The sequence below is a fragment of the Nocardioides panacisoli genome (assembly GCF_039537325.1).
Lineage (GTDB): Bacteria > Actinomycetota > Actinomycetes > Propionibacteriales > Nocardioidaceae > Nocardioides > Nocardioides panacisoli.
On the sequence record NZ_BAABAH010000021.1, the window covers coordinates 1 to 55,716 of the forward strand.

A 55,716-nucleotide genomic window follows, 5' to 3' on the forward strand; every position below is an offset into this window, starting at 1 on the left:
CGCCATCACCGGCGAGCTCCTCCGAGACCTCACCATCGACACCAACACCGACTACCAACCCCGCAAATGACCAAGATCCGAACCCACTCCGTGGGTTCGGATCTTGCAGATGTCCTGAGACATCACATTGTAGCGGGGGCAGGATTTGAACCTGCGACCTCTGGGTTATGAGCCCAGCGAGCTACCGAGCTGCTCCACCCCGCGTCGGTGAATCCAACGTTACGGCATGGGGCGAAACGCCACCAAATCGGGTCCACCGGGCCGGGCCGGCGCCGCCCGGACCGGTGGCCGTGAGGTCGGTCAGTACCCGCGCAGCCGCAGCACCACGCCGCCGTGGTCGGAGGGCCACAGCCCGGTGCCGGGGTCCCGGTCGCCCGGCTTCGTCCCGGTGACCTTGCCCTTGTCGACCGCGAGACCCGAGCCGCGGGCGGTCCGCGCGAAGACCATGTCGATGCGGTGGTCGAAGCCCGCGGCCGTCGGGTCGTCCACGGTCTCGGACAGTCCCGAGGTCCAGCCGTCGGCAGCAGGTGCCCACGTCAGCCACTCGTCGGTGAAGCCGCCCTGCCCGGTGATCAGGTCGTACGCCGCGCTGTGCGGCAGCGTGTCGCCGATCGAGGTGTCGACCGAGTGGTTGAGCGGGTCGGAGTTGCAGTCGCAGACCAGGACCGTCGTGCGGTCCGTGGCCGGCGCTCCCTCGAGCAGCTCGGTGGCCTGCGCGGCGGCGATGTCGGCACTGAACGCCTCGAGGTGGGTGTTGACGAACCGCAGCCGCTTCGAGCCGTCGCGCACGTCGACCCACTCATAGCCGCGGTCGAAGCTGATCGTGCTGCCGGCGACCGGCACCGAGAGGTTCGTGGCGTACACGTGGTCACCATGGCCCGTCACGCGGAGATCGCTGCTCTTCCTCTTCAGGATGACGTCGCGCATCGTGAGCCGCACGTCGCGCGCGTCGGCACCCATGGTCCCGTCGAACGGGCTGCCGGTGAAGCTGGGGCCCTCCACGTCCGCCCGGTTGCCGACCACGACGGGCACGTAGTGCTGCCCGCGCTGTGCGAGCGCGTCGAGCAGTGTCGCGAGGAAGTCGTAGTCGGTGATGTCCGCGTTCGGGACGCCGACCTGGGTCAGCTGCAGCGGGCCGTGCCGCCACCAGGCGACCTCCTGCAGCCCGACCAGGTCCGGGTGCGTCCGCTTGATCTCGTCGGCCAGGAGCCCGGCCCGCACCGGGAAGTTCGTCTGGTCCACGATGGCGCGGGTCGCGTAGGTCGCGTGCGCCAGTGCGAGCAGCACGTCCGTCTGGGTGCCGCCCCCCGCCTGAGCGGCCAGGGCCGCCTGGACCGGCCGGTTGATGTCGGCCCCGAGGTAGAGGTTCCGCGTCATCACCGTGAGCGGCTTGGCCGGGTGGTGGCCGCCCTGCGGCCCGTCGTGCCGTGCGTGGGCCGCGGGCGTCGCGAGCGCGAGGCCCGCCATCAGCAACGCGAGCACCACGAGGACCGGGGATCTCCTCATCGTCCCTCCCAGGGATCGGTCGACAGTCGTGCCCACCACCCTGCGCTCACCGCGGGCGCTCGGCCAGGGACCTTCGTCCCGACGGGACGGCCGGCGCCGTCAGCGGGGAGGGCTGACCCGTGGAGCCGGTGCGGTCCAGCCCTTGCGGAACGCCAGCAGCCGCCAGCCCGAGGCGAGCACGGCGCCCGGCACGACGACGACGGCCGGCCGTACGCCGAGCTCGACGCCGGTCGCGGCGACGGCGGCGCCGGCGAGCGCCGGGATCGCGTAGAGCTCGCCGGACCGCAGCACCACCGGCACCCGTCCGGCGAGCAGGTCGCGGATCACTCCCCCGCCGATGCCCGTGAGCATGCCCAGCGCGGCGGCCGGCGCCGGGCCGAGGCCGTAGTCGTGCGCCTTGAGCGCGCCGGCCACGCAGAACATGCCGAGGCCGGCGGCGTCGAAGACGTTCATGACGCGCTCGAGCCGCTCGACCGCCGGGTGCCAGAGGAACGTCACCAGGCCCGCCCCCGCCGGCACGGCCAGGTAGCGCCAGTCGTCGAGAGCCGGCGGCGGAACGGCGCCGATCAGCACGTCGCGGATGACGCCGCCACCGAGCCCGGTCGCCATCGCCAGGACGACGACTCCGACGATGTCCAGCTGGTTGCGCACCGCGACCAGCCCGCCGGAGATCGCGAACACGAAGATCCCGAGCAGGTCGAGCGCGAGCAGCACCGGACTACCCTCCGCCACCCGAGGTCGGCGATGCCCCCGGTGACTCCGGTGGCGTGGCCGAGTCACGCTGGTCGGCCAGGTTCAGGGCCTCGTTGACGAGCTGCTGCGCCCTCGCCGTCTGGTCGGCGTACTCCTGCAGGTCGCCGTCGGACAGGGCCCGGTCGGCGCGGTCGAAGGCCTCCGACGCCGCGTTCAGCTTCTGCAGGATCTGCTGGTCCAGGGTCAGCTTCGGTCCGTTGCCGTGCTGCCCGTTCCCGTTGTCACCGTTCCCGTTCCCGTTCCCGTTGCCGTTGCCGTTGTTGTCCGGCGGCGGGGTCACGTTCAGGACGTCGGCCAGCGCCTCCTTGAGGTTGCTGCCGATGCCGACGTCGCCGCCGTAGTAGACGATGACGAACTGCAGGATCGGGTACCCGGAGGCGCCGGTCGTCTTGGCGGCGTACACCGGTTCGACGTACACCAGCCCGTTGTCGACGGGCAGGGTGAGCAGGTTGCCGTACCTCGGTGGCGTGCTGCCGTTGATGTAGGGCAGCAGCTTGTCCCGGACCTCGTCGTTCTGCTCCATGTCGTTCGCGACCTGGGCCGGGGCCGGCGTGTTCTCGTCGGTCATCTCGAGCAGCTTGATCTGGCCGAACTCGTCGGACTCCGCGTCGGAGTTGACCGACGCGAACGACGCGACCGTGCTCTTGCCCCGGGGCACGAAGACCGACGTCATCGACCACTGCCCATCGCCGGTGAAGACGCGGTAGGGCGGCTGGAAGGTGTTGCTCACGTTCGGGTCCTCCGCGACCTCCCACTGGTCGTTGCCCTGGAAGAACTGGCCCGGGTCGGTCACGTGGTACTTCGCGAGCTGGTAGCGCTGCACCTTGAACAGGTCCTCGGGGTAGCGCAGGTGCTGCATCAGGTCGTCGGGGATCGCGGACTTCGGCTGCACCGTGCCCGGGAAGACGTCCATCCAGGTCTGCAGGATCGGGTCGGACTCGTCCCAGGCGTAGAGCGTGACCGTGCCGTCGTAGGCGTCGACCGTCGCCTTCACCGCCGAGCGCATGTAGTTGATCTGGTCGGTCGGCACCGTCTGCAGCCCGGTGTTCTTCTGCAGCGAGTCGTCGATCATCGCCGCGAACGACTCCCGCTGCGAGTTCGGGTAGTGGTCCGTCGTCGTGTAGCCGTCGAGGATCCACTCGATGTGGCCGTCGACCACCGCCGGGTAGGGGTCGCCGTCCACGGTCAGCCACGGCGCGACCGCCTCCACCCGCTGGGTGGGATCGCGGTTGTAGAGCACCTTGGAGTTGTCGTTCACGCGCCCCGACAGCAGGAAGTTCGGCTCGCCGAACTTGATGGCGTACATCAGCTGGTTGAACGTGCTGCCGACCGGCACCCCGCCCTTCCCGGCGTACGTCGACGTGGTCGTCTCCTGGCTGCCCTCGGAGCCGCGGTTGAGGTCGAGGCCGAGCTCGACGTCCTTGGCGTCCGGGCTGGACTTGCCGACGATCGAGTACGACGGGCTGTCCTCGCCGAAGTAGATGCCGTTCTGGATCTGGGTGCCGTCGGGGCCCGAGAACAGGTCCGCGTTCTGCGCGAGGCCCTCCGCCCACACGATCCGGTCGTTGTCCTTGTCACCGACCTTGTCGCCGTACGCCGCGATGATGCCCTCGCCGTGCGTGTAGACGGTGTGCAGGTTGGACCAGTTGCGGTCCGAGGGGTTGATGCCGTCCTGGTCGAGCTCGCGCACGCCGAGCACGAGCGGCTGGTCGGTGCCCTCGACGTCGTAGTGGTCGACGTCGAGCACCGGGGGCACCGAGTAGTAGGCGTAGCGCTGCTGGCGCAGGTTGAAGGTCTGGCGCACCTGCTGGGGATCGACCAGGGGGACGCGGGTCAGCTGCCCCGACAGGTCCTCTCCGGCCACCTCGCCGTTGGCCGGCGTACCGCGGAACGGCTCGGACTCGACGTTGTCGATGTCGAACGCCTCGCGGGTCGCCTTGATGTTGGCGCTGATGTAGGAGCTCTCCTTGTCGGCCTCCGACGGCTTGACCTGGAAGGCCTGGACGATGCCCGGCCAGATCATCCCGAGCAGGATCGCCGAGAGCGCGAGCAGGGCGAGTCCGACCGATGGCAGCTGCCAGGTGCGCCGCCAGATGTTGAGGAAGAACAGCACCGCGCAGATCAGCGAGACGCCCATCAGGATGTTGCGGGCGGGCAGCAGCGCGTTCTCGCCGGTGTAGTTCATGCCGGTGAACAGGTCGTGGTCGGAGGTCACCAGGTCGTAGCGGTCGAGGTAGTAGTCGACCGCCTTGGCCAGCACGAAGATGCCGAGCAGCACCGACAGCTGCACCTGGGCGGCGCCGGAGAGGCGGTCGTGCTGCACCTGCAATCGGATGCCGCCGTACAGGTAGTGCACGATCGCGGTGGCGAGCAGCGCGACGACCATCGCCGCCAGCACGTAGTCGACCAGGAAGTGCCACCAGGGCAGGTCGAAGACGTAGAAGCTGATGTCCTTGTGGAAGTAGGCGTCCTTCTGGTCGAAGGAGTGGCCGTGGCGCCACAGCAGGTAGCTGCGCCACTGGCCGATGGCGGAGGTGCCCGCGAAGACGCCGACGACGACCGAGACGCCGATGAGCAGCCAGGTGCGGATCGGGGTGATCGCGTCGCGGTAGCGGTCCACGCTCCCGTCGCCGCCGGGCATGCGGAACAGCGGCCGGAACCGGTAGGCGAGGTGCATGTTGACCCCGACGACCGCGCCCATCAGCACGCCGAACACGAGGAACAGCCCGACCCGGGTCCACAGCATCGTCGACCACACCTCGGTGTAGCCGACCGAGCGGTACCAGAGCCGGTCGGTGTAGACGGCCGCGAACGTCGTGAGCGCGAAGAACCCCAGCAGCAGCACGGCACCGGTGATCACCAGCGCGCGCGCCCGCCGGCCGGGCCGGCGCGGTCCGGGCTGGTCGGCCTCCTCGTCGTCGAACAGCTCGCTCATCGCCCGTCCCCCTCACTCTCCGGCTCGCCGGTGTCGTCGGTGTCGTCGAGAGTGCCGCGGAGCAGCTCGAGGAGCCCCGGCACCAGGTCGCGGCCACCCATCACGGAGGAGTCCTCGTCGTGGTTGCGCAGCCGCACCGCACAGTACGTCGATCCGTGCCGGGTCACCCCGGCGACGATGCGGACCTCCTCGCGGCCCGGGTGCTCGCGCACGAACTCCTCAGCCTCGGCGGGATCCTCGGGCACCTGTCCGTCGGCGGCCGGCGGCAGCACCAGGCGCTCCACCACGGCGGCGCACCCGTGCACCCCGCCGGGCCAGACGATGCTCGGGAGCACGTCCTCCAGCGGCTGGTCGGCGCGCAGCTCCTCCTGCTGGATCGGCGTCAGCGAGCCCTGCTCGCGGGGGGCGTCCAGGCCGAGCGCGGCGGCCAGCTGCGGCTCGTGCGCCACCAGCTGCGCCGTGTCCACCAGCGCGTAGAGCCCCGCCGGCTGGTCCCAGCCCGCGGCGGCGTGGTGCGCCTCGATCTCGAGCACCGCGGCAGCCAGCGCCGGGTCGACGTCCAGGTCGTAGTCCACGAAAGGTCGCTCTCGTTCGCTCAGCAGTGGGGAAGGTCGTCGTCGTGGCCGGACGCGAAGTCCTGGAGCGCGATCCGCGCATCGTGCATGGTGTCGGCCTTGACCAGCTTCAGGTCGGGGTCGAGGCCCTTCACGTCCTCGCAGTTGTCCGGCGGGACGAAGAACAGCTCGACACCCGCGTCGTCGGCGGCGGCGATCTTCTGCTGGATGCCGCCGATCGGTCCGACCGAGCCGTCCGGCTCGATCTCACCGGTGCCGGCGATCGCGTGACCGCCGGTCAGCGAGCCGGGGGTGAGGGTGTCATAGACGGCGAGCGAGAACATCAGGCCCGCGCTGGGCCCGCCGATCGTCGGGTCGACGTTGATGGAGATGTCGAACGGGAACACGTAGCCGATCCCGACGGTGACCCCGATCCGCGGCTCGCCGTCGACCTCCTTCGGCGCGACGTCGACCGTCAGTCGCCGGCCGTCGCGCAGCACCACGAGGTGCACCGGGTCCCCCGCTTGGTGCGAGGTCACCGCGTCGACCACGTCCTGTGCCGAGGTGACCTTCTTGCCGTCGGCCGAGACGAAGATGTCGTGCACCTGCAGCTTCGACGCCGCCGGGAGGCCGTCCGTGACGGCGGCGACCTGGATCCGCTTGGGGACCTGCGTCCCCATCTCCTCCAGCGCCACGGCGATCGCGTTGTCCTGCGAGGTGACCATGTCGACCGCGCCCTGGCTCTCCTCCTCCTGGGCCGTCACGGTCGGCGGGTGAGCGATGTCGTAGGGAATGACGGCGTCGTCGGGGTTCAGCCACTTGGAGAGCGCCTCACCGAGCGTGAGCTTCTCGCCGTACGGCGAGGTGCGCACGGTGGTGAAGCGGAGCTGACCGTCGTCGCGGTAGACGCGGTGCCCGTCGACCTGCACCAGCTCGGAGTCGTTCTGGTCCGTGCCGAGGATGTTGTACGTCGGCCCCGGGCTCTCATAGGCATAGGGCAGCGGCACCGCCAGCGCGACCACCGCCAGCACCAGCAGCAAGGGCGCCGCGATGCACACGGCGATCATGCGCTGGGTCATGGCGCCTACCTTCTCACCTGCGACAAGGCCGTTCGCCGGTGCCCCGGCGCCGTCGGGACGGGCTCAGGACGCCCGGCGGTCGCGCCGCTCGGACTCCGTGGCCGGCTCGTCGCGGCGGGACACGACCACCGGCCGCGCCGCGCGGCGTACGGCGACGCCGGTGCTGGTCTCCGGCGTGCGCCGCGGAGCGGCATAGCCCGGACGCCGCTTGGGCTCGCGGCTCAGCGCCTCACCGAGCCGCCGGGCGGCCGTCTCGCGGTCGACCGCACCGCGGTTCTCGCGACGTGCCGAGCTCAGCCAGCCGACCCACAGCATGGTCGCGACCGTCACGACGGCCGCGGGCACGAGCCACAGCAGGATCTCCACCCCAGGAGCGTAGGTCGCCGGAGCGGCCGGATCGGTCAGGGCGCGCCGACCCATTCCTCCGTGCCGTCGGTGAACAGCTGGTGCTTCCAGATCGGCACCTCGGCCTTGAGGGTGTCGATGAGGGCCCGGCTCGCGTCGAACGAGGACCCACGGTGGCCGGCGGTCGTCGCGACCACGACCGCGAGGTCGCCGATGGCGAGGTCGCCCACCCGGTGCACAGCGGCGACACCACGCACGTCGTAGGACGTCGCGACCTTCTCGCAGACCTCACGCAGCCGGTCGAGCGCCGAAGGGTGCGCGGAGTAGGACAACCCGGTCACGCCCAGGCCGTGGTCGTGGTCGCGCACCCGGCCGACGAACAGCACCAGCCCGCCGGCGCCGGGGTCGTCCAGGCTCGCCACCACGTCGTCGACCGACAGCGGCTGGTCCGAGATGGCGGCCATGCGGACCGCGGGGTGGCTCATGTCGCAGAGACTAAACCCGCGGTGGCATGGGGCCGCGGCGTAGTTTTGGGGCATGAGCGACGAGCCGGTCAGTGGCGGCGGTCCCGAGGACCCCAACCCGTTCAAGGGCACGCCCTTCGAGAACCTCTTCAAGGGGGCGGCGGGAGGTGCGGGCGGCTTCGACCTGTCCCAGCTGTTCGGGCAGCTGCAGTCGATGCTGCAGCCGCACGAGGGCCCGCTGAACTGGAAGGTCGCCGACGACCTGGCCCGCGCCGCCATCGCCCAGGAGGCCGACCCCTCCCCCACCTCGCGGGACGCGAGCCGGGTCGCGGACGCCATCCAGCTGGCCGACCACTGGCTCGACGTCGTCACCGGCTTCCCGTCCGGTGTCTCGACGACCGCGGCCTGGAGCCGCGCGGAGTGGCTGGTGGAGACACGGCCGGTCTGGAAGGTGCTCGTCGAGCCGGTCGCCGCGACGTCGGTGACCGGGCTCGCCGGCGCGCTGCCGGACGAGATCCGCGCGCAGGCCGGGCCGTTCCTCGGCATCGTCGGGCAGGCCGTCGGCGCACTGATGGCGCACCAGGTCGGCCAGGGCCTCGGCGCTCTCGCCGGCGAAGTGCTCACCGCGTCCGACATCGGGCTGCCGCTCGGAGCGCCCGGCAAGGCCGCGCTCGTGATGAGCAACGTCCGCACGTTCGGCGAGGGGCTCGGTGTCAGCGATGACGACGTGATCCTCTACCTCGCCCTGCGCGAGGCCGCCCACCAGCGGCTCTTCGCCCACGTCCCGTGGCTGCGGGAGCACCTGATCGGCGCGGTGACCGACTACGCCCAGGGCCTGGAGATCAACGCCGAGCAGATCCAGCAGCGCGTCCAGGAGCAGCTCAGCGGCATCGACCCCACCAACCCCGAGGCGATGCAGAGCCTGCTCGAGGGCGGTCTGTTCGACCCGCCGAACTCCCCGCGCCAGGCGGCGGCGCTGTCCCGGCTCGAGATCGCCCTCGCGCTGGTCGAGGGCTGGGTCGACGAGGTGGTCAGCGAGGCGACCGCCGAGCGGATGCCGGCCGCTGCCCAGCTGCGCGAGGCCGTACGGCGCCGCCGGGCCGCCGGCGGGCCGGCGGAGCAGACGTTCGCCGCCCTCGTCGGTCTCGAGCTCCGGCCGCGCCGGCTCCGCGACGCGTCCACCCTCTGGGGCGGCCTGCGCGCCCGGGCCGGCGCCGAGGCCCGCGACGGCGTCTGGATGCACCCCGACCTGCTGCCGACCGCCGCGGACCTCGACGACCCGCTGTCCTTCCGCTCCGAGGCCACCGCTCCCGACGACCTCTCGGAGGAGGAGTTCGACGCCGAGCTGCGCAAGCTCCTCGAGGGGCCCGACTCCCCCGAGGACCCGGGCTCGCCGGAGCCCGGGTCGCCAGGGGAGGAATGAGCCTCCACGAGGACGCCCTCGCGTCGCTGGCGACGTGGGCGGCGCCCGACGACGAGCAGGAGGACCTGCGGGTCAAGTTCGTGCGCCACCTGCACAACACGCCCGACGGGATGTGGCGCTCGTCGTACCCCCGGCACATCACCGCGGGTGCCCTGGTCATCGACCCCAGCGGCGACCGGGTCCTGCTGAACCTGCACGGGAAGGCCAAGCGCTGGGTCGCGTTCGGCGGGCACTGCGAGCGGGCGGATGTCTCGCTCGCCAACGTCGCCCGCCGCGAGGCCCGCGAGGAGTCCGGGATCATCGGCCTCGAGCTCGTGCCGTCCCCCGCCCAGCTCGACATCCACCCGGTGCCGTTCTGCGACCCGCGCGGCGAGGTGCTCCACCTCGACGTCCGGTACGTCGCGATCGCTCCGCCGGGCAGCGAGGAGGTCGTCAGCGAGGAGTCGCTCGACGTCCGCTGGTGGCCCGTCGACGGCCTGCCGGAGCTCGAGCCGAGCATGGTCCACCTCGTGGGCCTGGCCCGCGACCTGGTCGCCGCCCGGCGCTAGGTCGCCGCTAGTCCGCGTCGACCGGCAGGTCCTCCTCCGACGGAGGCGGCGGCAGCCTGGCCGCCTCCGACCACCCGAGCAGGTAGCCCTTCGCCTTCTCCGCCTGCGGGTAGTGCGCCACCCACGCCCAGAACGCCGTGGTGTGCGCCGGCTCGAGCAGGTGCGCCAGCTCGTGCACGATCACGTAGTCGAGCACCCATCCGGGCATCTGCTGCAGCCGCTCGGAGAGCCGGATGGTCCGGTCCCCCGGCGTGCACGAGCCCCACCGTGCCCGCTGGTTGGCGACCCAGGACACCGACACGGGGTCGGCGAGCCCACCGAGGTAGGAGTCGTTGAGGAGGCGCGCCCGGCGCAGCAGGTCCTCGTCGGTGAGCGAGGCCTTGCGCTCACGCCGCTCGATCCGGGCGATCATCGTGCGCACCCAGCTGCGCTCCTCGGAGCGGCTCAGGTTGTCCGGCATCAGCACGACGATCTTCTCGCCCTCGCGGTAGGCGGAGACCGTACGGCGACGCCGCCGCGAGCGGCGGATCTCCACCGGCGGCCCCGCCGCCTCCTTCGCCATGGAGAAAACCTAAGGCTTCGCCCACTCCAGGAGCCGCTCCCGCGGCCAGGTGTTGACGATCCGGTCCGGGTCGATGCCGGCCTCCTCCGCGCGCTCGCAGCCGAGCACCTGGAAGTCCAGCTGACCCGGTGCGTGGGCGTCGCTGTCGATGGAGAACAGGCAGCCGATGTCGCCCGCCAGCCCCAGCAGGTCGGTGGGCGGGTCGCGCCGCTCCGGCCGCGCGTTGATCTCGACGGCCACGTCGTTCTCGGCACACGCCTCGAAGACGGCCCGCGCGTCGAACCGGGACTGGGGCCGGGTGCCGCGGTTGCCCTTCACCAGCCGGCCGGTGCAGTGGCCCAGCACGTTGGTGAACGGGTTGCGGACCGCCGCGACCATCCGCCGGGTCATCGCGTCCGGCTCCATGGCGAGCTTGGAGTGCACGCTGGCGACGCGCACGTCCAGCCGGCCGAGCATCTCCTCGGTCTGGTCGAGCCCGCCGTCGTCGAGGATGTCGACCTCGATGCCGCGCAGCAGCCGGAACCCGTCCGCGCCGGCCGCAGCGAGGTGCTCGTTGACCGCCGCCACGACGTCGAGCTGGCGGGCGAGCCGCTCGGCGCTCAGGCCGCGGGCGACCTTGAGCCGCGGCGAGTGGTCGGTGAGCACCAGGTAGTCGTGGCCGAGCTCGATGGCCGTCATCGCCATCTCCTCGATCGGCGAGCCGCCGTCCGACCAGTCGGAGTGGGTGTGCAGGTCGCCGCGCAACGCCCCGCGCAGGGTCATCCCGGCGCCGCCGGCGGTGAGCGGGTCGCCGTACTCCTCCTCGAGCTCGAGCAGCCGGGTCGGCACCTGGCCCGCGAGCGCCTGGGCGATCACCTTCGCGGTGCTGGCACCGACGCCCGGCAGGTCGGTCAGGGTGCCGGCGGCCGCCGCCGCCTCGAGCTCCTCCTGCGGCAAGGGAAGGATCGCCGACGCCGCACCGCGGAAGGCGCGGACCTTGTAGGTGTCGGCACGGCCGCGCTCCAGGAGGAACGCGATCCGGCGCAGCGCGCCGACCGGCGTCGGGACATCGTCCTCGGTCACCGAATTTCCTCCTGGGAATTTCTTGTCCACAGCCGGTGGACGAACCTGTGCACTGCGTCCCGGCAGGTCACGCCCACGGTACGGCGCCCGCCCGACACCCCGCGTCGCAGGTTCGCTCCACAGCTGATCCCCCGCGTGCGACGCGTCCTCCACCGGTCCGGCGGTTCATCCACAACACTGTCCACAACCCTGTCCACAAGGCAGGTCCGCGCCGGATTGACCCACCGGTCCGGCCTCCCTAGCGTTGCGTCCCAGACGAGGCCTCCGGCCCGCACCCGCCGTTCGCAAGGGGAAGGCAAGCGACGGGATCCTGCGGACCGGGGGCCTCGCTGCGTCATGATTCGTCAACGTCCGCGGAACTCCGGAGGGCGCTTCTCCTGCGCGGCACGGATGCCCTCCTGCAGGTCCTCGGTGGCCAGGGTGACCGGCTGGGCCAGCGCCTCCCAGTCCAGGCAGGCGTCGATGCTCGCGTGCCCGCGCTGCAGGGCGGTCTTGGTGAGCCGGCTGGCGATCGGGGCGGTGCCGGCCACGCCGGCCGCGGTGTCGAGCACCGTCGCGCGGAAGTCGTCCGGGTCGATCACACGGGACACCAGCCCCAGCCCGAGCGCCTCGTCGGCGTCGACCAGACGGCCGGTCAGCAGCAGGTCCCGCGCCGCCGCGGGGCCGACGACGTCGGGCAGGAGGTACGTCGTCGCCATCCCCGGGTGCATGCCGAGCTTGAGGAACGGCACGCCCATGCGCGCGCCGCGGGCGGCGTACCGGATGTCGCACGCGAGCGCGAGCGCCAGCCCCGCACCGATCGCGGGTCCGTTGATCGCCGCGATCGTCGGCACCTCGAGCCGGCGGATCGACAGCCAGGCCCGGTAGAACGGCAGCATCCGCTCCCGCAGCCGCGCCGGCGTCGCGTCCGGCTCCGAGGCGATCCAGGACGTGTTGCCACCCGAGCAGAACGCGCTACCCTCCCCCGTCACGACGACCACGCGCACCGTCGGATCGCCGGCCAGGTGGTCGATCGCGCGCACCCAGGACGCCGTCATCTCCTCGCTCATCGCGTTGCGCATCCCCGGGTCGTCGAGGACCAGCAGGACCACTCCGGGGGCCGGTCGCTCGAGTCGCAGCGATCGGAGCCCGGAAACGCCGGATTCAGACATGCGGGGGACGGTACAGCGACTTCGAGGCCGCGTGCCGTAGGGTCAAGTTGGTTCGGTGTTCCGACGCCGGCCCCGACGGGCTTCCCCCCTGCTTGCGAAAGAGGCAGTCCCCCCGTCGCGACGACCGAACAACCGAAAAGCAAGGAGGCCGTCATGGCGGAGACCTGGAGCGGCGAGTTCTACTGCGTGAAGTGCAAGGCCAAGCGCGAAGCCGAGGGCGAGGTCAAGGTGAACGACAAGGGCACCCGGATGGCGAAGGCCGTCTGCCCCGTGTGCGGCACCAACCTCAACCGGATTCTCGGCAAGGCCTGACGTACCGCTGTACGCAGACCCTGCGCGGGCGGCCCCACCACGGTGGAGCCGCCCGCGGCTCTTTTGTGGAGGGAGGCCCCTGTGGATCGTGCCGGCAACGGCCCGCGGTCCCGTGCCACCCTCGCAGCGTGACCAGCGTCCACGCTCCGACCACGGTTCTCCGCCTCCGTCCCGGCTTCCCGGTCCTGCGCCGGGACGCGGGCTCCCTGCAGGTGGGATGCCACCGGCCGTGGGCGGTCAGGCTGCCGGACCGGCCGTCGGTGCGAGAGCTCCTCGCCGGCCTCGAGGCCGGCACTCCTGCGGAGCACCTCGACCACGACGCCCGGCTGGCCCTCGACCGGCTCCTGGCGCGCGGCCTGGTCGTGCTCGGTACGCCGGACGCGACCACAGCCCCTCGGCCCGCCGAGCTGCTCCTGTCGGTGACGACGCCCGCCGCCGCCGTGAGGCCCGACGCACGACGGCGATCGGCGTCCTGGCCGAACCCGCTGCGGCGGCCGGGCTGCAGGAGCTGCTCGAGGTCGCGGGATTGACGGTCGACGAGGAGGCCGCGGGGACGTGGCTGGTGCTCGCCGCCGGGCCGGCCCGCCGCAGCCTGGTCGACCCGCTGGTGCAGGCCGGTGTCCCCCACCTGCTCGTCGAGGGTGTGGGCCCGCGTCGGCGGGTCGGGCCGTTCGTCCTCCCGGGCCGCACGGCATGCGTGCGATGCGTCGACGCGCACGAGTCGGAGGACGATCCGCGCCTCCCGTTCCTGGTCGAGCAGGCCGCACAGCGGGAGGTGGCGTCCCCGCCCGTCGACCCGGTGCTCGACCTGCTGGCGCTCTCGTGGGCGGTCCGGGATCTCACCCGCTACGTCGAGGGCGACGAGCCGAGCACCTGGTCGGCGACGGTCGAGATCGGTGCCACGGAGGCGCCGGCGGTGACACGTTGGCTGCGGCACCCGGAGTGCGGCTGCGCGTGGGACACGATGCTGCACCTGCCCTGAGGCTCGGACGAGCCCGTCACCAGTGCTCGCTGTCGAGCTTCCCCTCCATCGCTCGCAGGTGCTCCCGCGAGCAGATGTCACAGAACCGGCGGACCCTGCCGTTCTCGAGTGCCGTGCTCCACGTCAGCGGGGTGTCCTCGCCGTCGGGCGAGGGGCGTCCGCAGTAGTCGCAGCTGACCGGCACCCCACCAGCATCGCACCGGGCTCCTCGCTGGTCGCGAAAAATGGACTGCGGCCGGCCCGACGATGTCGGACCGGCCGCAGTTTCCGATAAGTCACCCGCGATCAGGTGCGTGACTCTCCCTGGGATCTCACCGGGGAGAGGAGGATTCACTTCTGGACTGATCTGCTCCGATGCTCAGAGCGCGCGAGCAAGAGCGAGACGCGCCTGCTGCGCGGCACGCTCAGCCTGACGGCTGAGGTGCCGAGCGCGGGCCGCAGCACGAGCTGCCTTGGCCTCGCGCTTGAGGTGCGCCTCTCCCAGGCGCGCGGACATCTGCGCGCGCGCCAGGTCTTCATGCATGGTGTTCATGTGGTTTCTCCGGTTCTTGGGATCGTGCTGGGTGGAAAGAGGGTCGAGGATCGGTTGCCGGGCGCCTCGGTCAGGCGGCCGCGTCCTTGCGGGGACGGCCTCGGGGTCGCTTGCGGGGGATCACCGCTCCTGAGAGGAACAGCTCACCGCCCCAGACACCCCAGGGCTCGCGCCGCTCGAGCGCGCCTGCCAGGCACATCTCCTGCACCGGGCAGTCCTTGCACAGCGCCTTGGCGAACTCCACGTCGGTCGGGGACTCGGCGAACCACAGCTCGGGGTCGTTGACCCGGCAGGGCAGCCTGTCTTCCTCCACGAAGCTCGCCTCGTCGTGCAACGAGGACAGCGTCGGCTCGAGAACACTGGTCGTCATCTCTTTCACCTCCTCTTCTGACCTGATCGCGTTGGTTGACTCATCGGTGTTTGCCTGGGATTCGAGTCCGCGGTCTCGGTGACTCCGGAGAGAAACACAAAGGCCGCGGATCCCGGTTTCGGGTTCCGCGGCCTGGAGGCTGCTGATCTGACGTCTCATGTCAGAGTGGCGGACTCCAGGCGGGAGAACCCTGGGCGGCGGTCGGCGTGGCGAAGCCGAGGTGGCCCATGCCGATGCCGGCGGTGCGCTCGCGCTTGACCACGACGGTCGCGTCGACGGCGTCCCAGGCTGCGAACACACGGGTGCCCTGGACATCGGTCCGGAGGGCAGAGGTGGCGCACGGGAGCGCGACGAGCGCGGCGGTGGACGCAGCGAACGCGATCGCGTCGTTCGGCTGGTTCATGTAGATCTCCATCAGTGCCACCTCCTTCAGGTGCTCGTGCGCCGGCCTTGTCAGGGCCGTGGTGCGCGGGGTTTGCCGTGTGCTCCGCAGGCTATCGGGATTGTCATGTAAGGGGCAAACCATTTTCTGACTTATTTCAAAGGTTTTCTGCCACGAGCCCGAGAACGGCCTCGCCGTAGCGCTCGAGCTTGTTCGGGCCGACCCCGTTGATCCGGCCGAGGGCGCCGGCGTCGGCCGGCTTGTGCTCGGCGATCAGCTCCAGCGTCGCGTCGGTGAAGACGACGTACGCCGGTAGTGGCTTGCCGTCCTCGCCGGCCTCGCGGGCGGTCTCCAGCCGCCAGGCCTTGAGCCGGTCGAAGAGCGCCTCGTCGTAGCGCACGGGGTGCTCCGCACAGCGGCCGCGCTTCTTCTCGGCGGGCGTGGTCAGCGGCTGGTGGCACTCGCGGCAGCGGGCGACGCGCGCGCGGCTGCGCAGCCGCTCGGGCTGCTGGGACTCCGGGAGCAACGGGCGCAGGAACGGCGAGGGCTGGCGGCGGGGCGCCTGCCCCGGGTTGCGTGCCGCCGCCCACGAGATCGAGAGGTCGGTGCGCGCGCGGGTCATGCCGACGTAGAGGAGCCGCCGCTCCTCCTCGATGCCCGCGGGGTCGGCCTGTGCGTAGGTGATGGGGAGGGTGCCGTCCTGGACGCCGCAGCAGAACACCGCGTCCCACTCCAGCCCCTTCGCCGCGTGGAACGTCGCGAGCGTGACGCCGTCGGCGGTCGGCGCGTGCTGCTCGGTCGCGCGGCGGTCGAGCTCGTCGACGAAGCCGTTGAGCGACGCCTCGATCCCCTGCTCCTCCGCGAACTCCTCCGCCTGGTTCGCGAGCGCCTGCCACGACTCCCAGCGGTCGCGGACCTGCCCGCGGACCGAGGGTGCCTCCTCGGTCCAGCCCATGCCGCCGAGGACGGAGCGCACCACCGTGAGCCACGGCTCGTCGGCCCCCTGCCCCGAGCGCGCCGCGCCGCGGAGCCGGGTCACCGCCTCGCGCACCTCCGGGCGGTCGAAGAACCGGGCCGCGCCGCGCAGGACGTAGGGGATGCCGCGGTCGGCGAGCGCGTCCTCGAACGTCTCGGACTGGGCGTTGATCCGGAACAGCACGGCCATCTCGCCGTACGCCGTCCCGCGGCGGTGCAGCCGCAGGATCTGGTCGGCGACCTGCGCGGCCTCCGCGACCTCGTCCGGGTGCCCGCCGTAGCCCACGGCCGACCCGGCGGCCTGCTGCGACCGCAGCTCGACGCCGGCGCTCGGCGTGCCGGCCAGCAGCTTGTTGGCGGCCTCGACCACCTGCGGGGTGGAGCGGTAGTTGCGGACCAGCTCGATCGAGGTCGTGCCCTCGTAGCGCTGGGGGAAGTCCAGGAGGTAGGACGACTGCGCGCCCGCGAAGGAGTAGATCGTCTGGGCCGGGTCGCCCACCACGCACAGCTCGTCGCGGCCGCCGAGCCAGAGGTCGAGGAGCGCGGACTGCAGTGGCGAGACGTCCTGGAACTCGTCGACGACGAACCACTTGTACTGCCGGCGCACCTGGGCCGCGACCCGCTCGTCGGAGGCGAGCACCCCGGCGGTCAGCAGCAGCACGTCCTCCATGTCCATCCGGCCCTGCTCGCGCTTGACCTCCTCGTAGGCCGCGAACACCTTGCCGACCACGTCCGGCGCCTGGTCGGCGACCGAGCGCCCGCGCTGCTGCGCGACCCGGGCGTAGTCGTCCGCGCCGACGTTGCTCACCTTGGCCCACTCAATCTCCGAGGCCAGGTCGCGCAGCAGCGCCTGGTCGGCCGCGAGGCCGAGCCGGCGGCAGGCGCCGGCGATCATCCCGAGCTTGGACTCGGTCAGCTGCGGAAGCTCGGTGCCGTGGACGTGCGGCCAGAAGTAGCGCAGCTGCCTCAGCGCGGCGCTGTGGAACGTCCGCGCCTGCACGCCGGGCGCACCGAGCTGGCGGAGCCGCTGGCGGAGCTCGCCGGCCGCGCGGGTGGTGAAGGTGACCGCGAGCACCTCGGTCGGCACGTAGAGGCCGCTGTGCACGCCGTGCGCGATCCGGTGGGTGATCGCCCTGGTCTTGCCGGTGCCCGCCCCCGCGAGCACGCGCACCGGCCCGCGCAGGGTCTCCGCGACCTGGCGCTGCTCCGGGTCGAGCCCGGCGAGCAGCGCCTCGACACCTCGGGCGGTGGACGCGGTGGTCATCGGTGGGGCAACTCCCTCGGGAACAGGCGGGTGCGGCGCACGGTTAGATGAAGACCAACGTAGGCGACCCCCCAGACACAACAAGCACGGAGGTTCGGGACCCGATGAGCGCGTTCACGATGTACACCACCACCTGGTGCGGCTACTGCCGCCGGCTGAAGAGCCAGCTGGACCGTGAGGGCATCGCCTTCGACATCGTCGACATCGAGCAGCAGCCCGGAGCGGCCGAGATCGTCGAGTCCGCCAACGACGGCAACCAGACCGTCCCGACCCTGGTCTACGCCGACGGCACCGCGCAGACGAACCCCTCGATCGCCCAGGTCAAGGCGAAGCTCGAGGAGCTCGCCGCCTGAGCGAGGCGCTCACCAGCTGCCGGGCAGCGGGCCGCCGTACCAGCTCTCGACGAGCGAGCGGCTGATCGAGACCCCGCCGGGCAGCACCAGCGACCCGGACTCGGCTCCCTCGCGCATCTGCTCGCGGGTGAACCAACGCGCGTCCTCGACGTCGGCGTCGTCGAGGCGGATGTCCTCGGTCTCGGCGCGGGCGTGGAACCCGAGCATCAGGCTGCTCGGCAGCGGCCACGGCTGGTTGCCGAAGTAGGTCACCTCCCCCACCCGGACGCCGCTCTCCTCGAAGACCTCCCGCCGGACGGCGTCCTCGAGCGTCTCGCCCGGCTCGCAGAACCCGGCGAGCGTCGAGTAGCGGCCCTCGGGCCAGCTCGGGTGGCGTCCGAGCAGGCAGCGCTCCTGAGGACTGCCGGGCTCCCCGGCGGCCACCAGCATGATCACCGCGGGATCCGATCGCGGGAACTGCGGCTTGCCGCAGTCCTGGCAGACCAGCTCGTGGCCGGCCGCGCGGGCGACCAGCCGGCCGCCGCAGCGCGGGCAGAACCTCGTCGCCCAGTGCCACTCCGCCAGCCCCAGCGCGTGGAAGACCAGCGGTGCATGAGCGCGGTCCCCGGAGAGAACCGGCAGCAACCCGCGCAGCGGGAGCCATGCCTCCTTCTCCGCGGCCGCCTGCTCCGGTCCGGTGATGACGGCCCAGTACGTCGTCCCGTCGCGCTCGCCCAGCAGCACCCGCAGGCCGTCCGGCGCCTTGGCCGTCGGCAGCCAATCGAGCGCGCCGCCGACGGGCCGGACCCGCGTCCCGGACACCACCAGCACCAGAGCGTCCGGGGCGTCCCAGCGCTCCTCCAGCCAGCCCTCGTCGGTGCGCATCAGCCCGAGCCGGTCGTGCGGGTCGCGGGCCAGGTCCAGGTGCGGATAGGTCACGACACCGAGGCTAGTGACTGCGACCATGAGGCATGGACGCAGAGGAGCTCCGGGCCCGCCAGGCGCCGCTCAAGGAGAAGTACAAGGCCGATCCGGCGACCGCGCTCGTCACCTCGCGGGCCACCGGTGACCACCGCGATCCCGGGATCACGACGACCGTCGACGGGTGGGCCGGTCCGGTGCGCGCGGGTCAGCACCCCGCCACCGGCGGCGACGGCAGCGACGCCTGCTCGGCCGACCTGCTGATGGAGGCGCTGCTGGGCTGCGCCGGCGTCACGTTCCGCGCGGTCACGACAGCGATGGGCGTGCGCACCGACGACGTCGAGCTGACCGCCGAGTGCACGTGGGACGCCCGCGGCACCCTCGGGCTCGATCGCGAGGTGCCGGTCGGCATCGGCGACGTCGTCGTCACGATCACGGTCGACACCGACGCCGACGACGCCCGGCTGGAGCGCATCGCGACCTCGACCGAGCGCTACTGCGTCGTCGGCCAGAGCCTCGCGCAGCCGCCGGCCATCAGGGTCGTCCGTCGGTCGCCGACAGGGTGAGCAGACCCTCGACCTGGTCCCGGCCCGGCAGGTCCCCGGGCTCGACCAGCTCGCCGGACCGCACGTAGTAGAACGCCGCACGCACCCGCTCCACCGGCACCCCCTGCAGCTCGGCCCACGCGAGCCGGTAGAGGGCGAGCTGCAACGGGTCGGCGTTCTGCCGGGCGCTGGTCTTCCAGTCGACCACCAGGTAGCCGTCGTCCTCGGCGTAGACGGCGTCGATGCGGCCGCGGACCACCTGGCCGCGCAGCACGAGTGCGAACGGCGCCTCCACCGCCAGCGGCACCCGCGTGCCGAACGGGCCGGCCTCGAAGGTCGAGATCAGCTCCTTGAGCTCCGACTCCTCCGCGACGTCGTCGAGGCCGGCGTCGGCGCGGCCCTCGAGCTCGTCGGGGTCGAACAGGCTGAGCTGCTGGGGCTGGCCGAACCTGGTCTCGACCCACGCGTGGAACCGGGTGCCGAACCGAGCCGCCGGCGCCGGCGGCCGCGGCATCGGGCGCGCGAGGTCGCGTGCGAACGCCTCCGGGTCGTCGCGCAGGCGGGCGAGGGCCGTCGCGGAGACCGACGTCGGCATCGGCACGGCGATGTCGCTGCTCCGCTCGGCACGCGCCTCGGCGAGCAGCCGGTCGAGCTCGGCGTCCCACTCCGCCACCCGGGCGGACTCGACGAGGTCGAGCTCGGGCTCGGGGGCAGACAGGTCCGCCGCCCGCACCAGCGCGGCAGCCGCGAGACGCCGGGCGGCCTCGGCGCCCACGCCCTCCACGGGCCAGGGCCGGGACTGGTCGACGGCGTCAACCGGGTTCACCGCGCCCTTCTCCGGCTTGTCCAGCCACTCCACCGGCTCACCCCACTCCTCGCAGAGCTCGCGGATCTGCACCTGGAAGGCCGACGGCCCGTAGGGCGTCTTCCGCGTGCTCCACAGGAACGAGGTGACCCACAGGACGTGGGCGGGCCGCGTGAAGGCGACGTAGCCGAGCCGCAGCTCCTCCTCGGCCTCGTGGTCGCGGGTCGCGACGCGGTAGGCGTCGAGGGCCGCCTTGTCGTAGCCCTGCAGCTGCGGCAGGTCGGGTGCGTCGCCCCGCAACGGCGCCGGCAGCACCGGCGGAGAGGACGTCCAGAGCGAACGCCCCTGGGTGCTCGGGAACCGGCCCTCCCCCACGCCGACGCAGAAGACCGTGTGCCACTCCAGGCCCTTGGACCGGTGCACCGTCAAGAGCTTGACCGAGTCGGCCTCCGACGGCGTGGCCACCTCGAGCCCGTTGCCCGCCTCGTCCTCGGCCGTCAGCCACGCGATCAGCGCGGGCAGGGTGACATCGCCGTCGACGGCCTGGAAGTCGGCGACCGCCTTGACGAAGAGGTCGAGGTTGTCGCGACGCGCTGCGGCTGCGGGGCTGACCGACGACGCGAGCTCGACGTCGACGCCGGTGACGTCGACGATGCGCCGGACCAGGTCGAGCAGCGGCTCGCCGACCGAGGTCCGCAGCAGCCGGAGCTCGTCGCGCAGCAGCCGGAAGCGCTCGAGCGCCTCGGTCGAGTAGTCGGCATCCCCGGGATCGGCGAGCGCGTCGTCGAGGCACGGGATCTCGGCAGGGTCGATCCCGTCGGCGATGCCGACCAGCTGCTCGTGCAGGGTGTCGAGGGTGAGGTCGCGGCCGCCGCGCCCCGCGATCTCGAACGCCCGGTCGCCCAGCAGCTTGAGGTCGCGCGGACCGATCGCCCACCGCGGTCCGGCGAGCAGGCTCAGCAGGGAGGCGTTGTCCGTGACGTCCTGGACCAGCTTGAGGGTCGCGACCACCGTCGCGATCTCCGGCAGCCGCACGAGGCCGGACAGCCCGACGATCTCGACCGGGACGCCGGCGCCCGTCAGGGCGTCGAAGACGGCCTCGCCGTGCTGGTTGTCGCGGCTCAGCACCGCGATCTCCGACCACGGGACCCCGCGCTGGTGGGTCGCCCCGACCTCCGCCGCGAGCCAGGCGAGCTCGTCGGTGTGGGTCTCGAACACCCGCACCCGCACCGAGCCCGGGGCGGCCGAGCCGTGCCGGAGCGGCGCGACCCGGTCGGCGTACTTCCGCATCAACGGCGCCGCGAGCCGGTTGGCGGTGTCGAGGATCCGGGTGTCCGAACGACGGTTGATGGTGAGGGGCAGGACCGGGACCTCGCCGCTCTGCGCCGGGAACACCTCGGGGAAGTTGAGGATGTTGGACACCGAGGCACCGCGCCAGCCGTAGATCGCCTGGTTGGGGTCGCCGACCGCCATCACCGGGTGGCCCTCCCCGAACAACCGCGCGAGCAACCGCGCCTGGGCGACGGACGTGTCCTGGTACTCGTCGAGCAGCACCACCTTGAACCGGTCGCGCTCGATCCTGCCGACCTCGGGTTGCTCCTCGGCCAGGCGCGCGCAGAGCGCGATCTGGTCGCTGAAGTCCATCAGGCCGAGGTCGTGCTTGAGCCGACGGTAGGACGCCACCAGGCCCAGCAGCTCGGCCCGCTTGTCGATCACGTCGATCGCCTTCTGGCAGGCGGCGCAGTAGGTCTTGCGGGCCTTGTCGGCGAGCTCGGCGGCCTGGGCACGCAGGAAGGACGCGCGCTCGGCGAGGTCGAGCTCGAGCACCTGGTCGGGCTCGACGAGGTGCTCGCTCATCGCGCCGTCGAGCGCGAGCAGGTTCTGGATGACGGTCGGCGGGTGGTCGGAGAGCTTCTCGATCGGGCCGTCGTAGCGGTCGACGGCCCGCGCGCCGAGCTGGTAGCGCGCGGCGTCGGTGATCACGCGGGTGTCGGGCTCGTGACCGATCCGCAGGCCGTGGTCGGTGAGCAGGCTCGCGGCGTAGGCGTTGTAGGTCGCCACCGTCGGCTCGAGCACCTCCTCCTCGTCGGTGGTCGAGGAGGTCGCGCAGCGACCGTCACGAGGCCTCGCGCGCAGGTCGAGCACGCCCGCCGCCGTCAGCGCGGTGCGGACCCGCTGCCGCAGCTCGGCCGCGGCCTTCGTGGTGAAGGTCAGGCCGAGGATCTCCTCGGGCCGCACCTGCCCGGTCAGGACGAGGTAGACGACGCGGGCCGCCATCAGCGTGGTCTTCCCCGACCCCGCACCCGCGATGACGACGGCCGGCGCCAGCGGCGCGGTGACCGCGGTCCACTGCTCCTCACTCACCGGGAAGTCCGCCTTCATCAGGCGCTGCAGGTCGGCCGGCGTGTCGATGCCGGTGGTCGAGGAGGTCGCGAGGCGACCCTCACGAGGCCCGCTCACTGGTCCACCACCGAGCCCGCGCTCTTGGCGGGGCACAGCGCGACGAAACCGCACGAACGGCAGTGCTCCCCCGGGGTGGCGGGGAACCGCTCCTCGCGCAGCAGCCGGGCGGTGTGGGCGATCCGCGCGCGCAGCCCGCGGCGCTCGTCACCGCCGTCGACGTGCGGCGGCTGCTGCTGGACCGTCACGCCGGCGGAGCCGTCCTCGAGGCCGAGCTGCACCAGCTCGGCACCGCCGCTGCGCAGCTCGGTGAGCTCCTCCTCCGGGCGGTCGAGCGCGCCCGCGTCCACGGCGTACTGGTAGAGCGCCAGCTGCACGTGCTCGCGCACCTGCGGCCCCGACGGCGCGGTCCGACCGGTCTTCAGGTCGACGACCACGACGTTGCCCTCGGCGTCGAGCTCGACGCGGTCGGCGTAGCCGTTGATCCGGACCTGCGAGCCGTCGTCCATCGTGATGACGGTCGCGAACCTGGCCTCGATCGCGAGCAGCCGGCGGGGGTTGCCGGCGTGCCACTCCAGGTAGCGCTCGAGCGCCGCGCGCACCCGGGCGTGCTCGCGCTGCTTGGACCACGGCGTGCGGAAGTCGAGCCGGTCCCACACCTTCGCCACCGCGGCCATCAGCGCCTCCACGTCGGCGGGCGCCGAGCCGTCCGCCACGCGCTCGGCCAGCGCGTGCACGATCAGGCCGAGGTTGGCCGACTGGTGCTGGCGTTGGACGCCGCGCGCCTCTCCCTCCAGGAACCACTTCGTCGGGCACGTCGCGATCGCGTCGAGCAGGCTCGCCGAGACGGCCACGGGGGCGTCGGCCTGACGGATCGGACGCACCGACCGGCTGGCGGCGCGCGTGCCCCACCAGGTGGCCGGGTCTGCCGCGGGCACGAGCGGCCGGGTGCCGGCCTGCTCGGACGCGAGCCGGGCCAGACGTCGGGCTGCCGCGTGCCGCAGGCCCTCGGGTGCCTCCGGATCGGCGGCCGTGCGGCGCAGCTCGGCGACCAGGCCGCTCATCGACAACGGCCGGGCGGGCCGGCCGACGACGTGACGGATCTGGTCGCTCGTCGGCACCAGCTCCTCGAGGAAGCGGGAGGGCTGCTCGCCCTCGTCGTCCGGTGACCTCACCGCCGTGACGACCAGCCGCTCCCGCGCGCGGGTGCACGCGACGTAGAACAGCCGGCGCTCCTCGGCCAGCAGCTCGCGCGCCGTCAGCGCGGGCACGATGCCGTCGGACCCGATCCGGTCCGCCTGGAGCAGCGAGGAGCGCCGGCGCAGGTCGGGCCAGCCGCCGTCCTGCACGTGCGCCACCACGACCAGCCGCCACTCCAGACCCTTGCTGCGGTGCGCCGTCAGCAGGCGTACGGCGGCGCCACGCGCTCCCCGCTCCGCCAGGGTGTCGGCCGGGATCTCCTGCTGCACGAGCGACTCGAGGAACGGCGTGACCCCGAGGTGCTCGCGCCGCTCACCGGCGCGAGCCGCCACGTCGAACAGGGCACACACGGAGTCGAGGTCGCGGTGCGCGCGCCGCGCCGACCCGCCACCGGCCTCGACGGAGCGGCGCAGTCGCTGCGGCCAGCCCGTGCCGGACCAGAGCGTCCAGAGCAGGTCCTCGGCGCTCGCGCCGGCGTCGAGCTCGGCCCGGACCCGCTGCAGGAGCTCGGCCAGTGCCCGCGCCCGGTCGATCTCGGGGCCCTCGAGGCCGGCCAGCAGGCCCGGCTCGAGCACGGCCAGCCGCACGAGCTCGCGGGAGGACCGCGGGGTGCCCTGGGTCGCCTGGGCGACGTCCTTCTCGCGGACCCGGAGCTGTCGCGCGAGCCGTCGCACGTCACCGGCGTCGAGCCCCCCGAGCGGGCCCGTCAGCAGCGCCTCGGCGCGGCCCGCGTCGACGTAGCCGACCTGCTCGTGGTCGGTGACCTCGGCGTTGACGACCGCCCGGAGCGCGTCGAGCAGCGGCAGCACGGCAGGGTCGCGGACCAGCGGGACCTCGTCGCGGGCCACCTCGACCGGGACGCCGGCAGCCCCGAGCGCCCGCCGCAGCGGGCCGATGCTCGCCTTCCCGGAGCGCACGAGCACGGCCATGTCGTCCCAGGCGACGCCGTCCTCCAGGTGCGCGCGCCGGAGCACGTCGGCGAGATGGTCCGCCTCGGCGCGCTCGGTGTCGAAGGTGGCGACGTGCACCGTGCCGTCGCCGTGGGCCCCGGGCTCGGTCCGAGGGGCGAGGAACGCCTCCCGCGCGGCCTCGTCGATCGTCCCCGGGAGGCCGATCCGGCCGGCGACCCGCTGCGAGGCCGCGAGGATCCGCTTCCCGAACCTGCGGGTCGTGCGCAGGGCGACCACGCCGCTCGGAGTGCCGTCGGAGGTCGGGAAGGCGGTGGGGAACTCGAGGATCCCGCGCACGTCGGCCCCGCGGAAGCCGTAGATCGACTGGTGGGGGTCGCCCACCGCGACCAGGTCGCGGCCGTCGCCGGCGATCGCGCGCAGCAGCGCGACCTGGCCTGGGTCGGTGTCCTGGTACTCGTCGACGAACACGTGCCGGAGCTCCGCGCGCAGCTCGCCGCGGTGGACCTCGGCCTCGATCCGCGCCCGCCGGATCAGGTCGGCGTAGTCGGTCGCACCCTGGCTGTCGAGGGAGGTGAGGTACTGCTCGAGGAACAGCCCTGCGGCGACGTACTCCGCGACTCCCTCGGCCTCCCCGAGCCTGCGCAGGTCCTCCCCGTCCAGCCCCTTCTCCCGGGCGCGCGCGAGCACCGCATGGACCTCCCGCGCGAACCCGCGGGTGCCCAGCGCGTGGCGGAACCGGTCAGGCCAGCGCACCGACTCGGGGTGGTCGGCGAGCAGCTCGCGCAGCACGACGTCCTGCTCCGGGGCCGACAGCAGGCGCAGCGGGCCTTCGTAGAGCTCGGCAGGCGCGTAGCGCCGGACGAGGGAGTAGGCGAAGGAGTGGAACGTGGAGCTGAGCTGCGTGGCGGTGGTCCGCCCGAGCCGAGCGGTGACCCGGTCGCGCAGCTGCTCGGCGGCCTTGCGGGAGAAGGTGAGGGCGAGCACCTGGCGCGGGTCCGCCCCGCGCCGCTCGATCCGGTCGACGATGGCCTCGACCAGGGTCGTGGTCTTGCCGGTGCCCGGCCCGGCCAGCACCAGCAAGGGGCCGCCGGCGTGGTCCACGACCCGTTGCTGGTCCTCGTCGAGCCGCGGCGCCGCGGTCGCGGCGGGCGGCGGGGCCAGGTGGTAGTGCGTCGCTGTCATGTCGTCGCCCACTCAACCAGCCGCCCCCGACGCAAACAGCCGGGACCGGAAATGGCGAGAGGCCCTCGTTGGTATGAGCAACAAGGGCCTCTCAGGTTGACCGGTACTGGTGACGCTCCCGGTCGATCACCCGTCGGCTCCGATCCCGCGAGCCACGCCACCTGGCCCACGCGGCGGCGTCCCCTTGCGGGGCCGACCGGCCGTTCGGATCCTCGCCTTCCGGAGAGATCCCGCTCTCCCGGAGGAGCGCGTGGGAGCAGTTCTATGCCCGCCGCGGGGAGCCGCGCAAGAGGTTCACCGAAGGTTTTTCCCGCCGTTCTGCCGCGTCGGCGTGTCGTCCACATCGCAGCCCGCTGTGTCCACAGGAAGGCCCCGGTCCTCCACAAACTGTGGGTAACGCCTGTGGAGAACGACCGTAGGGTGAGTAGTCGTACTCAGCGCGGTTGAGTCCCCGACCGATGCTCCGGCGGCGCGGAGCGTGAGGAGATGGTGGACATGCGCTACGCCGACCCTGCCCTGTGCCCGGACTGCCGCTCCGACCTGACCCGGGGCGTCGACGCCTGCCCGACCTGCGGGCTGGTGCTCCGCCACCCCCTCGCCGTCGAGCTCTTCGGCACGCTCCACCACGCCGACGACCTGGTCGCCGCCCTCCGCGTCGCCAGCACGACGCCCGCCGGCCCGGTCCCGGCTCAGGCAGCCGCTCCTGCGCCGTCCGCCGCGCCCCCCGGCCTGCCGGTGGTGCCGCCCCTGCCACCACTGCCGCCCGTACGTTCCGGGATCGGCTTCGGCTGGGTGCCGAAGATCCTGCTGGGGCTCGGCGCCCTGTTCCTGCTCGTCGCGGCCATCACGTTCCTCGCCGTCGCGTGGTCGCACCTCGGCGTCGGCGGCCGGACGGCCGTGCTGCTCGCGTTCACCGGCGCCGCGGGAGCCGCGGCCCTGCTGCTGCACCGCTTCGACCTCCGCGTGGCGGGCGAGTCGCTCATCGTGGTCGCGCTCGGGCTGCTCGGCCTGGACGTCGTCGGGGCCGGGACCGCCGGTTGGTTCGGCCACCACTCGAACGCCACGATCGCCACCGCCACCGGCATCGTGCTGTTTGCCGCAGGGACCGCCACGGGCCTGCTCCGCGTCGCCGGCCGGCCCCGCCTGGTCGCGCCTCAGGTGATCGCGGGCATCGGCCTCGCGACGGCCGACCTCGGCAGCCTCGGCATCACCTCGCACGGTCTGCTCGCGAGCCACACCTGGGTGCTCCTCGGTGGCGCGGCCGCGGTCCTCGCCCGGCGCACCGGGCTGCCCGCGCTCGCCTGGAGCACCGCCGGCGCGGCCGGTCTCGCCTGGACGATCGGCATCCTCGGCGGCCTCACCCTCTCCCTCGAGAACCCGACCTTCCACGAGCTCTGGGTCGACGGCACCGGCTGGTCGCTCCTCGCGTCGGCGGCGGCCCTGGTCGTGCCGGGGCTCGTCCTGCGCGACCGCGAGCTCGTGCGGTGGGGCACCTCGGCCGCCGCACTCGTCGTGACAGGGACCCTCGCCGTCCCGTGCGTCGACACCTCTGCGCGCACGATCGAGCTGGTCGCGCTGCTGATCACGATGGGCTGGACGGCGGCGCTCGCCCTCCTGCCCCGGCTGCTCCGTCCCGCGGCGATCGCGCCGGCGGCGATCGGCGCGATCCTGCTCGCGGCGCTGCAGCTGGTCACGGCGGGCATCGCCGTCGAGCGGTGGTGGCACGCGGTCGAGCGGCCCGTACGCGCTGCGGGCGACCACTTCGGGGGCGCCGCCGCAGTCACCGAGCCGCTGCTCACGGTGCCCTCGCTGCTCGTCGTCCTCGTGGCGGTCGCCCTGCTCCTTCCGGCCGACAGCTCCGGGCGGCGCGCGTGGCCGACCTGGGCCGCGGCCGGCGGCCTGGTCGCCGGCGCCGGTGGCGCGGTGACGATCGCCTCCTACGACGTCCCCGTGCTGTACGCCGTGATCGCCCTCGTGCTGACGGCGGTGGCCGCGTCACTCCTCGCGCTCGCCGCCGACGGCGGCCGGCAGCTCGGCTTCGGACTGGCGGCCCTCGGCGCCGCCGCCGCCGCTGTCGCCACCGGCATCGCCTGGCCGGTCCTCGCCGCGGCCGCCGCTGCTGCCGCGCTGGCGGTGACCGGCGCGCTCCACCTGCGCGCACGGAGCACCGACCTGCGTGTCCTCGCCGGCCTGCTGGTGCCGGTCTCCCTGGCCACGCTGGTCGAGGCGGTCGCCGCGGTGGTCGCGCTGGACGAGGCCTGGCGCGCAGTGCCGGTCCTCGCCTCGGTCGGCGTCCTCGCCATCGCACGGGCGCGCGTCGAGATCGAGGTGCCGGCAGCGCTGGCCGGGACGCTGTGCGCCGTACCGGCCATCGCGGAGGCCGCCGACCCGGCCGGCTCGCTCGCCCTGCACCTCACCGTCGCCGGATTCCTGGTCGCCGCCACCGCGCTCGTCAACGACCACCGCCGGGATGCCGCGTGGGCCGGCGGTGCGCTGCTGTTCCTCGCCTCCTGGGTGCGTCTCGCGGACCTCGGGGTCCATGCGCCCGAGCCGTACACGCTGCCGCTCGCCGCCGCCCTGCTCGGCATCGGGGTCTGGCGGCTCCGGGAGAGTCCGGAAGCCACGACGGCGGCGACACTCACGCCCGGCCTGCTGCTCGCGACCGTCCCGTCGCTGCTGTGGATGCTGGACGAGCCCACGTCGCTGCGTGCGCTCCTGCTCGGTCTCGGTGCCGTCGCGATGGCCGTCACCGGTTCGGCGCTGCGCTGGAGCGCGCCGCTCGTGGTCGGCGCCTGTGTCGGTGCCGCGATCGTGCTGCGCGAGCTCGGGCCGTACGCCGGCGACGCGCCCGCGTGGGCCTGGATGGGCCTCGGCGGAGCGCTGCTGGTGGTCGTCGGCGTCACCTGGGAGCGCCGCCTGCTCGAGGTGCGGCACGCGGTCGGGCTGCTCGGCCGGCTCCGCTGAGCCCCCGGTAGGTTTGCCGCATGGCTACCACTGCACTGGGCGGCAACGAGGTCCACACCACCGGCGACCTCCCGGCCGTCGGCTCCCCGGCTCCGAAGTTCGAGCTGATCGGCAGCGACTTCAGCGCCGTCTCCCTCCCCACGGGCAAGCGCACCGTCCTCAACATCTTCCCGAGCGTCGACACCGGCGTCTGTGCCGCGAGCGTGCGGAAGTTCAACGAGCTCGCGTCGGGCCTGGAGAACACCCAGGTCATCTGCGTCTCCCAGGACCTCCCGTTCGCGCAGGCCCGGTTCTGCGGCGCGGAGGGCATCGAGAACGTCACGGCCGCCTCCGCATTCCGGTCCGGTTTCGGCGACGACTACGGCGTGCGGCTGACCGACGGCAAGTTCGAGGGCCTGCTCGCGCGCTCGGTCGTCGTGGTCGACGAGTCCGGCAACGTGGCCTACACCGAGCTGGTGCCCGAGATCGGCACCGAGCCCGACTACGACGCCGCGGTCGCAGCCCTCGGCTGAAAGCGTCTGGCCCCACTGCGGGGCCTATTCCGCTCCCGGGTCCCAGAAGGCGTCGCGCATTCGGACGCGGCCCCTGCTGTCCCACGGGGTGCCCTCGTCGCGGTAGCGGTCGAGCGCCTCGCCCTGGTGGCTGGGCGGCAGCGTGCCGTCCGCGCGGATCACCCGCCACCACGGCACCGGGCCGCCGTGGTGGGCCATCACCGTGCCGATCTGCCGCGGCCCGCCGCCGACGACGGCGGCCACGGCGCCGTACGTCGTCACCCGGCCGGCCGGGATCCGCTCGACGATCTCGAGGACCCGCTCGACGTACTCCTCGTCCACGCCATGCAGTGTGCCAAAAATCGCCGAGGGCCCCGGATCACGGGGCCCTCGGGTAGCTCCCTCGTGCGAGAAGACGCTCGAGAAGACTTCGATCAGGACAACGACCGACCCGCGGCCCGGTTACGGGTGTGACGGGCGGTGCCGCGCCCCGAGCGGTCAGTACGCCGGCTGGGACGGGTCGATCTGGTTCACCCAGGCGACCACGCCGCCGCCGACGTGCACGGCGTCGTCGTAGCCCGCGCCCTTGACGATCGCCAGCGTTTCCGCGGACCGCACGCCTGTCTTGCAGTGCATGACGACCTGCTTGCCGGAGTCGACCGGCGGGAGCTGGGCGAGCGCGTTGCCGTTGAGGAACTCACCCTTGGGGATGAGCACCGAGCCGGGGATCTTGTTGATCTCGTACTCGTTGGGCTCGCGCACGTCGACGAGCACGAAGTCGCGGCTCCCCTCGGCCCGCTCCTTGAGCATGTGCTCGAGCTGGGTCACCGTGATCGTCGCGTCCGCCGCGGCGTCGGCCGCCTCGTCGGAGACCGCGCCGCAGAAGTAGTCGTAGTCGATCAGGTCGGTCACGGTCGGGTTCTCACCGCACAGCGCGCAGTTGGGGTCCTTGCGGACCTTCAGCTTGCGGTACTCCATCTCGAGGGCGTCATAGATCATCAGCTTGCCGACCAACGGGTCGCCGATGCCGGTCAGCAGCTTGATGGCCTCGTTGACCTGGATCGAGCCGATGCTCGCGCAGAGCACGCCCAGCACGCCGCCCTCGGCGCAGGAGGGGACCATGCCCGGCGGCGGCGGCTCGGGGTAGAGGCAGCGGTAGCACGGCGCGTCCTCGGCCTGCTTGGGGGCAAACACCGAGGCCTGGCCGTCGAAGCGGTAGATCGAGCCCCAGACGTAGGGGATCCCGAGGAAGTACGCCGCGTCGTTGACCATGTAGCGGGTCGCGAAGTTGTCGGTGCCGTCGACGATCAGGTCGTAGCCCTTGAAGATCTCGAAGACGTTGTCGTTGTCGAGGCGCTCGCCGTGGACGACGACGTTCACGTAGGGGTTGATCTCGGCGACGGACTCCTTCGCCGAGACCGCCTTGGGCTTCCCGATGTCGGACTGGCCGTGGATGATCTGGCGCTGCAGGTTGGACTCGTCGACCTCGTCGAACTCGACGATGCCGAGGGTGCCGACGCCGGCGGCGGCCAGGTACATCAGCGCCGGGCTGCCGAGGCCGCCCGCGCCGATCACCAGCACCTTGGCGTTCTTCAGCCGCTTCTGCCCGCTCATGCCCACGTCGGGGATGATCAGGTGGCGGCTGTAGCGACGTACCTCGTCGATGGTCAGCTCGGCGGCCGGCTCGACCAGCGCGGGAAAGCTCACGGTGCAACTCCTCGTCGGGATCTTCGGGTCTGCGACACGACGCACAACACGCGCACGGACGCGGGTGTTCCCCGCCCTCCATGGTTCCGCGCGGCCCGACACGTCCCGTGCGCCGTCCCGTCATCCGGACCTGGGTACCAGCGAGTAGGCTCCGCACGTGGTCAGGGAGTCGTACGGCGTCGAGGAGCGGCCCCGCGCCGTCCGCCTGCCGAGGCGGCAGCGCCGGGCGCAGCTGATGTCCGCCGCCCTCGAGGTGTTCGTCGCCCAGGGCTACCACGCCGCGGCGATGGACGACATCGCGGAGCGTGCCGGCGTCTCCAAGCCGGTCCTCTACCAGCACTTCCCGGGCAAGCTCGAGCTCTACCTCGCGCTGCTCGACGAGTCCTGCGACACGATGATCGCGAACTGCCGCGCCGCCCTGGAGTCCACGAAGGACAACAAGGAGCGCGTGGCCGCCGCGATGGACGCGTTCTTCGAGTACGTCGCCCACGACACCGGCGCGTTCCGCCTCGTCTTCGAGTCCGACCTCACCAACGAGCCGGTGGTCCGGCGCCACGTGGAGCGGGTCACGACCGAGTGCGCGGACCTGATCGCCGGCGTGATCCGCGAGGACACCGGGCTCCCCCAGGAGGCGGCCCGGCTGCTCGCGGTCGCCCTGGTGGGAATGGGCGAGGTGAGCGCCCGGTTCTGGCTCAAGGAGGACGGGGGCCTGGGCCAGCTGACCCGCGAGCAGGCCGTGGCGCTGGTGTCGGGCCTGGCCTGGCGCGGCATCCGCGGCTACCCCCTGACCGACGAGCAGTAGCTCACCGCTAACCCCACAGGAGTTGGAAGCATGACCGTTGAGGTCAAGATCGGCGTGCAGAACGTCGCCCGCGAGCTCGTCATCGAGGTCGACGAGACCACCGAGGCGATCGAGAAGCTCGTGAGCGACGCCATCTCCTCGGAGGGGATGCTCGGCCTCACCGACGCCAAGGGGCGGCGCGTCGTCGTGCCCGTCGCGAAGCTCGCGTACATCGAGATCGGCCGCAGCACCGCCGGCCAGGTGGGCTTCAGGTCGTAAGGTTCGCCGGGAGCTTCCCCGGCGATTCACAGACGTTTCACAGCCGGTTGCGGCACCATTTCCCCTGAGGGGTGAGGGCCCATGCTGCAGTTCCGCTACGACGCACTGAGCGACACCGGGCGCGTCCGCGACAACAACGAGGACTCCGGGTTCGCCGGTCCCTACCTGCTGTGCGTCGCCGACGGCGTCGGCGGCGCGGCCGCCGGCGAGGTCGCCTCGGCCACGACGGCGTACGTCGTCAGCGCGCGAGCGCTCGCCCACCCGGGCCACCACCCGCTGCAGGTGCTCGGCCGCGCCATCTCCGAGGCGCACGACCACCTCACCGACGGTGTCGTGATGAGCCCCCAGCGCCAGGGCATGGCGACGACGCTCACCGCCGTGCTGACCGACGGGCAGCGGTTCGGCCTGGCGCAGGTCGGTGACTCACGGGCCTACCTGATCCGCGACGGCGCGATCCGCCAGCTGTCCAAGGACCAGACGCTCGTGCAGGAGATGGTGGATGCCGGGCGGATGACGCCCGAGCAGGCCGCGGTCTCGCCGTACAAGCACATCGTGCTGCGCGCCGTCGACGCGACGACCACCCCCGAGCCCGACCTGCAGTGGCTGGACCTGCAGCCCGGCGACCGGCTGCTGCTCTGCACCGACGGCCTCACCGACGTGCTGCCCGACTCCGCGCTGGCCGTGCTCGGCACGCTGCCGGAGCGGGCCGACGCAGCGTGGAACCTCGTCGAGGCGGCCCTCGACGGCGGCAGTCAGGACAACGTGACCGTCGTCGTGGCCGACGTGGTGGACGCCGAGCCCGTGGTCGGGACGGGGAGCGTGCTCGGCGCGGCGACCGACCTCGCGAACGTCGTCGACCCGGCCGGGATCCGACCGCTGCGCTCGGCGTGACGAAATCGCAACGAACCTCCGGGGGTCGCGGTCCTATGCTGGAGGCGTGACCAGGAGCAAGACGTACGAGTACGCGCGCCTGTGGGTGCCGCTGTACGACGACGTCGCGCTCGCCGTGACCCGACCGGTCTACCTCGTCGAGGCGGCTGACGGGTTCGAGGGGTTCGTGGCCGAGAAGAACACCAACCTGGTCGGCGTGCTCAACGAACTCGGCCGCGCCGGCTGGCGGGTCGACCCCACGCCGCAGCGGGTCACCAACCCGTCCCCGGAGTTCCAGCTGCTCATCGACGCCACCCTCGACGAGATCGACGGCGGCCCGATGAACGCAGCCGACGGCGGCTCCTCCCCCGGCCCGGTCGCCGAGTTCGACGTCTACGCCATGCGCCGTCGGCCCTGAGCCTCGTCGAAGGCACGGGCCGCCGCCCGCCACGGGCCTGACGGTCCGCCCTCGTCCGCCAGCCCGAGCAGGTGCGGGGTCAGGTCGGCGCTGAACCCCTCGCTCGCCTCGCGCGGGAGCAGCGACGGCAGGTTGTCGATCGCGATGACCTCCAACGGTGCGGCGGCGTGGTCCGCGGTGCCGTCGTGCAGGTGCCGCACGGGCTCCTCCCACGTGGTGATCTCGGTGTTCACCGGCAGCATGTTGGTGGGGCCGGTGACGTCGCAGGTCACGTCGGCGAGCACCCGGAGGCGGCGCTCGTGGTCCAGGTCGGCCCGCTCCACGAACGGGGTCGTCGGGGTGTGCGTGACCACGCAGTTCACGAGCAGGTCGTGACCGAGGAGCGCCTGCTTGTGCAGGTCCTGCGTCTCCTGACGGTCCCACCGGGTGACCGGCACCCCGCCCGTCAGCAGCGCCGCCTGGGCACCGCGGCCGGACCTGCCGCGCGCACCGGTCACGAGTGCCAGCAGCCGGTCGGCCCCGTTCTTCCGGACCTCCTCCAGCTCCGCGTCGAGCTCGTGCTTGGCCATCGGGGCCAGGGGTGGCCTCAACCTGCCGGCCAGGTGCAGGAGGCCGAGGGCGGCACCGACGTAGCCGGCCCAGTAGCCGAACGCGACCACCCGCCGGCCGTTCTCGTCGACGAGGTACTCGATGTCGAGCAGCTCGCCTCCGCCCCGGTGGAACCTCTCCAGCGTGCGCTCGGCGTCCTGCTGGCCCTTGAAGGCGTGCGCGAAGTAGATGTGCCGGTGGCACAGCGACGCGGGGTCGTCGGGGAGCTCCTTGATCCCGAGGACGTAGGCGTCCCGGGGCGCGTCGGTCCAGGTGCCCTCGGGCACGACGGTCGCCCCGGCCGCGGCGTACTCGTCGATGGCGAAGACCCGCTGGGGTGACTCCTCGACGCTCACCTCGAACCCGGCGTCGAGCAAGGTCGGGACGTCGGCGGGCACGACGGGGGCGCGCCGCTCGGTGTTGCGGACCTCGGACCGGATCCACACGTGGACAGGCTGCATGCGGGTCAGGATGTCACTGGTGGATCGGGCAGCTGAAGGACGGTCGCCGGGGTGTCGGCCGCGCCGGTGTGGTGCGACCACAGGTCCTCGGCGACCCGGTCCGGGTGGTGGGCGTCCGGGCCGGAGCCGATGGGCCCGACGATGGTGGTGTGCCCGACGCGGACCGGCGTGCCCTCGAGCGCTCGGTGGAGCAGCTCGATGTACGTCGCGACCGCCGTCGTCGTGACAGCGCTGGCCGCTCGGTCCGGGTGGGGACGGAGCGCTCCGCTTCCGGTGGTGAACAGCAGCGAGCCTCCTCCCCGGGCCTCGATCTGCGGGTGGACCGTCTCGACCGCAGCCGCCGCTCCGCCCACGCTCAGGCTGAGGGAGGCGAGGAGGTCCTCGGCCGAGGTCTGCAGGACGGGACGGATCAGGCCGACGTCGGGCAACGGGGTGAAGCACAGGACCGTCGCGGGGCCCAGCTCCTCGGTCAGCTCCCGGACGGCGCGACGTACCTGGGCGGGGTCGGTCGCGTCCGCGCTCCGGCTCGCAGCCGGCACGCCGTGCTCGTCGCGCACGGCCTGCGCCATCGCGGCGAGCCGCTCCGCGTTGCGTGCGACGAGGCCGACGGCGTAGCCCTCCCGCGCGAAGCGCCTGGCGACGGACGCGCCGACGCCAGGGCCCGCGCCGACGACCACGACGACGGGCGGAGGACCGGATTCCGTCGGGGTCGTGTCACTCATGGGCGCCATCCTGGCGCACGACCGGGTGGCGCGGTCAGGCGAAGAGGTCGCCGTGCTCGTCGACGCGCTCGAGCACCTCGGTGAAGGTGAGCTGGTCGAGGCCGAGCTCGTCCTCCGCGCCGGCCTCGACCTCCTCCCAGGTCAGCGGGGCGGCGACGGTGGGGCGCTCCCGACCGCGCAGCGAGTACGGCGAGACGGTGGTCTTGGAGCCGGCGTTCTGGGACCAGTCGAAGAACACCTTGCCCCGCCGCTTGGCCTTGGTCATCGTGGCGGTGACCCGGTCGCCGTACGCCGCCTGCATCTCCTCGGCGACCTCCTTGGCCAGCTCGCTGGCCCGGTCGGGTGCGAGCCGCTCGGGCAGGGTGGCATAGAGGTGCAGGCCCTTGCTGCCGCTGGTGACCGGCCGGGCCTCGAGGTCGCGCTCGGCCAGCGCGTCCCGGGCGAGCAGCGCGACCTGGCAGCACTCGTGCAGTCCGGCGGGCTCGCCGGGATCCAGGTCGATCACGAGCCGGTCCGCGCCGAGCGGCTCGCCGTCGTCGTCGACGGTCCACTGGTGGACGTGGAGCTCGAGCGCCGCGAGGTTGACCAGCCACATCAGCGTGGCGAGGTCGTCGACGATGGGGAACACGAGCGTGTCGCCGTGCCTGCTCGTGCCCCGCGACCCGGTGGTGGGCACCTCGGCGGTGTGCACCCACGAGGGCGTGCCCGCCGGCGCGTTCTTCTCGAAGAAGCTCATGTCCTGGACGCCGTGCGGCCAGCGGATCCGCGTCACCGCGCGGCCGGCCAGGTGGGGCAGCAGCACGGGCGCGATCCGGGCGTAGTAGTCGAGGACCTCGCCCTTGGTCGTGCCGGTCTGCGGGTAGAGGACCTTCTGCAGGTTGGAGAGCTTGAGGGTGCGGCCCCCGACGTCGACGTGCACGTCCTGGGACTCGGTCACCTGCTCACCTACCGATCGCGACGACCGGCAGCTCGTCGTTGTGGACCCGTTGGACCAGCCGGTGGACGAACCACCGCGGCGCGCTCACACAGCCGGCGGTGGCCCCGGACCCGTTGACGTGCAGGAAGATGCCGGCGCCGCGGTGCCGCACCTGGTTCCAGTTGAAGTCGAGCACGAAGGACCACTCGTACTGGTCGCGGTAGTCGCGCAGCCGTTCCGAGGAGTTCTCGTCGCTCGCCGGGAGCCACCAGCGGAACCCGCGAAGGCGCTTGTCCCGGAACCGGTTGTAGAAACGTGAGCCGTTGTCCTCGACCCAGTAGTCGCCGGCCCGCACCTCACGGTAGGGGACGTCCCAGACGCGCCGCTCCGGGTGCATGCCGAAGACGAACGGGATACCGAACGTGCCCAGCGGGGTGGTGCCGGTGCCCTGGTGGCGCTCCTTGCGCTCGACCAGCCCGCCGTACCCGATCCGGCCGTCGGCGGCGCTGAACACATGGTGCCAGCGGTGGTGCCGGCGGACCCAGAACGTCACCCGCGCGTGGTAACCGCTGGCGTGGTTGACGGTGACGACCTGGCGGGTGCCGGACCGGAGGTCGACGTGCACGCCGCCGAGCGTCACCGTCCCGGCGCCGGCCGCACGGAGTCGCGCAGGCTCCGGCGCCGTCGGCTTCGCATCAGCGGGCGGGGCGCACAGGAGTGCGGTGGCGAGCAGGACGATCGCCCACAGCAGTGCTGCTCGCCCGCGTGTCATGGGCTCCACGTTAGATCCTCCGGCGAGACGTCGGACCGGACCCCTTGGAAGGCCGGCTGCCGCAGCCGCTCGTAGCCGGCCCCGTGGGTCTCGACGTCCACCACGAGCACAGGCTCCAACCAGTGCGTCCCCTGGGCGTCGACCCGGGGCACCTCGTCGACGAACGGGCTTGCGGCCCGCGCGAGCGGCGCGACGAGCTCGGCCAGGACGCGGGACTGACGCGGCCCGATGCCGCTGCCGACCCGGCCCCGGTAGTGCAGGCCGTCCTCGGCCGGCTCGCCGACGAGCAGCGAGGCGAGCCGGTCGCTGGTCCCGGTCTGCGGGCGCCAGCCGCCGACGACGTACGACGCGCGGTGGCGGTGCGCGAACTTCAGCCAGTTGTGCGTGCGCTCCCCCGGCCGGTACGTCGAGTCCGTGCGCTTGCTGACGATGCCCTCGAGGCCCTGCGCCTTCGTGGCGTCGAACAGCATGCCGCCGTCGTCGTACGTCGCCGGCACCTGCCAGCCCGACGCACCCAGGTCGAGGCCCTCCAGCCGGGCGCGGCGCTCGGCGAGCGGCAGCCCGGTCAGGTCCCGGCCGTCGAGCCGGAGCAGGTCGAAGACCATGTACGTCGCCGGTACCCGCTCGGCGAGCCGGGCCACCTGCCCGGCCTTGCGGACGTGGATCCGCTCGGCGAGGACCCGGAAGTCCGGCAGCCCGCGCTCGTTGAGCGCGATGATCTCGCCGTCGAGCAGCAGGTCGGCGTGGCCGGCCGGCGGCGTGAGCAGCTCGGGCCAGGCGGCGGTGATCCGGTTGCTGTTCCGGCTGGTGAGGGTCACGGCGCCGTCGACGTCGGCGAGGGCGCGAACGCCGTCCCACTTGACCTCGTGCCGCCACTCCTCGCCCGCCGGCACGTGGGTGCCGGGGGTCGCGAGCATCGGGCGCAGGGTCGTCACGGCATCGATCCCACCACGTGCTCGGCGATCGCGAGCGAGCTGGTGGCAGCCGGCGACGGCGCGTTGCGGACGCTGGTCACGCCGTCGGCCCGGACGATCCGGAAGTCGTCGACCAGGCTGCCGTCGCGGTCGACCGCCTGGGCGCGGACGCCGTACCCGGCACGGACGACGTCCTCGGGCCCGATCTCGGGGACGTAGCGACGGGCCGCGCGCAGGTAGGCCGTGGTCGACAGCGCGCCACGCACTTCCGCCAGCCCGGTGCGCCAGTGGCTGCGCGCCATCCGCCAGAACCCCGGCCAGGACACCGTGTGCGCGAGGCCCTGGAGCGAGAGCAGCGCGTTGGGGCCGATCTCCAGGCCGCCGTCGACCCGGCGGGTGAAGTGCACCCCGAGGAACGGGTAGCGGGGGTCGGGCACCGGGTAGACCATGCCGCGGACCAGCTCGTGCTTGGGGCCGGGGACCGCGAGGTACTGACCGCGGAACGGCACGATCCGCGGGCCCTCCTGCCCGTCCAGGGGTCGCCCGACCCGGTCCGCCCGCAGGCCGGCGCAGACGACCAGGTGGTCGACGTGCTGGATGCCGTGGTCGGTCTCGACCTGGAACCGGCTGCCGCGGCCCGAGCGGTGGACGGCGGTGACCTCGGTGCCGAGCAGCACCGAGCCGCCTGCCGCCTCGACGTCGCGCGCGAGCTGCCGGGCGATCGCCGGGTAGTCGGTGATCGCGGTGTGTGGTGAGTGCAGGGCCGCGAGGCCGGTCGCGTGCGGCTCGACGTCGCGGATCTCCGCCGGGCCGATCCTGCGCAGGCCGGGTACGCCGTTCGCGGTCGCGGTCCGCTCGAGGGCGTCGAACCGGCCCATCTCGTCCCGGTCGACGGCGACGACGAGCTTGCCGCACTCGACGTAGGGCAGGTCGTGCTCGGCGCAGTAGTCGCGGACCAGGACCCGGCCCCGGGCGCACAGCTCGGCCTTGAGGCTGCCCGGCCGGTAGTAGATCCCCGCGTGCACGACGCCGGAGTTGTGCCCGCTCTGGTGCGCCGCGACCCGGTCCTCCTTCTCGAGGACGACGACGCGCGAGCCGGGCCTGCGACGGGTGAGCTCGCGGGCGACCGCGAGGCCGACGATGCCGCCGCCGACGACGCCGTAGGTCTGCTCGGGCACGCGATCATGGTGGCAGGTCGGTGGTGCGCCGTACGCTGGGGCCATGCGAGCGATCTGGAAGGGCGCCGTCTCCTTCGGGCTGGTCAGCGTGCCCGTGAAGCTCTACTCCGCCACCGAGAGCCACGACGTGGCGTTCCGGCAGGTCCATGCCAAGGACGGCGGGCGGATCAAGTACCAGCGGGTCTGCTCGATCGACGGCGAGGAGGTCGCCTACGCCGACATCGCCAAGGGCTACGAGACCGAGGACGGCGAGATGGTCGTCCTCACCGACGAGGACCTCGCCCAGCTGCCGACCACGTCGTCCCGCGAGATCGCCGTGGAGAAGTTCGTCCCGCGCGACCAGATCGACCCGCTGCTGTTCGAGAAGAGCTACTACCTCGAGCCGGAGGCCAGCGGCGCGAAGCCCTACGCCCTGCTCCGCCAGGCGCTGGTCGAGGCCGACCGGATGGCGGTCGTGACCGTCGCGCTGCGGCAGCGCACGACGACCGCGGTGCTGCGGGTCCGCGACGACGTCATCGTCATGCAGACGATGATGTGGCCCGACGAGATCCGCAAGCCCGACTTCAACGTGGAGACCGGCGAGGTCAAGGACGCCGAGGTCAAGATGGCGCAGATGCTCGTCGAGACCCTCGCCGGCGACTTCGACCCGGCGGAGTTCGAGGACGACTACGCCGCGGCGGTCGAGGAGGTCGTCAAGACGAAGATCGAGGGTGGTGAGATCCAGCGGACGCCCACGTCGACCAAGACGGGCGGCGAGGTCGTCGACCTGCTCGCGGCGCTGCAGCGCTCCGTCGACGCGGCGAAGACCGCGCGAGGCGAGAGCTCCGACGACGCCGGCGCGCACGACAAGAAGCCGGCGAGGAAGACGCCCGCCAAGAAGACCGCCAAGAAGGCGCCCGCCAAGAAGGCCGCGGCGAAGAAGTCCACCACCAAGAAGACCGCCGCGAAGAAGACCGCTCGCAAGGCCAGCTGACGGATGGCCCGACCCTGACACCTGTTCGACTTCCGGGTAACCCCGGGCCAGCGCGATAGTCGTGGGGTGACCACCACGAGAACCGCCACCGCGTCGTCGTACTCCATCACCATGCGCCTGCACACCGCGCCCGACCAGCGCGTCGTCGGCGAGGTCGCCACCGCCATCGCGGCCGCCGGCGGCATGGTGACGGCGATCGACGTCGCCGACTCGAGCCACGACCGGCTGGTCGTCGACGTCACGTGCTCCGCGGCCGACGCGAGCCACGCGGGCGAGCTGCAGGCCGCGGTCGCGGCCATCGAGGGCGTCGAGGTGCACAAGGTCAGCGACCGGACGTTCCTCATCCACCTCGGCGGGAAGATCGAGATCGCCTCGAAGGTGCCGCTCCGGACCCGCGACGACCTCTCGCTCGCGTACACGCCCGGCGTGGGCCGGGTCTCGCTCGCCCTTGCCGAGCACCCCGAGGACGTCTCCCGGCTCACGATCAAGGGCAACTCGGTCGCGGTCGTGACCGACGGCTCGGCCGTGCTCGGCCTCGGCAACCTCGGTCCCGGCGCCGCGCTGCCGGTGATGGAGGGCAAGGCCGCGCTGTTCAAGCGGTTCGGCGGGATCGACGCCTGGCCGATCTGCCTGGACAGCCAGGACACCGACGAGATCGTCCGCACCGTCGAGCTGATCGCGCCCGGCTTCGGCGGCATCAACCTCGAGGACATCGCGGCTCCGCGGTGCTTCGAGGTCGAGGCCCGGCTGCGCGAGCGGCTCGACATCCCCGTGTTCCACGACGACCAGCACGGCACGGCGATCGTCGTCCTGGCGGCCCTCACGAACGCGCTCAGGGTCGTCGGCAAGGAGATCTCCGGGATCTCGGTGACCGTGGCCGGTGGCGGTGCCGCCGGTACGGCGATCGTCAAGCTCCTGCTCGCGGCCGGTGTCCGGGACGTCGTCGTGTGCGACCGCGAAGGTGCGCTGTGCGCGGGCGACGAGAACCTCTCCCCCGCGCACCGGGCGCTCGCGGAGATCACGAACCCGGGCCGGGTCCGCGGCCCGCTGCAGTCCGTCCTGGCCGGGCGCGACGTCTTCATCGGCGTCAGCGGTCCGGGCGTCCTGCAGCCGGAGTGGATCGAGGACATGGCAGCCGACCCCGTCGTCTTCGCGCTCGCCAACCCCGACCCGGAGGTCGACCCGGTGGAGGCGGCGAAGCACGCCGCCGTGGTGGCCTCCGGACGGTCGGACTACCCGAACCAGATCAACAACGTGCTCGCGTTCCCGGGAGTCTTCCGCGGCCTGCTCGACGCCCGGGCGACCGACGTCACGACGGAGATGATGCTGCGCGCGGCCAACGCCATCGCCCACGTCGTGAGCGACGAGGAGCTCAACGCCAGCTTCATCATCCCCACGGTGTTCCACCCGGACGTGCACCACGCGGTGGCCGCCGCGATCCGGGGCGCGGAGCACTAGCCGGTCGAGTCCTCGGCCTGCTGGATCACACCCTTGAGGACGTCGATCGCACGGATCCGTCCGCTCGTCACACCGGAGTCGTTGAGGATCGCCGTCGGCACGCCGATCAGGTTCGCGTCGTCGTCGATCGCCATCCCGCCGGAGTTGCCGGGCGAGATCCGCGCGGTGGTGTCGAACTCCACGACCTCGCCCTGGTCGTCGTGGACCAGCGTCGCGATGCCGCCGCTGGTGACGGTGACGGTGTCCTTGGACTCCGAGACGCCGGGGAAGCCGAGAACGGTCACGGGGTCGCCGGACCGCAGGTCGGAGGAGTCGCCGACGTCCACGGTGGGCAGGTCCAGCGGCCCGTCGAGGTCGCTGCCGTCGGCGTTGGCGTAGATCTGGATGACCGCGACGTCGAGGTGCCCGTCGGCAGAGACGACCCGCGCGCGGTACAGCGGCGCCGAGGTCGTGTCGGTCATCCCGTCGGTGACCGAGATCAGCAGGTAGTCGGGGTCGGCGATCGCCGCCTGCTCGCCGTACTGCTCGACCAACCCGTCCGCCTCCGGGGCGGCGACGTGGGCGTTGGTGAGGATCAGGCCGTCGGACCGGATGATGGACCCGGAGCCGCCGTACTCGAACAGCGACTTGGCCGGATCGTCCAGCTGGTAGCTCTGCGCGGTGATCTTCACGACCGCCGCCTTGGCCGACTCGAGCTCGGACGAGGTCAGCTCGGGCTGTCCCCCGGCGGTGCCGTCACCGCCGCCCCCGTCGACCAGCTTGTTCGTCACGACGACGGCCGCCACCACCAGCACCGCGGCGGCCACCAGCGCGGCGAGCGCGACGCCGGCCCACTTCAGGACCCGGTTGCGGCGCCGCCGGGCGATCCGGCGCTCCTCCTCCCACGCCGAGAGGATGGGGACCAGGGTCAGCCTCGGTCCGGCGACGGGGTGGCCCAGCCGGAGGTCGAGCCGGTCGTCGAAGGTCGTCGTACCGATCCGGCGGCCGTCGCGGAAGGTGCCCTCGTTGGAGACGTTGGTGTAGACCCAGCCTCCCGGGACGGCCGAGACCCGGCCGTGGTCGCGCGAGCAGGCGGGGTCCGCGATCTGCACGACCGACGCGGGCTGGCGGCCCACGGTGATGAGCGCGGGATGGCGGAACCGGTGCTCGCGGCCGTCCGCCACCACGAGCAGGTCCGGCCCGGAGCGCGCCGGCGGCGGCGCACCCGGCGCGACCGGCGCGGCCGGCTGCGGCGCGAAGACCTGCGTCTGGTCCCACTCGGGCGGCGGCAGCTGCGCGCGCGGGCCGGGCGGCCGCTGACCCGGCGGCGGGGGCGGCCGGGTGGGGTCGTCGGCAAGCGGCATCGAGGCCGGCGGCGCGCCCGGCGGCGGTCCGGTGGGCGGAGCCGCCGACGGCGGGGCCGCCGGGGCGTGGGCCGGCTCGAGCTCCGCCATCTCCTCCGGGATGACGGTGAGCGTCGCTCCCGGCGCCTCGGGGCCGCACCGGATGACGGTCGGGCCGGTGATCCGCAGCTCGCGCACCGGCCGGCCCTCGACGTAGGTCCCGAACTGGCTGCCGGTGTCGACGAGCACCCAGACGCCACCGACCGGCCGCAGCTCCGCGTGCAGCCGCGACACCGATCCGGCGGTCAGCACGATGTCGGCCTCGATGGCGCGGCCGATCCGGATCACCCTGTCCTGGTCGAGCCGGAGGACCCGCCCGTCGACGCGGACGACCAGCGGAGACATGCCGTTCAGACTATCGACGGGTTGCGCGCGGACCGGGTCACGCCGGTGGGCGCCGTACGTTGACGGTGGCGTTGCGGATCTGGATCCGCGTGCCCGACACCAGCTCGACGGTCTGCCCGGGCGCCAGCTGCAGGTCCTGGCCGCCGGGATAGGCCACCGGCCAGCCGGTGTCGGAGTCGTTCGTGAGACCCCACCGGGCCTCGTCCTGCGGGTGCCGGCGGACCCGCGCCAGCACGGTCGGGCGGTCCACACCCGACGAGAGGTGGTCGGACCGGATCGTCGCCTGCGGGCTGACCGCGATGCTGCGCCGTCCGACGTCGAGCAGGTACGGCGGACGCAGCGACGCGCCGTCGTGCCAGCAGGTGAGATTCGGCTCGCCGATGCTCCAGAAGTTCGTGGTGCCGCACTGGGCGCAGGTCATCAGTCCGTCGCGCAGCCGGTCCATCGCCTTGATCCACTGACCCTCGGTGATCCGGGCGGACGGCCGCTGCATCCCGTCGACGAAGGCCTGGACGAACAGGTCCCGGAGGAACTGCGGGTAGATCCCCCAGTACTGCTGCACGATCTCCGAGGGCCGGTTGTCGTCGCGCGCGGGGTCCATGCAGAACACCGGGTCGGTGCCGAAGTGGGTCATCAGCCAGTGCGCGTCGCGCACCCCCGCGTCGGTGCGCTTGCCCTCCAGCGGGTGCCCGAGGAACAGCGAGTAGAACAGCAGCACCGCCAGCGAGTGCCGGTCGGTGTCGGTGTTCGGCAGCGTGCGGTAGGTCGTGTCGCGGACCACCTCCGGCGCCATGAAGTACGGCGTCCCGAGCACCCGCCCGGTGCCGTTGTCGATGCCGACGTTGTCGTTGTCGCAGATCAGCACGTCGCCGTTCGACGGGTCGAAGAAGACGTTGCCGAAGGAGATGTCGCGGTAGCAGAGCCCCCGCGCGTGCAGCCGGAGGAAGCTGAAGCTGAGCTGCCGGCAGAGCTCGATGATCGACGAGAAGGAGACGTCGAGCGGCTTGCCGTCGCGGTCGGTGTTGAGCAGCAGGAAGCTGAGCTCGAGGAACCGCGGGTGCCGCAGGTGCATCACATAGCCGAAGCTCGGCTCGGACGGGACCCGGGCCATGCTCAGCGGCCAGAGGAAGCGGTCGTGGGGCGAGCCGATCTCGACCAGCTGCTGCATCTCCTGGTACTGCTCGCCGGTGGCGCTCTCGGGCTTGTACCACTTCAGCGCGAGCGGCTCACCGGTGTCCCGGCGTACCTCGAACACGTAGCCCTGGCCGCCCTGTCCGAGCAGGCCGGTCACCCGGGCGTGGCCCAGCGGACCGAGGTCGACCTCGGTGCCCTCGCCCAGGACCATCCGTCAGGCCCTCCTCGTTGCTCGTGTTCGCCTGTCCACGCCCGTGGGTACGTGACAATGTATAGCCTCGACTCCCCTGCGGAGATCGAAACCGATGGGGCTGGAGGAGCTGCACATGAGCGACCGGTTGGGTGGTGCACTGGCACGCAAGCCGCTGCACTTCATCTTCGTGCTGGACGTCTCCGGCTCCATGAACCGGGGCGGACGGATCCAGGCCCTCAACAACGCGATCACCGAGGTCCTCCCCCAGCTGCGCGACGAGGCCCGCGCCAACCCGCACGCCGAGCTGCTGATCCGGGTGCTGGCGTTCGCCAACGAGCCGCGCTGGGTGATCGAGGAGCCGACGCCCGTCGAGAACGTCCACTGGGAGCGCCTCGAGGCGGTGCCGCGCGGGTTCACCGAGCTCGGCAGCGCACTGACCGCGCTGGCCGCGAAGCTCGACGAGCTCGACGAGTCCGCGAGCGCCTACCCGCCGGCGATCATCCTGGTCTCCGACGGGCGGCCCACCCAGAGCAGCGGCACGACCTTCGCCGAGGGCCTGCAGGCGCTGCTCAACAACCGGTGGGGCGCGACGGCGATCCGGCTCGCGCTCGGTGTCGGCCGCGACGCCGACATGCACTCGCTGCGGCGCTTCATCGGCGACGAGGACATCCCGCTGCTGCGGGCCGACAACCCCGAGCAGCTGGTGGAGTACATCGTCTGGGCCTCCAAGGCCGCCAGCAAGGTGGCGTCCCGGCCCGTCGTCGGCGGCGGCGGGCTGACCGCTCTGCCGCCGAACCCGATCGGCGACCCGGTCTGGAGCACGCTGGGATGACCGCCGGTGCGCCTGGGGGTTGGACCACGTTGTCCGGCTCCCGGATCGGCTCGGTGCACGTGCGCGACGGACTCCCCATCCAGGACGCCGTCCTCACCTGGAGCGAGGGCGACGCGGCCGTCGTGGCGGTGGCCGACGGCCACGGCCACCGGCTGCACTTCCGCAGCGACACCGGGGCGGCGCTCGCCGCGGTCAGCGCCGTCGAGGAGCTGCGGCGCGTCGTCCCCCGGCTGACCGACCCGGCCACCGCGGACGAGATCGTCACCGCGGCCGCGGCTTCGATCGTGGAGACCTGGCGGACCAAGGTCGCCCACCACCGCGAGGCCAACCCGTTCAGCGAGGCCGAGCTCACCACGGGGGGCGCGGCCGACGACCCGCTGCGGCCTTACGGGACCACGCTGCTGGCCGCCGCCGTGGCCGGCGACCTGATGGTCTTCCTCCAGATCGGGGACGGCGACACGGTCATGGTCGACGCGCGCGGAGAGGCGAGCCGGCCGCTGCCCGACGACCCGGACCTCGACGGGGTCCGCACCAGCTCGCTGGTCCAGCCGGACCCGCTGCGCTCGCTCCGCGTGAGCGTCGTCGACGCGCGGGTCGAGGAGATCGTGCTCGCGTTCCTGTGCTCCGACGGCTTCGGCGGCTCACGGGTCGACGCGGACGGCTGGTGGCGTCAGACCGGTCAGCAGCTGGTCGACTTCGGGCGCAGCCGCGGCCTGGACTGGGTGCGCGACCAGCTCCCCGAGTGGCTCGAGGAGCCTGCCCAGGTGGGCGGCGACGACACGACGATGGCGATCCTGGTCAGGACTCACCTGAGCTGAAGTACTGGCCGCTGATGGCGTTGGGGTCGCCCTCGCCGTTGTCGTAGGCCTGGAAGTAGCACAGGCACGAGGCGTAGTCGGCGTAGAGGACACCGTTGCCGCTCTCGTCGATGTAGCCGTAGATCTTGCCCTGCTCGGTCTGGGAGGAGTCGTTGGTGTTCCACCAGTAGCGGTCGACGATGTTGCCGTCCTGCTTCGCCAGCTTCTTCGCCAGCGCCCGGTAGGTCTTGAAGTCGTGGTCGCTGCTGAACTGCGCCACCCACACGTGGTTGCCGTTGTGGGCGCACTCCGCCTCCTCGAGCTCCCCGCCGTAGAGGGTGGGGATCCGCTCGCAGCGGCGGATGCTGAACCGGGTCGCGAACGCCTGCAGCTGGGGTGCGTAGAGCTCGGTGGGCTCGTCGACGGTCGGGTTCGTCGCCTTCCAGGTGTTCACCAGCTGGTCGGAGGTCACCCCGTCGCCGGCGGTGAGCAGCGCGGTCTGCAGGCCCGACTTGCTGTCCCAGTAGAGCTCGGCCACCTTGCGGCTCGGGTCCTCGGCGTTGCTCGGGTCGTAGAGGTAGAAGTAGCCGGAGTCGACGGGGTCGGAGAGCTGGCCCTCGTCCTTGTAGTCCACGACCCGGGTGCGGCTCTGGTCGATCCCCTGCTCGCTCTGGTAGGTCGTCAGCTGGAGCTTGCCGTTCTCGGTGTCGCAGTCGATCTTCTCGGTCTCCCCGGCGGCGAGCGTGTCGGCGGCGGTGCACGAGGTGATGGCGGCGCCCGTGGCGATGTCGGTGCTCACGCTCTGGTAGCGCTCGTTGATCGCGTCGGGCGAGACGTCGACGCCCTCGCTGCTGCTGTCTCCCGCGCTCGGGTCGTCGCTGCCGCCGGAGCCGCCGCCCTGGTTGACCGCGATCACGACGACGACGACGCCGACCACGACGATGAGGGCGACCAGCCCGACCAGGATCCCCACGAGGGGGCTCCGCTTGCGCCCAGGCGGGACCGGTGCCGACGAGCCGAAGCCGCCGGGAGGACCGTACGACGGAACGCCGCCCGAGCCGGCGCCGACCGGCGACGGGGCGGGCGCCCCCGAGGCCCCCTGACCACCGGAGCTCGGCCACACCGGGGCGGTCTGCTGCGGACCGGAGTCCGCGGGACGCTGGCCGACGGGCGGGACCGCCGGCCCGGCCTGGGGCGGGAGCGCCGTGGGCGCGCCACCGGGCTGCGGCGGCTGCGGGGCGGACATGTGCTGGGTGCGGTAGCGACGGACCTGCTCGTCGGACACCTTGCCGATGGCGTAGCCGAGCACGGCGAGGGCCCACTGGGCGCCGCCCACGTCGGCGCTGCCGCGGTCGCGGGCGAGCCGGGCGCCCGCCTCGGCGACGGCACGGTCCGGCGTGGCGCCGGAGTCGAGCATGGTGTTCATGGACTGGAAGGCGCCGAGCCGGACCGCGTCCACGAGCAGGTTGATGTCACCGGTCGACGCGCTGTCCTCGTCGAGGTAGTCGTCGAGCGCCCCGCGGAGGCTGTCGGCGTCGTTGAAAAGCTCCCGCCCCTGGCTCATGCCCAGGGCGTAGAGGCTCTCGTGCAGTTCCATCGCGTTCTCCATCTCGACCCGGTGCCTCCGCACCGGAACACAGGAATCGTAGAGGTCGGCCGGGGTCCCCGCTCACACCGCCGCGAGCGTGGCGGCCACCCCCGACGCGCGCTCGGCGACCTCGGCCGCGGTGCGCGGCCGCTTGGCCACGTCGGCGTCGAGGCAGTCGGCGATCAGGTCCCGGGCGGCGGGCGGGAGGTCCGCCGCCAGGGCCGGCTGCGAGGCGAGGATCGACCGCACCAGCAGCAGCGGCTCGGTGCTCTGCAGCTCGCCGTACACCCCGCGGCCGGTGAGCGCGAAGTGCAGGCAGGCGCCGAGCGACCAGATGTCGCTGGCCCGGGACGCCTGGGCGCCCAGCATGATCGAGGGGTCGGTGTACTCCAGGCCGATCTTGCCGAGGCCGGTCATCACCATGCCCGGGCTGAGCAGCTGGGAGAGGCCGAGGTCGGCGAGCCGCCCGCCGTCCTCGGCGATGAGGATGTTCGCGGGCTTGATGTCACGGTGCGCGATGCCGCGCTCGTGCAGGGCGTGAGCCGCCAGGGCCGCGTCCCGGACGGCGTCGACCGACTGCCGCGGGTCGAGGGGCACGTTGGGCTTCTCGAGGGAGCCCATGGGCAGGTACTCCATCGCGTAGTAGAAGGCGCCGCCGTGCCGACCGGCGTCGTACACGGCGACCAGCCGGTCGCTGTCCGCGACGCTGAAGTGCTTCAGCTCGCGGGTGGCCCTCCGGAAGGCGTCGTCGGACGTGGGCCCGGCGATGACCTTCACGACGACCTGGTCGGCGGCGATCCCGAGCCGTGCCGGCGTGTTCGCGAGGTAGTTGGTGCCGTAGTTCGACTCGCCCAGCGGGCGGATGAACTCGTAGTCCGCGATCCCCTGCACTCTTCCTCCAGGCTGTCTCCGTCACCCTCGGTCACCTCCGCCGGTGACCGAGTCAGCATGTCACGTGCCACCGCTCCGCCCCATCGAAACGCGGCACCAGGCCCCACCTCGCCGTCCCAAAGGATGAATTCCGGGACCAGGCAGGTCGTGCTCCGATTCCCGCCCGCAGAAGGGGGGAAGCGGTGTTAGCGTTCCCGACGCACTCACACCGAGGAGGCAAGCGCCCGATGATCGAGCCTTCCGCAGCGTCCGTGGTGCCGACCACGGACCCCGGCACCTACCTGCCCGCGCAGGCCATCACCGGTGACCTCACCGACCAGATGCTCGCGACCGACTTCTGGACCGACGAGATGGTCGCCGCCGCGGGCATCCCGATCGTGGACATCCCGTTCGTCACGATCGGCGGCGGCATCGGCAGCTTCGTGACGGTCGACTACCTGCGGATCGCCGGGGTGCCGACCAGCCAGATCAGGGTGCTGTCGGCGCTCGACCAGCCGTGGCAGACCTACGAGTACCTGACCCGGGTGTCCCAGGTGCCCCGACCGGAGCGGCTGCGCTCGGACTCCGCGTCGCGGCCCGACAACATCTGGGGGTTCCCGTCCTACGGCTTCGCCGAGGGCACCCGGCGGTTCAAGCTGAACGTTCTCTGGCAGCTGTTCGCCGAGCCGATCTTCCACGACTACTACACGCCGAAGGCGGGCGAGGTCTTCACCCAGCTCGAGCGCGAGGCGAACCGGATCGGCTACCACGAGATGCTCGTCAAGGGCCTGGTCCGCATCGTCCGCCGCCGCTACGGCGGGGGCTACTTCACGATCCTGACCCCGCCCGAGGGCGCGTCGGCGACGAAGCGGGTGGCGTTCCGGTCGCAGTTCGTCCACCTCGCGGTCGGCTACCCCGGGCTCAAGTTCCTGCCCGAGCTCCAGAAGTACCGCACCGAGCACAACGACTACCGCCACATCGTCAACGCCTACGAGGCGCACGAGCACGTCTACGAGCGGCTCATGCAGCACCCCAGCACCGTGCTGGTCCGTGGTGGCGGCATCGTCGCGGCCCGGGTGCTGCAGCGGCTGATGGACGACCGGCTGCTGCACGGCGCCCAGACCAACATCGTGCACCTCTTCCGCACCTACTACCACGGCCCCAACGACGGCTACGGCAACGAGGAGGACCCGCGGCCGGGCGGGGGCAAGCCACGCATGTTCATGCGCCGCCGCGGCGACAACGGCTGGGCCTACCAGGGGTTCAACTACCCGAAGTCCGTGTGGGGCGGCCAGCTCAAGGCGCAGGTGCGCAAGCTGGAGGGCGAGCAGCGGGCCGAGCTCTACAAGCGGATGGGCGGCACCAACACGCCGTACCGGAAGCTGTGGCAGAAGCAGATGAAGCAGGGCCGGCGCGAGGGCTGGTACAACGTGGTGGTCGGCACCGTGGACGACATGCAGCCCAACGGGGAGCGGATCGTCAACCAGGTCCGCACCCAGCACGGCACCGTCCCGGTCGAGGTCGACTTCGTGATCGACTGCACGGGACTCGAGGCCGACATCGCCGAGCACCGCCTGCTCAAGGACCTGCTCGAGCACGGCGGCGCGGGCCGCAACCCGGTCGGCCGGCTCGACGTCGAGCGGACCTTCGAGCTCAAGGGCACCCGGTCCGGCAACGGCATCATGTACGCCTCGGGGTCCTCCACCCTCGGCGGCTACTTCCCCGGCGTGGACACCTTCCTCGGCCTGCAGGTCGCTGCGCAGGAGATCTACCAGGACCTGGCCCGCAACGGGTTCGGCAAGCGGATCGGGCCGGTGCGCTCGACCGTGCAGTGGTGGAAGTGGCTCCTGGGGAGCGCGCCGTGAGCCGCCCGGACGTCGTCGCGAGAACAGGAGCCTGCTGATGCTGCCGACCCTGAACGGCCGGATCCAGACCCGGATCTTCATGCTCGTCGTCTTCGGGAGCGCGATCACCTTCGTCCTCACCCCGCTGCTCCCGGGGCCGTTCGGCTTCGACGGCGAGAGCTACAAGGTCACCTACCTGATCCTCGCGACCGTGCTCGTGCTCGGCGTGCTCTGGGAGCTCGTCTACCACCTCATCCAGCAGTTCCGCTGGGAGAAGGACTGGCCGACGATGTTCGGCCTCATCACCGCGATCAACGAGGGCGCCCTCGTGTGGCTGTTCCTCGACGAGGGCTGGATCCCCGGCATCGACGGCGAGAACTTCCCCGCGTCGGTGTTCTGGGCGTTCTTCATCGACTTCTCGGTGATCTGGCTGATCATCTGGTTGTGGACCAACGGCCCGATGCGCGTCCCGTTCATCCGGTGGCGCTTCTTCGGTGGAAGGATCGTGTGACGTGAAGCATTCGGCTGCGGAGTGGGCCGGGGCGACCGTCGTCCCCGGCGGAGGCGACGGCACGCTGGCCCGGCTGGGACCGGTCCTCCTGCTGGTCGCCTCGACCGACCCGGACGTGGTGCGGCCCTACGTCGACCACGCCGCAATGGTCGCCGCGAACGGCGGCCAGGGCCGCCAGCTGGTTCGCGGCTATGCGCTGATGCTCTCGACCGCCGTGGAGGAGTCCCCCGGCTTCGCGGCGCTCGCGCCGCACACGACCGGCCTCGCCGTGTTCGTGGACGGTGACGTGACCGTGACGATCGACGGGGAGCGGATCAGCGGCGCCGACTCCCTGGCCTGGGTCGAGCGGCTGATCCCGTGGCCGATCGACTCGGTGACGGTGACCCTTCCCGGCGCGACGGCGCCGGCCGACGGGTCGCCGTACCGCCTCGACGGCGGCGTCGTGGCGGCCTCGGCCGTCGCCGTTCCCGCCGGTGACGTCGCGGCTGCCCCGGCCGCCGAGGCCCCCGCGGTCGTGGAGTCGGTCACCGGCCCCGACGTCGACCAGATGGCCGACACCGGCAGCCACCCGCCGGTGCCCGCCGGACCGCTCGCCGACTCGATCAGCTCACGCCTGTCCGAGGTCGAGGAGTCGGCCGCCGTCGTCGTTCCGCCCGTCCAGGCCCCTGCGCCCGAGCCGGACGCTGCCGCGCCACCGGCGTTCGTCCCCGACTGGCAGGCGGCCGAGCCGCCCGCAGCGCCTCCTGCCGCACCCACCCCGCCGGCACCCGCGCCGCCGCAGCAGGCCGCGGCGGCGCCCGCCGGCCGTCCGCTTCCCCCCGTCCCGGCCGACGAGCAGGTCCAGTTCCAGTCGGTGCTGCTCGGCGACGTCGACGACGACGACTTCGAGCCGCTCCCGATCGTCGACGACGCCAGTCAGGTCGTCGACCACAGCCACCCGCAGGAGCAGGTCCGCGGGGTCTACTGCAAGAACCGCCACTTCAACGACCCGCGGCAGCTCTTCTGCGCGGTCTGCGGGATCAACATGGTCCAGCAGACTCCCGTCCTGGTGAACGGGCCGCGGCCGCCGCTCGGTGTCGTCGTCCTCGACGACGGGTCGGTCTTCCAGCTGGACCGGCCCTACCTCCTGGGCCGCGACCCCGAGTCCGACGAGCGGGTCCGCTCCGGGGACTTCCGCGGCTTGCCGATCATCGACCGGTCCAACGAGGTCTCCCGGGTGCACGCCCGCCTCGAGCTGCGCGGCTGGGACGTCGTCCTCGTCGACAACAACTCGACGAACGGGACCTACGTGCACGTCCCGAAGACCCCGGACTGGGTGCGGATGCCGCCGGGTGCCGAGCAGATCCTGGTCCAGGGGACCCGGGTCCGGATCGGCCACCGCACCCTGGCCTTCAACACCCACGCCGGCAGCAGCTCCTAACGCCGAGTCGGCTCAAGCTTGAGCCGACTCGGCGTGGGTGCCGAGCTCGAGTCGGCTCAAGCTTGAGCCGACTCGGCGTGGGTGCCGAGCTCGATGACGTCGAAGTCGACGGGCGCGGCGTCGGCCTCCGCCCGGGCGGTGAGCACGCCGTCGGTCCCGAACGGCGCGACCACGAGGGCCAGCGCCTCGTCCGCGCTGTCGAGCAGGCGCACGCCGCGGCGCTCGAGCGACGACCGGATGCCCGCGACCCGGCGGCTGTCGCCGGCCAGCACGAGAGCAGCGCCGGTCCGGGCCGCGATCCGCGCCCCGAGCACCACCGCCGCCTCGCTGTCGGCACCGGAGTCGAAGCGCACGACGACCGGGACGGCCCCCTCGTGCGGCGCCGCCCCGACCGGCACCACGGCGACCGGGCACTCGGCCGCGGCCAGCACCGCGGTGCGGGTCGGGTCGTCGGCCCAGAGGACCAGGCCCTGCGGAGCGATGGCCGCCACGAGCTCGACCAGGTCCTGCTGGACGTCGGCACTGGGGTGCGCGATGACACGCACGGGGATGCCGAGCTCGCGACCGCGTCGGACGAGCCCCTCCTGCTGCTCCATCGCGGCCGCCATGTCGGCGAGCTCGCCCGAGAGCCCGCTGCCGACCTCGAGCAGCCGGCCCTGGGGCTGCAGGTCGGCGACCACGATCTCGGCCGGCCGGGCGCCCGCGAGCATGGCCACGGCGCAGTCGACCGCCGCCCTGTCGTCGCCCGTAGGCCCGCTCACGACGAGGACGCGATCGACCATGTCCTCCCCGAGGGCTGCCCGCTCGGCCTCGGCGATGTCGCGCGCGACCCGGCGCTGCGGGTAGGCCCGGGCCAGCAGCGGCCCGGTCATGACGGTGGTCACCAGCGCCATCACGACCATCATCGTGAACAGGTCCACGCTCAGCAGGCCGAGCGAGAGACCCACGTTGAGGATGACCAGCTCGGTCAGCCCGCGGGTGTTCATGAGGATGCCGAGCGCGTTGGACTGCCAGTGCGGGACCCCGGCCCAGCGGGCGCCGACGTAGGCGCCGACGTACTTGCCGACGATCGCGACCATCAGGATCGCGACCAGCTGGACCAGGTTGTGGGCGTCGAGGCCGCGCAGGTCCACCTTGAGGCCGGAGATGAGGAAGAAGACCGGCAGGAGCAGCAGCACCGAGATCTGCTCGAGCCGGACCAGGATCTCGTGCCGCAGGGCGGCCGCCTGCTCGTGCGGGATGATCGCGCCGAAGAGGAACGCACCGAAGATGTAGTGGATGTGCAGGTACTCGGTGGCCGCCGAGGACAGCAGCAGCCCGACCAGCACGATCGACAGGATGGTCGGCGTCAGCTCACCGGCCTTGGCGTACATGCGGGTGAGCACCGTGAGCGCCGGGCGCACGACGAAGATGGCGAGCAGGGCGAACGGGATGGCGAGGTAGACCAGCCAGCCGTGGTCGCTCTGGGTGTCCCCGCCGGCGATCGCGACGACGACGGCCAGGATCGTCCACGCCAGTACGTCGTCGGTGGCCGCGCAGGCCAGGGAGATGCCGCCGGTCTCGGTGCGGTGCATCCGCCGGTCGGTGAGGATCCGTGCGAGCACCGGGAAGGCCGTGATCGACATCGAGGCACCCATGAACAGCGCGAAGGGCAGGAAGTCGACGCCGTCGGGACGCAGGTCGTCGAGGAAGTTGGCCAGCCCGACGCCCAGGCTGAACGGCAGCAGGATCGACAGGACCGACACCGACGCCGCGACGCGCTCCCGGCCGCGGATCAACGCGACGTCGAGCTCGAGCCCGACCACGAACATGAACAGCACCAGGCCGACGTTCGAGAGCAGCGAGAGGAAGGGCACCGTGTCGGCCGGGAACAGGTGCTGGCTGGCGGTCGGCCCGATCAGGCTCGGCCCGAGCGCGACGCCGGCGAAGATCTCGCCGACCACCGGCGGGATCCCGACCTTGGCGACCAGGGCGCCCGCGACGCGAGCCACGACGATGATCAACGCCAGCTGAGCGAGGATCACGGCGATGTCGAACATGGCGGGGCTCCTTGGCGTACACGGTTGACCGGCGTCCCGACCCTAATGCTCGGGACGGGCCCCGCGGGCCGGAAATCAGGCAGTCTCCCAGCGGAACAGGCGCGCCGCGAGCACGGTAACCGCCACCGCGAAGCCGGCGAGGATGCCCATCGGCGCCAGCGCCGCGCCGGGGCCCTGGCCGCGCACCATCACGTCGAGCATCCCCTGGTTGAGGTGCTTGAGCGGGAGCAGGTCGGAGACCACCCGGATCCATCGCGGTGCGCCGTCGAGCGGGAAGAACGATCCGCTGAGGAACGCCATCGGCAGCACGAAGAAGTTGGCCATGTTCACCGCGCCCTCGGTGGACTTCGCCAGGGCACCCGCCAGCAGCCCGATCGCCATGAAGCACAGCGTCCCCACGATGACCAGCGGCACCGCCACCCACGCTGCGCCGGTGAGCTCGAGCCCGAAGGCGGCGGCTCCCAGACCGAGGAAGATGGCGGTCTGGCCGAGCGCGATCGCGACGGTGACCCCGACCCGGGCGCCGACGATGGTGCCCGTCGACACCGGCGCCAGCTGCAGCCGGCGGAGCAGCTTGGACTGGCGCCAGCCCTGGAGCGTCGCCGCGGCGCCGAACGCAGCGCTCATCGCGATCGCCCAGCCCAGGAGGCCCGGGGTCACGAACTGGATGGTGGTCAGCGACTCGTCCTCGACCCGGTCGGACTCGAACCCGAACTTCGGGGGCTGCCCGGTCGCCGCGATGTTCGCGCCGTCGACGAAGGCGCGCAGCGTGTTCTGGGTGATCGCCGCCTTGACCTGCTCGGTCTGCGTGTAGTGGGCGACCAGGGTGTCGCCGCGCTGCTCCACCACGACGTCCGCGTCGCCCTTGCGAACCGTCTCCAGCGCGGCGTCCAGGTCGTCGCTGTGCGTGACGTCGAAGGTGTCGTCGAAGGCCCCGCGCGCGCCGTCGGGCAGGTCGTCGATCAGGGACACCTCGCCGACCTCGATCAGGTCGACCTTCGAGGCGTCCTGGTTGGAGAGCAGCACCCCGAACAGCACCAGGAACATGAGCGGGAAGATCACCGCGAAGAAGACCGCGGCGCGGTCGCGGAGGAAGCCGCGCAGGATCGCGGCCGACAGCGCCCAGAAGGCGGAGCGGCTGCTCATGCGCGGTACTCCCGGCCGGTCAGGCTGAGGAAGACGTCCTCGAGGTTGCGCGCCCCCGCCGAGCCGGCGACCAGCTCGGCCGGCCTGCCGACCTCGAGGACCCGGCCGTGGTCCATCACCGCGACCCGGTCGCAGAGCGCCTCGGCCTCGTCCATGGAGTGCGTCGTCAGCACGACGGTGCGGCCCGCGTCGTTGATGCTCGACAACAGGTCCCAGAGGTTGCGCCGCGCCTGCGGATCGAGGGCGGACGTGGGCTCGTCGAGGAAGACCAGGTCGGGGTCGTGCACCAGCGCGCACGCGATGGACAGTCGCTGCGCCTGCCCACCGGACAGGTCCTCGACCCTGGTGCCGGCCTTCTCCGTCAGGCCGACCCGCTCCAGCCAGCCGTCCGCGGCGGCGGCCGCGACGCCGTACAGCGCCGCGAAGGTGCGGATCTGCTCGCGCGCGGTGAGTCGCTCGAAGAACGCCGACGACTGCAGCTGTACGCCGATCCGCGGCTGGAGGCGCGGATTGCGCGGCCACGCGTGCTCGCCGAGCACCTCGACCCTGCCGCCGTCCGGTTTGCGAAGTCCTTCGATCATCTCCAGGAGCGTGGTCTTTCCGGCGCCGTTGGGACCGAGCACGCCGA

General features: G+C 72.3%; 53 protein-coding genes and 1 tRNA gene (1 of these 54 only partly in view). 20 read left to right on the forward strand and 34 right to left on the reverse strand.

The annotated features are described in order from the left end of the window. Positions 1–130 precede the first annotated feature (130 nt). The 8 genes from ABD709_RS20045 to ABD709_RS20080 form a co-directional block, all read right to left on the reverse strand. Positions 131–204 (reverse strand) — tRNA-Met (locus ABD709_RS20045). 96 nt (positions 205–300) lie between these two features. Next, positions 301–1,506: an exonuclease/endonuclease/phosphatase family protein gene (locus ABD709_RS20050; protein WP_344778813.1), complete on the reverse strand. Its 1,206-nt coding sequence runs from the start codon at positions 1,504–1,506 to the stop codon at positions 301–303. Between the two features lie 99 nt (positions 1,507–1,605). Next, on the reverse strand, positions 1,606–2,220 hold the full coding sequence (locus ABD709_RS20055) for a trimeric intracellular cation channel family protein (RefSeq protein WP_344778815.1): 615 nt from the start codon (positions 2,218–2,220) through the stop codon (positions 1,606–1,608). Between the two features lie 4 nt (positions 2,221–2,224). Continuing rightward, positions 2,225–5,194, reverse strand: coding sequence for a UPF0182 family membrane protein (locus tag ABD709_RS20060; RefSeq protein WP_344778817.1), 2,970 nt, complete (start codon positions 5,192–5,194; stop codon positions 2,225–2,227). Next, positions 5,191–5,769 (reverse strand): PPA1309 family protein, encoded by a 579-nt coding sequence (locus ABD709_RS20065; protein WP_344778819.1) that lies wholly within the window; start codon positions 5,767–5,769, stop codon positions 5,191–5,193. Before ABD709_RS20065 ends, ABD709_RS20060 begins: the two co-directional genes overlap by 4 nt. 20 nt (positions 5,770–5,789) lie before the next feature. Next, positions 5,790–6,827 carry a YlbL family protein gene (locus ABD709_RS20070; protein WP_344778821.1) on the reverse strand — a complete coding sequence of 346 codons (1,038 nt, stop codon included), beginning with the start codon at positions 6,825–6,827 and terminating at the stop codon, positions 5,790–5,792. Positions 6,828–6,890: 63 nt separating this feature from the next. Next, positions 6,891–7,193, reverse strand: coding sequence for a hypothetical protein (locus ABD709_RS20075; RefSeq protein WP_344778823.1), 303 nt, complete (start codon positions 7,191–7,193; stop codon positions 6,891–6,893). Between the two features lie 35 nt (positions 7,194–7,228). Beyond that, positions 7,229–7,657 (reverse strand): molybdenum cofactor biosynthesis protein MoaE, encoded by a 429-nt coding sequence (locus ABD709_RS20080; protein WP_344778825.1) that lies wholly within the window; start codon positions 7,655–7,657, stop codon positions 7,229–7,231. A gap of 52 nt (positions 7,658–7,709) precedes the next feature. On the opposite strand from ABD709_RS20080, the gene ABD709_RS20085 reads away from it, so the two are divergent. Together ABD709_RS20085 and ABD709_RS20090 are read left to right on the forward strand one after the other, a co-directional pair. Then, positions 7,710–9,059, forward strand: a complete 1,350-nt coding sequence (locus tag ABD709_RS20085) for a zinc-dependent metalloprotease (RefSeq protein WP_344778827.1) — start codon at positions 7,710–7,712, stop codon at positions 9,057–9,059. After that, positions 9,056–9,607 carry an NUDIX hydrolase gene (locus ABD709_RS20090; protein WP_344778829.1) on the forward strand — a complete coding sequence of 184 codons (552 nt, stop codon included), beginning with the start codon at positions 9,056–9,058 and terminating at the stop codon, positions 9,605–9,607. The genes ABD709_RS20085 and ABD709_RS20090 overlap by 4 nt, the downstream gene beginning before the upstream one ends. 7 nt (positions 9,608–9,614) lie before the next feature. Here the strand turns inward: ABD709_RS20090 and ABD709_RS20095 are convergent, their stop codons facing one another. The 3 genes from ABD709_RS20095 to ABD709_RS20105 form a co-directional block, all read right to left on the reverse strand. Continuing rightward, on the reverse strand, positions 9,615–10,169 hold the full coding sequence (locus ABD709_RS20095) for a M48 metallopeptidase family protein (RefSeq protein WP_344778831.1): 555 nt from the start codon (positions 10,167–10,169) through the stop codon (positions 9,615–9,617). A gap of 9 nt (positions 10,170–10,178) precedes the next feature. Then, positions 10,179–11,231, reverse strand: a complete 1,053-nt coding sequence (locus ABD709_RS20100) for a PHP domain-containing protein (RefSeq protein ID WP_344778833.1) — start codon at positions 11,229–11,231, stop codon at positions 10,179–10,181. A gap of 344 nt (positions 11,232–11,575) precedes the next feature. Then, a complete protein-coding gene (locus tag ABD709_RS20105; RefSeq protein ID WP_344778835.1) occupies positions 11,576–12,382 on the reverse strand; it encodes an enoyl-CoA hydratase/isomerase family protein in 807 nt (268 codons plus the stop codon). Positions 12,383–12,535: 153 nt separating this feature from the next. On the opposite strand from ABD709_RS20105, the gene ABD709_RS20110 reads away from it, so the two are divergent. The 3 genes from ABD709_RS20110 (at position 12,536) to ABD709_RS20120 (ending at position 13,676) form a co-directional block, all read left to right on the forward strand. After that, positions 12,536–12,694 (forward strand): DUF5679 domain-containing protein, encoded by a 159-nt coding sequence (locus ABD709_RS20110; RefSeq protein ID WP_344778837.1) that lies wholly within the window; start codon positions 12,536–12,538, stop codon positions 12,692–12,694. A 128-nt stretch (positions 12,695–12,822) separates the two neighbouring features. Further along, positions 12,823–13,224, forward strand: a complete 402-nt coding sequence (locus ABD709_RS20115) for a hypothetical protein (RefSeq protein ID WP_344778839.1) — start codon at positions 12,823–12,825, stop codon at positions 13,222–13,224. Continuing rightward, positions 13,221–13,676 (forward strand): hypothetical protein, encoded by a 456-nt coding sequence (locus ABD709_RS20120; protein WP_344778841.1) that lies wholly within the window; start codon positions 13,221–13,223, stop codon positions 13,674–13,676. The genes ABD709_RS20115 and ABD709_RS20120 overlap by 4 nt, the downstream gene beginning before the upstream one ends. A 16-nt stretch (positions 13,677–13,692) precedes the next feature. Here ABD709_RS20120 and ABD709_RS20125 read toward each other — a convergent pair whose 3' ends face one another. The 5 genes from ABD709_RS20125 to ABD709_RS20145 form a co-directional block, all read right to left on the reverse strand. Next, the gene (locus ABD709_RS20125; RefSeq protein ID WP_344778844.1) at positions 13,693–13,860 is read right to left on the reverse strand and encodes a hypothetical protein; all 168 of its coding nucleotides are present in this window, start codon (positions 13,858–13,860) and stop codon (positions 13,693–13,695) included. Positions 13,861–14,034: 174 nt separating this feature from the next. Further along, positions 14,035–14,208 (reverse strand): hypothetical protein, encoded by a 174-nt coding sequence (locus ABD709_RS20130; protein WP_344778845.1) that lies wholly within the window; start codon positions 14,206–14,208, stop codon positions 14,035–14,037. 70 nt (positions 14,209–14,278) lie between these two features. Beyond that, a complete protein-coding gene (locus ABD709_RS20135; protein WP_344778847.1) occupies positions 14,279–14,578 on the reverse strand; it encodes a WhiB family transcriptional regulator in 300 nt (99 codons plus the stop codon). Positions 14,579–14,738: 160 nt separating this feature from the next. Beyond that, a complete protein-coding gene (locus ABD709_RS20140; RefSeq protein ID WP_344778849.1) occupies positions 14,739–14,993 on the reverse strand; it encodes a hypothetical protein in 255 nt (84 codons plus the stop codon). 124 nt (positions 14,994–15,117) lie between these two features. Further along, entirely contained in the window at positions 15,118–17,199 is a 2,082-nt protein-coding gene (locus ABD709_RS20145) for an ATP-dependent DNA helicase UvrD2 (protein WP_344778851.1), read from the reverse strand. A gap of 104 nt (positions 17,200–17,303) precedes the next feature. Here ABD709_RS20145 and ABD709_RS20150 point away from each other — a divergent pair, with 104 nt between their 5' ends. Continuing rightward, positions 17,304–17,552: a mycoredoxin gene (locus tag ABD709_RS20150; RefSeq protein ID WP_344778853.1), complete on the forward strand. Its 249-nt coding sequence runs from the start codon at positions 17,304–17,306 to the stop codon at positions 17,550–17,552. Positions 17,553–17,561: 9 nt separating this feature from the next. Here the strand turns inward: ABD709_RS20150 and nudC are convergent, their stop codons facing one another. Beyond that, positions 17,562–18,470, reverse strand: coding sequence for an NAD(+) diphosphatase (gene nudC / locus ABD709_RS20155; protein ID WP_344778855.1), 909 nt, complete (start codon positions 18,468–18,470; stop codon positions 17,562–17,564). Positions 18,471–18,502: 32 nt separating this feature from the next. Here nudC and ABD709_RS20160 point away from each other — a divergent pair, with 32 nt between their 5' ends. Further along, positions 18,503–19,018 carry an OsmC family protein gene (locus tag ABD709_RS20160; RefSeq protein WP_344778856.1) on the forward strand — a complete coding sequence of 172 codons (516 nt, stop codon included), beginning with the start codon at positions 18,503–18,505 and terminating at the stop codon, positions 19,016–19,018. Here the strand turns inward: ABD709_RS20160 and ABD709_RS20165 are convergent. Together ABD709_RS20165 and ABD709_RS20170 are read right to left on the reverse strand one after the other, a co-directional pair. After that, complete coding sequence (locus ABD709_RS20165; protein WP_344778857.1) at positions 18,987–22,262, reverse strand: ATP-dependent DNA helicase; 3,276 nt, start codon at positions 22,260–22,262, stop codon at positions 18,987–18,989. The two genes, ABD709_RS20160 and ABD709_RS20165, sit on opposite strands and share 32 nt — an antisense overlap. After that, complete coding sequence (locus tag ABD709_RS20170) at positions 22,259–25,495, reverse strand: ATP-dependent helicase (RefSeq protein WP_344778858.1); 3,237 nt, start codon at positions 25,493–25,495, stop codon at positions 22,259–22,261. The genes ABD709_RS20165 and ABD709_RS20170 overlap by 4 nt, the downstream gene beginning before the upstream one ends. A 486-nt stretch (positions 25,496–25,981) precedes the next feature. On the opposite strand from ABD709_RS20170, the gene ABD709_RS20175 reads away from it, so the two are divergent. Then, positions 25,982–28,459 (forward strand): SCO7613 C-terminal domain-containing membrane protein, encoded by a 2,478-nt coding sequence (locus tag ABD709_RS20175; RefSeq protein WP_344778859.1) that lies wholly within the window; start codon positions 25,982–25,984, stop codon positions 28,457–28,459. A gap of 20 nt (positions 28,460–28,479) precedes the next feature. After that, positions 28,480–28,971 (forward strand): thiol peroxidase, encoded by a 492-nt coding sequence (gene tpx, locus ABD709_RS20180; RefSeq protein WP_344778860.1) that lies wholly within the window; start codon positions 28,480–28,482, stop codon positions 28,969–28,971. A 24-nt stretch (positions 28,972–28,995) separates the two neighbouring features. Here tpx and ABD709_RS20185 read toward each other — a convergent pair whose 3' ends face one another. Together ABD709_RS20185 and moeZ are read right to left on the reverse strand one after the other, a co-directional pair. After that, complete coding sequence (locus ABD709_RS20185) at positions 28,996–29,292, reverse strand: MGMT family protein (protein ID WP_344778861.1); 297 nt, start codon at positions 29,290–29,292, stop codon at positions 28,996–28,998. 156 nt (positions 29,293–29,448) lie between these two features. Further along, positions 29,449–30,657: an adenylyltransferase/sulfurtransferase MoeZ gene (gene moeZ, locus ABD709_RS20190; RefSeq protein ID WP_344778862.1), complete on the reverse strand. Its 1,209-nt coding sequence runs from the start codon at positions 30,655–30,657 to the stop codon at positions 29,449–29,451. 157 nt (positions 30,658–30,814) lie between these two features. On the opposite strand from moeZ, the gene ABD709_RS20195 reads away from it, so the two are divergent. The 4 genes from ABD709_RS20195 (at position 30,815) to ABD709_RS20210 (ending at position 33,005) form a co-directional block, all read left to right on the forward strand. Then, positions 30,815–31,459 carry a TetR/AcrR family transcriptional regulator gene (locus ABD709_RS20195; RefSeq protein WP_344778863.1) on the forward strand — a complete coding sequence of 215 codons (645 nt, stop codon included), beginning with the start codon at positions 30,815–30,817 and terminating at the stop codon, positions 31,457–31,459. A gap of 30 nt (positions 31,460–31,489) precedes the next feature. Then, a complete protein-coding gene (locus ABD709_RS20200; protein ID WP_344778864.1) occupies positions 31,490–31,717 on the forward strand; it encodes a DUF3107 domain-containing protein in 228 nt (75 codons plus the stop codon). An 81-nt stretch (positions 31,718–31,798) separates the two neighbouring features. Then, positions 31,799–32,608, forward strand: coding sequence for a PP2C family protein-serine/threonine phosphatase (locus tag ABD709_RS20205; protein ID WP_344778865.1), 810 nt, complete (start codon positions 31,799–31,801; stop codon positions 32,606–32,608). 46 nt (positions 32,609–32,654) lie between these two features. Further along, on the forward strand, positions 32,655–33,005 hold the full coding sequence (locus tag ABD709_RS20210; protein ID WP_344778866.1) for a hypothetical protein: 351 nt from the start codon (positions 32,655–32,657) through the stop codon (positions 33,003–33,005). Here ABD709_RS20210 and ABD709_RS20215 read toward each other — a convergent pair. Genes ABD709_RS20215 through lhgO form a run of 6 tightly spaced genes read right to left on the reverse strand, consistent with a single transcriptional unit; the run spans position 32,981 to position 38,556 of the window. Then, positions 32,981–34,054 (reverse strand): saccharopine dehydrogenase, encoded by a 1,074-nt coding sequence (locus ABD709_RS20215; RefSeq protein ID WP_344778867.1) that lies wholly within the window; start codon positions 34,052–34,054, stop codon positions 32,981–32,983. The genes ABD709_RS20210 and ABD709_RS20215 overlap by 25 nt on opposite strands. Positions 34,055–34,059: 5 nt before the next feature. After that, positions 34,060–34,776 (reverse strand): SDR family NAD(P)-dependent oxidoreductase, encoded by a 717-nt coding sequence (locus ABD709_RS20220; protein ID WP_344778868.1) that lies wholly within the window; start codon positions 34,774–34,776, stop codon positions 34,060–34,062. Between the two features lie 34 nt (positions 34,777–34,810). After that, positions 34,811–35,713 (reverse strand): non-homologous end-joining DNA ligase, encoded by a 903-nt coding sequence (gene ligD / locus ABD709_RS20225; RefSeq protein WP_344778869.1) that lies wholly within the window; start codon positions 35,711–35,713, stop codon positions 34,811–34,813. Between the two features lie 4 nt (positions 35,714–35,717). Beyond that, complete coding sequence (locus ABD709_RS20230) at positions 35,718–36,464, reverse strand: hypothetical protein (protein ID WP_344778870.1); 747 nt, start codon at positions 36,462–36,464, stop codon at positions 35,718–35,720. Further along, positions 36,461–37,399: a non-homologous end-joining DNA ligase gene (ligD, locus tag ABD709_RS20235; RefSeq protein WP_344778871.1), complete on the reverse strand. Its 939-nt coding sequence runs from the start codon at positions 37,397–37,399 to the stop codon at positions 36,461–36,463. Before ligD (ABD709_RS20235) ends, ABD709_RS20230 begins: the two co-directional genes overlap by 4 nt. Next, complete coding sequence (gene lhgO / locus ABD709_RS20240) at positions 37,396–38,556, reverse strand: L-2-hydroxyglutarate oxidase (protein ID WP_344778872.1); 1,161 nt, start codon at positions 38,554–38,556, stop codon at positions 37,396–37,398. The genes ligD (ABD709_RS20235) and lhgO overlap by 4 nt, the downstream gene beginning before the upstream one ends. Positions 38,557–38,599: 43 nt before the next feature. On the opposite strand from lhgO, the gene ku reads away from it, so the two are divergent. After that, positions 38,600–39,529 (forward strand): non-homologous end joining protein Ku, encoded by a 930-nt coding sequence (gene ku / locus ABD709_RS20245; RefSeq protein ID WP_344778873.1) that lies wholly within the window; start codon positions 38,600–38,602, stop codon positions 39,527–39,529. A gap of 111 nt (positions 39,530–39,640) precedes the next feature. After that, positions 39,641–40,987 carry an NAD-dependent malic enzyme gene (locus ABD709_RS20250; protein WP_344778907.1) on the forward strand — a complete coding sequence of 449 codons (1,347 nt, stop codon included), beginning with the start codon at positions 39,641–39,643 and terminating at the stop codon, positions 40,985–40,987. Here ABD709_RS20250 and ABD709_RS20255 read toward each other — a convergent pair. Beyond that, positions 40,984–42,714, reverse strand: a complete 1,731-nt coding sequence (locus ABD709_RS20255) for a trypsin-like peptidase domain-containing protein (RefSeq protein WP_344778874.1) — start codon at positions 42,712–42,714, stop codon at positions 40,984–40,986. The genes ABD709_RS20250 and ABD709_RS20255 overlap by 4 nt on opposite strands. A gap of 37 nt (positions 42,715–42,751) precedes the next feature. Further along, positions 42,752–44,059, reverse strand: coding sequence for a protein kinase domain-containing protein (locus tag ABD709_RS20260; RefSeq protein WP_344778875.1), 1,308 nt, complete (start codon positions 44,057–44,059; stop codon positions 42,752–42,754). 115 nt (positions 44,060–44,174) lie between these two features. On the opposite strand from ABD709_RS20260, the gene ABD709_RS20265 reads away from it, so the two are divergent. Both ABD709_RS20265 and ABD709_RS20270 read left to right on the forward strand, forming a co-directional pair. Beyond that, positions 44,175–44,873 (forward strand): vWA domain-containing protein, encoded by a 699-nt coding sequence (locus tag ABD709_RS20265; protein WP_344778876.1) that lies wholly within the window; start codon positions 44,175–44,177, stop codon positions 44,871–44,873. After that, on the forward strand, positions 44,870–45,691 hold the full coding sequence (locus ABD709_RS20270) for a protein phosphatase 2C domain-containing protein (protein WP_344778877.1): 822 nt from the start codon (positions 44,870–44,872) through the stop codon (positions 45,689–45,691). The genes ABD709_RS20265 and ABD709_RS20270 overlap by 4 nt, the downstream gene beginning before the upstream one ends. On the opposite strand, the gene ABD709_RS20275 is transcribed toward ABD709_RS20270, so the two are convergent. Together ABD709_RS20275 and ABD709_RS20280 are read right to left on the reverse strand one after the other, a co-directional pair. After that, complete coding sequence (locus tag ABD709_RS20275; RefSeq protein ID WP_344778878.1) at positions 45,672–47,267, reverse strand: hypothetical protein; 1,596 nt, start codon at positions 47,265–47,267, stop codon at positions 45,672–45,674. The two genes, ABD709_RS20270 and ABD709_RS20275, sit on opposite strands and share 20 nt — an antisense overlap. A gap of 72 nt (positions 47,268–47,339) precedes the next feature. Then, entirely contained in the window at positions 47,340–48,149 is an 810-nt protein-coding gene (locus ABD709_RS20280) for a protein kinase domain-containing protein (RefSeq protein WP_344778879.1), read from the reverse strand. 227 nt (positions 48,150–48,376) lie between these two features. Here ABD709_RS20280 and ABD709_RS20285 point away from each other — a divergent pair, with 227 nt between their 5' ends. From ABD709_RS20285 to ABD709_RS20295, 3 genes are read left to right on the forward strand one after another with little or no spacing between them, the layout of a single operon-like run. Then, positions 48,377–49,993, forward strand: a complete 1,617-nt coding sequence (locus ABD709_RS20285; protein ID WP_344778880.1) for an FAD/NAD(P)-binding protein — start codon at positions 48,377–48,379, stop codon at positions 49,991–49,993. A gap of 37 nt (positions 49,994–50,030) precedes the next feature. Continuing rightward, positions 50,031–50,483 (forward strand): hypothetical protein, encoded by a 453-nt coding sequence (locus ABD709_RS20290; protein WP_344778881.1) that lies wholly within the window; start codon positions 50,031–50,033, stop codon positions 50,481–50,483. 1 nt (position 50,484) lies between these two features. After that, complete coding sequence (locus ABD709_RS20295; RefSeq protein WP_344778882.1) at positions 50,485–51,903, forward strand: FHA domain-containing protein; 1,419 nt, start codon at positions 50,485–50,487, stop codon at positions 51,901–51,903. A gap of 56 nt (positions 51,904–51,959) precedes the next feature. Here ABD709_RS20295 and ABD709_RS20300 read toward each other — a convergent pair whose 3' ends face one another. From ABD709_RS20300 to ABD709_RS20310, 3 genes are all read right to left on the reverse strand, one after another. Beyond that, entirely contained in the window at positions 51,960–53,942 is a 1,983-nt protein-coding gene (locus tag ABD709_RS20300) for a cation:proton antiporter domain-containing protein (protein ID WP_344778883.1), read from the reverse strand. A 75-nt stretch (positions 53,943–54,017) separates the two neighbouring features. Then, a complete protein-coding gene (locus tag ABD709_RS20305) occupies positions 54,018–55,088 on the reverse strand; it encodes an ABC transporter permease (RefSeq protein WP_344778884.1) in 1,071 nt (356 codons plus the stop codon). Then, positions 55,085–55,716, reverse strand: the 3' portion of a protein-coding gene (locus tag ABD709_RS20310; protein WP_344778885.1) for an ABC transporter ATP-binding protein. Its footprint extends 94 nt past the window's final position; the window shows 632 of its 726 coding nt (coding positions 95–726); its start codon lies off the right edge, out of view; its stop codon occupies positions 55,085–55,087. Before ABD709_RS20310 ends, ABD709_RS20305 begins: the two co-directional genes overlap by 4 nt.

Excerpts from the sequence above, each read along its gene's own strand:
- ABD709_RS20050 (WP_344778813.1), bottom strand. The coding sequence starts at position 1,506 with ATGAGGAGATCCCCGGTCCTCGTGGTGCTCGCGTTGCTGATGGCGGGC.
- ABD709_RS20060 (WP_344778817.1), bottom strand. The coding sequence starts at position 5,194 with ATGAGCGAGCTGTTCGACGACGAGGAGGCCGACCAGCCCGGACCGCGC.
- ABD709_RS20070 (WP_344778821.1), bottom strand. The coding sequence starts at position 6,827 with ATGACCCAGCGCATGATCGCCGTGTGCATCGCGGCGCCCTTGCTGCTG.
- ABD709_RS20080 (WP_344778825.1), bottom strand. The coding sequence starts at position 7,657 with ATGAGCCACCCCGCGGTCCGCATGGCCGCCATCTCGGACCAGCCGCTG.
- ABD709_RS20085 (WP_344778827.1), top strand. The coding sequence starts at position 7,710 with ATGAGCGACGAGCCGGTCAGTGGCGGCGGTCCCGAGGACCCCAACCCG.
- ABD709_RS20090 (WP_344778829.1), top strand. The coding sequence starts at position 9,056 with ATGAGCCTCCACGAGGACGCCCTCGCGTCGCTGGCGACGTGGGCGGCG.
- ABD709_RS20095 (WP_344778831.1), bottom strand. The coding sequence starts at position 10,169 with ATGGCGAAGGAGGCGGCGGGGCCGCCGGTGGAGATCCGCCGCTCGCGG.
- ABD709_RS20105 (WP_344778835.1), bottom strand. The coding sequence starts at position 12,382 with ATGTCTGAATCCGGCGTTTCCGGGCTCCGATCGCTGCGACTCGAGCGA.
- ABD709_RS20110 (WP_344778837.1), top strand. The coding sequence starts at position 12,536 with ATGGCGGAGACCTGGAGCGGCGAGTTCTACTGCGTGAAGTGCAAGGCC.
- ABD709_RS20130 (WP_344778845.1), bottom strand. The coding sequence starts at position 14,208 with ATGAACACCATGCATGAAGACCTGGCGCGCGCGCAGATGTCCGCGCGC.
- ABD709_RS20135 (WP_344778847.1), bottom strand. The coding sequence starts at position 14,578 with ATGACGACCAGTGTTCTCGAGCCGACGCTGTCCTCGTTGCACGACGAG.
- ABD709_RS20140 (WP_344778849.1), bottom strand. The coding sequence starts at position 14,993 with ATGGAGATCTACATGAACCAGCCGAACGACGCGATCGCGTTCGCTGCG.
- ABD709_RS20145 (WP_344778851.1), bottom strand. The coding sequence starts at position 17,199 with ATGACCACCGCGTCCACCGCCCGAGGTGTCGAGGCGCTGCTCGCCGGG.
- ABD709_RS20150 (WP_344778853.1), top strand. The coding sequence starts at position 17,304 with ATGAGCGCGTTCACGATGTACACCACCACCTGGTGCGGCTACTGCCGC.
- ABD709_RS20160 (WP_344778856.1), top strand. The coding sequence starts at position 18,503 with ATGGACGCAGAGGAGCTCCGGGCCCGCCAGGCGCCGCTCAAGGAGAAG.
- ABD709_RS20170 (WP_344778858.1), bottom strand. The coding sequence starts at position 25,495 with ATGACAGCGACGCACTACCACCTGGCCCCGCCGCCCGCCGCGACCGCG.
- ABD709_RS20175 (WP_344778859.1), top strand. The coding sequence starts at position 25,982 with ATGGTGGACATGCGCTACGCCGACCCTGCCCTGTGCCCGGACTGCCGC.
- tpx (WP_344778860.1), top strand. The coding sequence starts at position 28,480 with ATGGCTACCACTGCACTGGGCGGCAACGAGGTCCACACCACCGGCGAC.
- ABD709_RS20200 (WP_344778864.1), top strand. The coding sequence starts at position 31,490 with ATGACCGTTGAGGTCAAGATCGGCGTGCAGAACGTCGCCCGCGAGCTC.
- ABD709_RS20205 (WP_344778865.1), top strand. The coding sequence starts at position 31,799 with ATGCTGCAGTTCCGCTACGACGCACTGAGCGACACCGGGCGCGTCCGC.
- ABD709_RS20215 (WP_344778867.1), bottom strand. The coding sequence starts at position 34,054 with ATGCAGCCTGTCCACGTGTGGATCCGGTCCGAGGTCCGCAACACCGAG.
- ABD709_RS20220 (WP_344778868.1), bottom strand. The coding sequence starts at position 34,776 with ATGAGTGACACGACCCCGACGGAATCCGGTCCTCCGCCCGTCGTCGTG.
- ABD709_RS20230 (WP_344778870.1), bottom strand. The coding sequence starts at position 36,464 with ATGACACGCGGGCGAGCAGCACTGCTGTGGGCGATCGTCCTGCTCGCC.
- ku (WP_344778873.1), top strand. The coding sequence starts at position 38,600 with ATGCGAGCGATCTGGAAGGGCGCCGTCTCCTTCGGGCTGGTCAGCGTG.
- ABD709_RS20250 (WP_344778907.1), top strand. The coding sequence starts at position 39,641 with ATGCGCCTGCACACCGCGCCCGACCAGCGCGTCGTCGGCGAGGTCGCC.
- ABD709_RS20255 (WP_344778874.1), bottom strand. The coding sequence starts at position 42,714 with ATGTCTCCGCTGGTCGTCCGCGTCGACGGGCGGGTCCTCCGGCTCGAC.
- ABD709_RS20260 (WP_344778875.1), bottom strand. The coding sequence starts at position 44,059 with ATGGTCCTGGGCGAGGGCACCGAGGTCGACCTCGGTCCGCTGGGCCAC.
- ABD709_RS20265 (WP_344778876.1), top strand. The coding sequence starts at position 44,175 with ATGAGCGACCGGTTGGGTGGTGCACTGGCACGCAAGCCGCTGCACTTC.
- ABD709_RS20270 (WP_344778877.1), top strand. The coding sequence starts at position 44,870 with ATGACCGCCGGTGCGCCTGGGGGTTGGACCACGTTGTCCGGCTCCCGG.
- ABD709_RS20275 (WP_344778878.1), bottom strand. The coding sequence starts at position 47,267 with ATGGAACTGCACGAGAGCCTCTACGCCCTGGGCATGAGCCAGGGGCGG.
- ABD709_RS20285 (WP_344778880.1), top strand. The coding sequence starts at position 48,377 with ATGATCGAGCCTTCCGCAGCGTCCGTGGTGCCGACCACGGACCCCGGC.
- ABD709_RS20290 (WP_344778881.1), top strand. The coding sequence starts at position 50,031 with ATGCTGCCGACCCTGAACGGCCGGATCCAGACCCGGATCTTCATGCTC.
- ABD709_RS20300 (WP_344778883.1), bottom strand. The coding sequence starts at position 53,942 with ATGTTCGACATCGCCGTGATCCTCGCTCAGCTGGCGTTGATCATCGTC.
- ABD709_RS20305 (WP_344778884.1), bottom strand. The coding sequence starts at position 55,088 with ATGAGCAGCCGCTCCGCCTTCTGGGCGCTGTCGGCCGCGATCCTGCGC.